Origin of the sequence: Sphingobacterium psychroaquaticum (genome assembly GCF_004421025.1) — a bacterium.
In the GTDB taxonomy this organism is placed as follows: Bacteria; Bacteroidota; Bacteroidia; order Sphingobacteriales; family Sphingobacteriaceae; genus Sphingobacterium; species Sphingobacterium psychroaquaticum.
Window position 1 is genome coordinate 2,016,251 of record NZ_CP038029.1, and the last position, 57,199, is coordinate 2,073,449.

The 57,199-nt window shown below is 39.4% G+C and carries 59 protein-coding genes, 3 tRNA genes and 1 pseudogene; 45 read left to right on the top strand and 18 right to left on the bottom strand.

What is annotated here, in order from left to right; genetic code table 11:
• Positions 1–262: 262 nt before the first annotated feature.
• Positions 263–994: a ThuA domain-containing protein gene (locus E2P86_RS08385; protein ID WP_134432328.1), complete on the top strand. Its 732-nt coding sequence runs from the start codon at positions 263–265 to the stop codon at positions 992–994.
• Here E2P86_RS08385 and E2P86_RS08390 read toward each other — a convergent pair.
• Genes E2P86_RS08390 through E2P86_RS08410 form a run of 5 tightly spaced genes read right to left on the bottom strand, consistent with a single transcriptional unit; the run spans position 969 to position 5,398 of the window.
• Complete coding sequence (locus tag E2P86_RS08390) at positions 969–2,153, bottom strand: class I SAM-dependent methyltransferase (RefSeq protein WP_134432330.1); 1,185 nt, start codon at positions 2,151–2,153, stop codon at positions 969–971. The two genes, E2P86_RS08385 and E2P86_RS08390, sit on opposite strands and share 26 nt — an antisense overlap.
• Positions 2,154–3,416: an aspartate kinase gene (locus tag E2P86_RS08395; RefSeq protein WP_134432332.1), complete on the bottom strand. Its 1,263-nt coding sequence runs from the start codon at positions 3,414–3,416 to the stop codon at positions 2,154–2,156.
• A gap of 11 nt (positions 3,417–3,427) precedes the next feature.
• Positions 3,428–4,258 carry a DUF3298 and DUF4163 domain-containing protein gene (locus E2P86_RS08400; RefSeq protein WP_085472922.1) on the bottom strand — a complete coding sequence of 277 codons (831 nt, stop codon included), beginning with the start codon at positions 4,256–4,258 and terminating at the stop codon, positions 3,428–3,430.
• The gene (locus E2P86_RS08405) at positions 4,258–4,710 is read right to left on the bottom strand and encodes a GNAT family N-acetyltransferase (RefSeq protein ID WP_085472923.1); all 453 of its coding nucleotides are present in this window, start codon (positions 4,708–4,710) and stop codon (positions 4,258–4,260) included. Before E2P86_RS08405 ends, E2P86_RS08400 begins: the two co-directional genes overlap by 1 nt.
• Positions 4,688–5,398, bottom strand: a complete 711-nt coding sequence (locus E2P86_RS08410) for a YggS family pyridoxal phosphate-dependent enzyme (RefSeq protein ID WP_085472924.1) — start codon at positions 5,396–5,398, stop codon at positions 4,688–4,690. Before E2P86_RS08410 ends, E2P86_RS08405 begins: the two co-directional genes overlap by 23 nt.
• Positions 5,399–5,477: 79 nt before the next feature.
• On the opposite strand from E2P86_RS08410, the gene E2P86_RS08415 reads away from it, so the two are divergent.
• The 3 genes from E2P86_RS08415 to E2P86_RS08425 are packed head-to-tail and all read left to right on the top strand — an operon-like array spanning position 5,478 to position 9,209.
• Entirely contained in the window at positions 5,478–6,149 is a 672-nt protein-coding gene (locus tag E2P86_RS08415; protein WP_166785173.1) for a DUF4296 domain-containing protein, read from the top strand.
• A 14-nt stretch (positions 6,150–6,163) separates the two neighbouring features.
• On the top strand, positions 6,164–8,542 hold the full coding sequence (locus E2P86_RS08420; RefSeq protein WP_134432336.1) for an endonuclease MutS2: 2,379 nt from the start codon (positions 6,164–6,166) through the stop codon (positions 8,540–8,542).
• 19 nt (positions 8,543–8,561) lie between these two features.
• Positions 8,562–9,209, top strand: a complete 648-nt coding sequence (locus tag E2P86_RS08425) for an MgtC/SapB family protein (protein ID WP_085472927.1) — start codon at positions 8,562–8,564, stop codon at positions 9,207–9,209.
• A gap of 49 nt (positions 9,210–9,258) precedes the next feature.
• Here the strand turns inward: E2P86_RS08425 and E2P86_RS08430 are convergent, their stop codons facing one another.
• Complete coding sequence (locus E2P86_RS08430) at positions 9,259–10,890, bottom strand: ABC-F family ATP-binding cassette domain-containing protein (protein WP_134432338.1); 1,632 nt, start codon at positions 10,888–10,890, stop codon at positions 9,259–9,261.
• Positions 10,891–11,060: 170 nt separating this feature from the next.
• Between E2P86_RS08430 and E2P86_RS08435 the strand changes: the two genes are divergently transcribed.
• Positions 11,061–12,269 (top strand): tyrosine-type recombinase/integrase, encoded by a 1,209-nt coding sequence (locus E2P86_RS08435; protein ID WP_134432340.1) that lies wholly within the window; start codon positions 11,061–11,063, stop codon positions 12,267–12,269.
• On the opposite strand, the gene E2P86_RS08440 is transcribed toward E2P86_RS08435, so the two are convergent.
• From E2P86_RS08440 to E2P86_RS08450, 3 genes are read right to left on the bottom strand one after another with little or no spacing between them, the layout of a single operon-like run.
• Positions 12,259–12,549, bottom strand: coding sequence for a helix-turn-helix domain-containing protein (locus E2P86_RS08440; protein WP_134432342.1), 291 nt, complete (start codon positions 12,547–12,549; stop codon positions 12,259–12,261). The two genes, E2P86_RS08435 and E2P86_RS08440, sit on opposite strands and share 11 nt — an antisense overlap.
• Complete coding sequence (locus tag E2P86_RS08445; RefSeq protein ID WP_134432344.1) at positions 12,530–12,925, bottom strand: hypothetical protein; 396 nt, start codon at positions 12,923–12,925, stop codon at positions 12,530–12,532. The genes E2P86_RS08440 and E2P86_RS08445 overlap by 20 nt, the downstream gene beginning before the upstream one ends.
• Positions 12,926–12,969: 44 nt before the next feature.
• Positions 12,970–13,728: a LexA family transcriptional regulator gene (locus E2P86_RS08450; protein WP_134432346.1), complete on the bottom strand. Its 759-nt coding sequence runs from the start codon at positions 13,726–13,728 to the stop codon at positions 12,970–12,972.
• Between the two features lie 120 nt (positions 13,729–13,848).
• Here E2P86_RS08450 and E2P86_RS18350 point away from each other — a divergent pair, with 120 nt between their 5' ends.
• The 14 genes from E2P86_RS18350 (at position 13,849) to E2P86_RS08520 (ending at position 27,280) form a co-directional block, all read left to right on the top strand.
• Positions 13,849–14,409, top strand: coding sequence for a response regulator transcription factor (locus tag E2P86_RS18350; RefSeq protein ID WP_134432348.1), 561 nt, complete (start codon positions 13,849–13,851; stop codon positions 14,407–14,409).
• A 195-nt stretch (positions 14,410–14,604) separates the two neighbouring features.
• Entirely contained in the window at positions 14,605–14,925 is a 321-nt protein-coding gene (locus E2P86_RS08460) for a hypothetical protein (RefSeq protein WP_206368006.1), read from the top strand.
• On the top strand, positions 14,922–15,143 hold the full coding sequence (locus tag E2P86_RS08465; RefSeq protein WP_134432350.1) for a hypothetical protein: 222 nt from the start codon (positions 14,922–14,924) through the stop codon (positions 15,141–15,143). The genes E2P86_RS08460 and E2P86_RS08465 overlap by 4 nt, the downstream gene beginning before the upstream one ends.
• A gap of 10 nt (positions 15,144–15,153) precedes the next feature.
• Positions 15,154–17,145 (top strand): AAA family ATPase, encoded by a 1,992-nt coding sequence (locus E2P86_RS08470; protein WP_134432352.1) that lies wholly within the window; start codon positions 15,154–15,156, stop codon positions 17,143–17,145.
• Between the two features lie 175 nt (positions 17,146–17,320).
• Positions 17,321–18,277: a recombinase RecT gene (locus tag E2P86_RS08475; protein WP_134432354.1), complete on the top strand. Its 957-nt coding sequence runs from the start codon at positions 17,321–17,323 to the stop codon at positions 18,275–18,277.
• Positions 18,277–19,011 carry an MBL fold metallo-hydrolase gene (locus E2P86_RS08480; RefSeq protein WP_134432356.1) on the top strand — a complete coding sequence of 245 codons (735 nt, stop codon included), beginning with the start codon at positions 18,277–18,279 and terminating at the stop codon, positions 19,009–19,011. Before E2P86_RS08475 ends, E2P86_RS08480 begins: the two co-directional genes overlap by 1 nt.
• A 2-nt stretch (positions 19,012–19,013) precedes the next feature.
• Positions 19,014–19,277, top strand: a complete 264-nt coding sequence (locus E2P86_RS08485) for a hypothetical protein (protein WP_134432358.1) — start codon at positions 19,014–19,016, stop codon at positions 19,275–19,277.
• A 358-nt stretch (positions 19,278–19,635) separates the two neighbouring features.
• Positions 19,636–20,304, top strand: a complete 669-nt coding sequence (locus E2P86_RS08490; protein ID WP_134432360.1) for a hypothetical protein — start codon at positions 19,636–19,638, stop codon at positions 20,302–20,304.
• 295 nt (positions 20,305–20,599) lie between these two features.
• Positions 20,600–21,535 carry a DUF4373 domain-containing protein gene (locus E2P86_RS08495; protein WP_134432362.1) on the top strand — a complete coding sequence of 312 codons (936 nt, stop codon included), beginning with the start codon at positions 20,600–20,602 and terminating at the stop codon, positions 21,533–21,535.
• Positions 21,532–23,019: a replicative DNA helicase gene (gene dnaB, locus E2P86_RS08500; protein WP_134432364.1), complete on the top strand. Its 1,488-nt coding sequence runs from the start codon at positions 21,532–21,534 to the stop codon at positions 23,017–23,019. Before E2P86_RS08495 ends, dnaB begins: the two co-directional genes overlap by 4 nt.
• Positions 23,020–23,071: 52 nt before the next feature.
• A complete protein-coding gene (locus tag E2P86_RS08505) occupies positions 23,072–23,446 on the top strand; it encodes a hypothetical protein (RefSeq protein ID WP_134432366.1) in 375 nt (124 codons plus the stop codon).
• A complete protein-coding gene (locus E2P86_RS08510; RefSeq protein WP_134432368.1) occupies positions 23,439–24,194 on the top strand; it encodes a terminase small subunit in 756 nt (251 codons plus the stop codon). The genes E2P86_RS08505 and E2P86_RS08510 overlap by 8 nt, the downstream gene beginning before the upstream one ends.
• A complete protein-coding gene (locus E2P86_RS08515; RefSeq protein ID WP_134432370.1) occupies positions 24,194–25,702 on the top strand; it encodes a terminase large subunit domain-containing protein in 1,509 nt (502 codons plus the stop codon). The genes E2P86_RS08510 and E2P86_RS08515 overlap by 1 nt, the downstream gene beginning before the upstream one ends.
• A gap of 24 nt (positions 25,703–25,726) precedes the next feature.
• Complete coding sequence (locus E2P86_RS08520) at positions 25,727–27,280, top strand: phage portal protein (protein WP_134432372.1); 1,554 nt, start codon at positions 25,727–25,729, stop codon at positions 27,278–27,280.
• A 110-nt stretch (positions 27,281–27,390) separates the two neighbouring features.
• On the opposite strand, the gene E2P86_RS08525 is transcribed toward E2P86_RS08520, so the two are convergent.
• Positions 27,391–27,573, bottom strand: coding sequence for a DUF2158 domain-containing protein (locus tag E2P86_RS08525; protein WP_134432374.1), 183 nt, complete (start codon positions 27,571–27,573; stop codon positions 27,391–27,393).
• 178 nt (positions 27,574–27,751) lie between these two features.
• Here E2P86_RS08525 and E2P86_RS08530 point away from each other — a divergent pair, with 178 nt between their 5' ends.
• The 11 genes from E2P86_RS08530 (at position 27,752) to E2P86_RS08580 (ending at position 34,339) form a co-directional block, all read left to right on the top strand.
• Complete coding sequence (locus E2P86_RS08530; RefSeq protein ID WP_134432376.1) at positions 27,752–28,456, top strand: hypothetical protein; 705 nt, start codon at positions 27,752–27,754, stop codon at positions 28,454–28,456.
• A gap of 11 nt (positions 28,457–28,467) precedes the next feature.
• Positions 28,468–28,842, top strand: a complete 375-nt coding sequence (locus E2P86_RS08535; protein WP_134432378.1) for a hypothetical protein — start codon at positions 28,468–28,470, stop codon at positions 28,840–28,842.
• A gap of 56 nt (positions 28,843–28,898) precedes the next feature.
• Positions 28,899–29,984, top strand: coding sequence for a major capsid protein (locus tag E2P86_RS08540; RefSeq protein ID WP_166785174.1), 1,086 nt, complete (start codon positions 28,899–28,901; stop codon positions 29,982–29,984).
• A complete protein-coding gene (locus E2P86_RS08545; RefSeq protein WP_134432382.1) occupies positions 29,977–30,477 on the top strand; it encodes a hypothetical protein in 501 nt (166 codons plus the stop codon). Before E2P86_RS08540 ends, E2P86_RS08545 begins: the two co-directional genes overlap by 8 nt.
• Before the next feature lies 1 nt (position 30,478).
• Positions 30,479–30,808, top strand: a complete 330-nt coding sequence (locus E2P86_RS08550; RefSeq protein WP_134432384.1) for a DUF6706 family protein — start codon at positions 30,479–30,481, stop codon at positions 30,806–30,808.
• Between the two features lie 293 nt (positions 30,809–31,101).
• Complete coding sequence (locus E2P86_RS08555; RefSeq protein ID WP_134432386.1) at positions 31,102–31,557, top strand: hypothetical protein; 456 nt, start codon at positions 31,102–31,104, stop codon at positions 31,555–31,557.
• 3 nt (positions 31,558–31,560) lie between these two features.
• Positions 31,561–32,007, top strand: a complete 447-nt coding sequence (locus tag E2P86_RS08560; RefSeq protein WP_134432388.1) for a hypothetical protein — start codon at positions 31,561–31,563, stop codon at positions 32,005–32,007.
• Between the two features lie 40 nt (positions 32,008–32,047).
• On the top strand, positions 32,048–32,587 hold the full coding sequence (locus tag E2P86_RS08565) for a hypothetical protein (protein WP_134432390.1): 540 nt from the start codon (positions 32,048–32,050) through the stop codon (positions 32,585–32,587).
• A gap of 72 nt (positions 32,588–32,659) precedes the next feature.
• A complete protein-coding gene (locus tag E2P86_RS08570; RefSeq protein WP_134432392.1) occupies positions 32,660–33,220 on the top strand; it encodes a hypothetical protein in 561 nt (186 codons plus the stop codon).
• A 168-nt stretch (positions 33,221–33,388) separates the two neighbouring features.
• On the top strand, positions 33,389–33,880 hold the full coding sequence (locus E2P86_RS08575) for a PDDEXK family nuclease (protein WP_134432393.1): 492 nt from the start codon (positions 33,389–33,391) through the stop codon (positions 33,878–33,880).
• A gap of 45 nt (positions 33,881–33,925) precedes the next feature.
• Positions 33,926–34,339 (top strand): hypothetical protein, encoded by a 414-nt coding sequence (locus E2P86_RS08580; protein WP_134432394.1) that lies wholly within the window; start codon positions 33,926–33,928, stop codon positions 34,337–34,339.
• 525 nt (positions 34,340–34,864) lie between these two features.
• On the opposite strand, the gene acpP is transcribed toward E2P86_RS08580, so the two are convergent.
• Complete coding sequence (gene acpP / locus E2P86_RS18430; RefSeq protein ID WP_134432395.1) at positions 34,865–35,944, bottom strand: acyl carrier protein; 1,080 nt, start codon at positions 35,942–35,944, stop codon at positions 34,865–34,867.
• Between the two features lie 241 nt (positions 35,945–36,185).
• Here acpP and E2P86_RS08590 point away from each other — a divergent pair, with 241 nt between their 5' ends.
• The gene (locus tag E2P86_RS08590) at positions 36,186–37,031 is read left to right on the top strand and encodes a hypothetical protein (protein WP_134432396.1); all 846 of its coding nucleotides are present in this window, start codon (positions 36,186–36,188) and stop codon (positions 37,029–37,031) included.
• 241 nt (positions 37,032–37,272) lie between these two features.
• Here the strand turns inward: E2P86_RS08590 and E2P86_RS08595 are convergent, their stop codons facing one another.
• Both E2P86_RS08595 and E2P86_RS08600 read right to left on the bottom strand, forming a co-directional pair.
• Entirely contained in the window at positions 37,273–37,896 is a 624-nt protein-coding gene (locus E2P86_RS08595; RefSeq protein WP_134432400.1) for a hypothetical protein, read from the bottom strand.
• The gene (locus tag E2P86_RS08600) at positions 37,883–38,791 is read right to left on the bottom strand and encodes a DNA-processing protein DprA (protein ID WP_134432402.1); all 909 of its coding nucleotides are present in this window, start codon (positions 38,789–38,791) and stop codon (positions 37,883–37,885) included. The genes E2P86_RS08595 and E2P86_RS08600 overlap by 14 nt, the downstream gene beginning before the upstream one ends.
• Positions 38,792–39,013: 222 nt before the next feature.
• On the opposite strand from E2P86_RS08600, the gene E2P86_RS08605 reads away from it, so the two are divergent.
• On the top strand, positions 39,014–39,919 hold the full coding sequence (locus E2P86_RS08605; RefSeq protein WP_134432404.1) for a DUF2971 domain-containing protein: 906 nt from the start codon (positions 39,014–39,016) through the stop codon (positions 39,917–39,919).
• A gap of 155 nt (positions 39,920–40,074) precedes the next feature.
• On the opposite strand, the gene E2P86_RS08610 is transcribed toward E2P86_RS08605, so the two are convergent.
• The 3 genes from E2P86_RS08610 to E2P86_RS18165 all read right to left on the bottom strand — a co-directional run bounded on the left by E2P86_RS08610 (position 40,075) and on the right by E2P86_RS18165 (position 40,817).
• Positions 40,075–40,146, bottom strand: a tRNA-Phe gene (locus E2P86_RS08610).
• 59 nt (positions 40,147–40,205) lie between these two features.
• Positions 40,206–40,290: transfer RNA gene (locus E2P86_RS18160), tRNA-OTHER, on the bottom strand.
• A gap of 396 nt (positions 40,291–40,686) precedes the next feature.
• Positions 40,687–40,817 (bottom strand) — tRNA-OTHER (locus E2P86_RS18165).
• A gap of 451 nt (positions 40,818–41,268) precedes the next feature.
• Between E2P86_RS18165 and E2P86_RS08615 the strand changes: the two genes are divergently transcribed.
• The 11 genes from E2P86_RS08615 to E2P86_RS08665 are packed head-to-tail and all read left to right on the top strand — an operon-like array spanning position 41,269 to position 53,396.
• Complete coding sequence (locus E2P86_RS08615; protein WP_134432406.1) at positions 41,269–45,867, top strand: phage tail tape measure protein; 4,599 nt, start codon at positions 41,269–41,271, stop codon at positions 45,865–45,867.
• A 2-nt stretch (positions 45,868–45,869) separates the two neighbouring features.
• Positions 45,870–46,289, top strand: coding sequence for a hypothetical protein (locus E2P86_RS08620; protein ID WP_134432408.1), 420 nt, complete (start codon positions 45,870–45,872; stop codon positions 46,287–46,289).
• Positions 46,289–49,102 (top strand): hypothetical protein, encoded by a 2,814-nt coding sequence (locus tag E2P86_RS08625; protein WP_134432410.1) that lies wholly within the window; start codon positions 46,289–46,291, stop codon positions 49,100–49,102. Before E2P86_RS08620 ends, E2P86_RS08625 begins: the two co-directional genes overlap by 1 nt.
• A gap of 1 nt (position 49,103) precedes the next feature.
• A complete protein-coding gene (locus tag E2P86_RS08630) occupies positions 49,104–50,288 on the top strand; it encodes a hypothetical protein (RefSeq protein ID WP_134432412.1) in 1,185 nt (394 codons plus the stop codon).
• 2 nt (positions 50,289–50,290) lie between these two features.
• Positions 50,291–50,626 (top strand): hypothetical protein, encoded by a 336-nt coding sequence (locus E2P86_RS08635; protein WP_134432414.1) that lies wholly within the window; start codon positions 50,291–50,293, stop codon positions 50,624–50,626.
• Entirely contained in the window at positions 50,616–50,984 is a 369-nt protein-coding gene (locus E2P86_RS08640) for a hypothetical protein (RefSeq protein WP_134432416.1), read from the top strand. Before E2P86_RS08635 ends, E2P86_RS08640 begins: the two co-directional genes overlap by 11 nt.
• Positions 50,981–51,433 (top strand): lysozyme, encoded by a 453-nt coding sequence (locus E2P86_RS08645; protein WP_134432418.1) that lies wholly within the window; start codon positions 50,981–50,983, stop codon positions 51,431–51,433. The genes E2P86_RS08640 and E2P86_RS08645 overlap by 4 nt, the downstream gene beginning before the upstream one ends.
• Positions 51,434–51,438: 5 nt before the next feature.
• Positions 51,439–51,708 (top strand): hypothetical protein, encoded by a 270-nt coding sequence (locus tag E2P86_RS08650; RefSeq protein WP_134432420.1) that lies wholly within the window; start codon positions 51,439–51,441, stop codon positions 51,706–51,708.
• Complete coding sequence (locus tag E2P86_RS08655; RefSeq protein ID WP_134432422.1) at positions 51,698–52,444, top strand: hypothetical protein; 747 nt, start codon at positions 51,698–51,700, stop codon at positions 52,442–52,444. The genes E2P86_RS08650 and E2P86_RS08655 overlap by 11 nt, the downstream gene beginning before the upstream one ends.
• Positions 52,445–52,458: 14 nt before the next feature.
• Positions 52,459–53,160: a hypothetical protein gene (locus E2P86_RS08660; RefSeq protein ID WP_134432424.1), complete on the top strand. Its 702-nt coding sequence runs from the start codon at positions 52,459–52,461 to the stop codon at positions 53,158–53,160.
• Entirely contained in the window at positions 53,127–53,396 is a 270-nt protein-coding gene (locus E2P86_RS08665; RefSeq protein WP_134432426.1) for a hypothetical protein, read from the top strand. The genes E2P86_RS08660 and E2P86_RS08665 overlap by 34 nt, the downstream gene beginning before the upstream one ends.
• 127 nt (positions 53,397–53,523) lie before the next feature.
• On the opposite strand, the pseudogene E2P86_RS18170 reads toward E2P86_RS08665, so the two are convergent.
• Positions 53,524–53,604: pseudogene (locus E2P86_RS18170) on the bottom strand.
• 112 nt (positions 53,605–53,716) lie between these two features.
• Complete coding sequence (locus E2P86_RS08670) at positions 53,717–54,658, bottom strand: beta-1,6-N-acetylglucosaminyltransferase (RefSeq protein ID WP_134432428.1); 942 nt, start codon at positions 54,656–54,658, stop codon at positions 53,717–53,719.
• A 226-nt stretch (positions 54,659–54,884) separates the two neighbouring features.
• On the opposite strand from E2P86_RS08670, the gene E2P86_RS08675 reads away from it, so the two are divergent.
• Entirely contained in the window at positions 54,885–55,214 is a 330-nt protein-coding gene (locus E2P86_RS08675) for a hypothetical protein (protein ID WP_134432430.1), read from the top strand.
• A gap of 1,048 nt (positions 55,215–56,262) precedes the next feature.
• Complete coding sequence (locus tag E2P86_RS18175) at positions 56,263–56,439, top strand: hypothetical protein (RefSeq protein ID WP_166785175.1); 177 nt, start codon at positions 56,263–56,265, stop codon at positions 56,437–56,439.
• Positions 56,440–57,199 lie beyond the last annotated feature (760 nt).

Sequence of the window (57,199 nt, forward strand, 5' to 3'; positions counted from 1 at the left end):
GGCTCAGCGCAACTAAATTTTGTTGCTGATTGTTAGTCAGAGAGAGCAATTAGTGCTCTCTACGTCGTTTCGTACGAGACTACGAGGAGGAATTTACAGATAATGCTAGTCGTTTGTGGCAGGTCATCGGCCGCTGTCGCGCGGCTTTCTCTGCTGGCGCGAGCTTATAGCTCGTGTCCCAAGTTGTATAAGCTCGAGTTGAAAACTCGAGTTAGCAAAAGGAAATTTTATAAATATTAACCTAAACCTAAACCAAATACCAATGATCAGAAATATATGTATGGCTCTTCTCTTGCTTTGCGGGTTTCACAACAGTAGCGCACAACAGAAAGTGCTTATTTTTAGCAAAACAGCTGGTTTCAGGCATCAAAGTATACCCAAAGGGGCAGCCACGTTGCGGGATTTGTTGAACATTGAATCTATTCAGAGTGTGCATAGTGAAGACGCCAATTATATCAGTACGGACAGCTTAAAGCAGTTTGGCGCAGTTATTTTTTTGAGTACAACAGGTTCTATTTTAAATACAGCGCAAAAGGAAGCTTTACAAGGATTTATACGCTCAGGAAAAGGCTTTGTGGGAATTCATGCGGCATCGGATACGGAATATGAATGGCCTTGGTACGGTCAACTCGTTGGCGGCTATTTTAAAAGTCATCCGGCTGTTCAAGAGGCTAAAATTGAGGTGGTTAATGCGAAGCATTTATCAACGAAAAGTTTACCTAAAACATGGATCCATCGGGACGAATGGTATGATTACAAAGATATACAACCAGGTTTACATATTTTGATGACTATAGATGAACAAAGTTATAAAGGGGGGCAAATGGGAAAATTTCATCCAGTAGCCTGGTTTCATGAATTTGAGGGCGGAAGATCTTTTTATACAGGTTTGGGACATACCGAAGAGTCTTATGACGTACCTAATTTTCAGAAACACCTAGTCGGGGGGATCCGTTATGCGTTAGGACTTAAGAAAGACGGTTCGCGTAGATAACAATCAACGTTTCATCCACCTGAGTTGTGAAAAAAAGATAAAGTGAACCACCATCTTTAATTTTTAATTTCTTGCGTATATCTTCCACCTTAAGGGGGAAATTTTTGGCGATAACGTTACCTTTTAGTGCTGTTTTAGTCTTTTTGAATACTGAAAACGGCTCGACTTGATTAATGATAAATGTCTTTCCTAAAAAATCTTCAACAATCGTGTCACTCGTATATAGATGACTATGCGGGTGTAATTTTGAAAGGTTAAACTGTTTTGCAATTATTTTGAAAGCGCCTGCTTTATTAATGGCAACATCCGGCTCGTAAAGATACTTTTCAGGTTGATGAAAATTTGTAACTGTCTCTCTTTCTTCTTCTAGCGTAAAGGAGAAAGTGCGGGACGATTCATTTTTATCGAGAAGGGTTGCATGGATAACAGGAGTGCCTATATATTCTTTATCCTGAATGAATATAAGTTCTTTACAGTCGTTATCTATACTTATGATATATACATCCCGTACATTTTTAAGAGACTTGAGAGCTAAAGAGATATCGAGCAAAGGGGCAAGCTTACTGATGATTATTGGTGCCTTGTCAAAAAATAAATCCTGTAAGATCACCATGTTTGGTTCACAATCCTCCAGACGAAAAACTTTCTGTTGTTTAACGCGCCGAGAGGGATCGATGTAAATGTAATCAATAGATTGTACCTGATCTCTCAGGTATGCGACACCATCCCCCTGATGAAAGTCGATGTTCTGTGTTCCTAAAGTATGAAAATTGTGCCGTACAATAGTCGATAGCTCCTCGTTTAATTCACAGTGTGTTACGTGCTTACACCTTTGGGCAAAATAGTAACTATCTATGCCAAAGCCGCCCGTCAAATCGATTAGGGTTTTGCCCTCTTCTAGGAGGCTCGCCTTAAAATGAGCCGTCTCCGAAGATGAACTTTGCTCCAGATTTAATTTATCTGGATAGTAGAGCGAGGCTTTATCTACCCATGACGGCACCTTGCGATAAGCACGTTGCAATCCGTCCACTTGGCGGGCAATTTCAGCAGACGAAACCGAAGCAAAAGGACTTTTCGCTAAAGCAAGCTTTGCGGGGTCCGATTTTCGTTCCGACTGGATATAGGCCTGAACCTCTGCAGATAGGATTGCTAGGTTCATTTATAGGTTTTTAACCAATAATTGACACGTATAGCTGTCTTTGAGTTCGCGGATAATCTTTTTATTTACGAGCACACGATCAATCGTCTCTTGATTGAAGTAACGAATAGTAATCAGTTCCAACCCACGTTCTGCATTTACTTTATAACGTAGCTCCAGCTCTTGAAGCAATGTTTCTACATTTTTACCCGTATCATCGATGCTCACCGAAAAACTAATCGCACTATTATGCATCATATTAATTTTTATCCGATGCTTGTGGAATAGATTAAAGATATGGCTAAGATTGTCTTCCAATATAAAGGAGAAATCACGAGGTTGGATATTAATAAATACTTGATTAACCTTGAAAATAAATGAAGGGATAGGCAGACCTTGATTCAGTTTACGAATGCAAGTACCGACGGACGTAGGATTAATAAACGAACGTACATTTAATGCGATGTTTTTATTTTGGAGTGGCTTAATGGTTTTCGGGTGAATAACCGTTGCTCCATAATATGTCAATTCGATTGCGTCCGTATACGACAGCTCTGGAATTAATTCAGTACGGTCGAACCATTTTGGATCTGCATTTAATACCCCTGGTACGTCTTTCCATATCGTTATGTCGGTTGCATTTAAGCAGGAAGCAAAAATTGCGGCAGAGTAATCTGATCCTTCACGTCCTAGTGTTGTCGTGAAGTTTTCAGATGTAGATCCAATAAAACCTTGACTGATGACAACATAATCCTTTAGGATAGGAGGTAGTTCACGACTGATCTTTTCTTCGGTTTTTTCCCAATCAACTTTTGCTTCTCTATAGGTGTTGTCGGTGAAGATATAATCACGTGCATCTACCCATTTAACAGGCAGTCCAATATGTGCTGCGTATGCCGCAAGAATTTTCGAAGAAACAATCTCACCTGTGGAGACAATCTGATCAAACAGGTAATCGTATGAGTCTTGAGGCTCTTCCTCCAAGATCCATTCGATCTCGACGAAGCAATTGGCTACTTCATTAAAAACGGGATGGGTCACGTCGTCAAACAGTTGCGTCAACATATCATGGTGACTTGCTTTTACCTGCTCTAACAGATCAAATGCACGCCCCGTTTTCTCCACGAAGTTACGTGTTACTTCTTCCAGTTTATCGGTACTTTTTCCTGTTGCGGATACAACAACTAAAAGCTGATCTTTTTTATGGTTTGCAATGATAGAGGCGACATTCTTTACATTCTCTGCATCTTTTACCGATGCCCCGCCAAATTTGAATACTTGCATTTATGTACGAATTATTTTTTAGGAAGAAGGCTGTCAATCAGTTGATTTCCGACTTCGGTCATTAGGCCTTTAAGTTCTTTGTATGGGACAATTATCGTTGTAGATCCCTCAGAGTATGCTTTTATTTCATAGATATTATAGTGAAATAATAATCCTTCTCTGGTCAACCCGTAGTTGTCTGCCAAGGTGAATTGATTGTTGTCGAAAAAATATCCTGAACCAAAAGAATCTGTCTCTTTCAGGTTTTCTTTCTTTCTAAAGTGTTTTTCGGCAATCTCTTTCAATCGTGTCGTATCTTGCACCAAATCGGTAAGGGCAAGACGTTTTTTATTCGCGATATCGTAATTGAACCACAGCTCTACTTCCATGCCATGTGCACCTCCGGTATAGTCGGTCAAGGCATTGGCTACGGTTAGGAAGCGTCCTGTGTTTAAAACGACACGTGCTTGTTGATCCTTAAACCACGCATGGAACTCCTTGTTTCCACTGTGTAATTCATCTTCAGCATACTCGTTAAAGCTGGATAAAAAGCTTTCCGATACCTGTTCTACAGAGTCTTCGCCATCGACAAATAAAGCGCCTTTTACAAGCTCATTTACTTCTTCGCTAAAGACAGGATAAGTTGCGGAGAAAGAAGTCGTATCCAACGTAGATTCGGTGCCAGCGAAGTAGGGACTAAAGTCCACAAACTTCTTGATCGTGTATGACAAGGAGTCCTTTGGAAAAATAGCTTCCGGAGAGGTGGCACCTTCGGCGACCTTATTAACCTTTCCTTCTGGCCCACACGCCCACAACCCCGTTGTTGCGAGCAATAAACATAGATATAATTTGTTGCGATACATTAATCAGCAAACGTTAAAGATACATTCATCCATTCTTTATCAAACTCCGTTTCGTATTTTTTATAGAAGTTAATAGCAGGATCATTCCAAGTAGAGACCTGCCAAGTCATTCCACTATAATTCATTTCTTTGGCGTAGGCGATTGTAGCATCCAGTAAAAGTTTGCCGACTCCGTTTCCACGTTCCGATTTGGTTACGATAAGATCTTCCAGATACAAACTGCGTCCTTTCCAGGTAGAGTAGCGTATGTAGTGTAAGGCCATACCAACTATTTTATTGTTGCGTTCCGCCACAAAAGCGCCCCATACGGGGTAAGTGCCGAATCCGCTTGCCACAAATTCTTCCATCGTCACGGAAACACCTTCCGGTTCCCTTTGGTAGGTGGCTAATTCTTGTATCAATTCCATCATGGCCGGACAGTCGGCCTCTTTAGCTTTTCGTATTGTTATCATCTTTCAGTTTATAGTGTTTGACAACGCGCTTTCCAAACACCGTACTCCCTAGCCGAACCATATTGCTTCCCTTCTCAATCGCCAGGTGGTAGTCTGATGACATACCCATAGAAAGAATGCTAAAAAAATCTTCCTTTCGGAAGTAACTTGCTTTTACACCATCAAAGAGCATTTTCAACTCATAGAATTCTTCTTTGATCACCTTTTGGTTCTCGGTGTTTGTCGCAATTCCCATTAATCCACAAATGCGGATATTTTGTAGTTCTACTAATTCTTCACTACGCAAAAGCTCTATAAGTTCCGCATGATCGAAACCGAATTTTGCCTCCTCATCGGCAATATGAACTTGCAGTAAACAATCAATTATACGGTCGTGTTGCTTTGCACGTTTATTAATCTCCTGTAATACCTTTAAAGAATCTACTGAGTGAATCATCGTAACAAATTCGGCGATATATTTCACCTTATTGGTCTGTAAGTGGCCGATTAAGTGCCACGCGATATCTTTAGGTAGATGTTCTTGTTTTTCAACGAGTTCTTGCACCTGGTTTTCTCCAAAAATGCGTTGGCCCGCTTGATAGGCTTCCATAATCTCCTCGTTAGATTTAGTTTTGGAAACAGCAATAAGGGTTACACCGATCGGTTTGAGCTCCGCTTGTAGAGACTCTATGTTTGTAGCAATACTCATTTTAGTATAAAATCAAAGTTCAAAAACTTAAAAAGCGGTTATTCAGATGCCTTTTTGTAAATTTGTACAAACTTACGAAATGCAACGCTTATTACTCATTATATTCGCATCGTTTTTTTTGGGAATTTCCTGTAAAAAATCCGTTCCAGAGGGGATTATGTCACGTAGTGAGATGACCGATATGATGGTGGAAATACACTTAATAGATGGTTATCTCAATGGACTAAATGTAGATAGTGCGCGTAAAGTTATTGATGGTCTTTATGGTCAAGTTTTTGAGAAGCATGGCATAGATTCCAGCCTTTTCAAAAAAAATATAGCGTACTATCTAGGTGACCCCGATGTTGCAAAGACGCTGTATGACGAAGTTAACAAAAATTTAACAAAATACGAAGCAGGGTACAGAACAGAGGACTCGATCCGCAATGTATTTGTGATGGATAGTATGCGTACAGTGCAACGTTTTACTAAGCTGAAGGATGAGGGCGAAAAGATGATCTTGAAGGGTAAGGAGTTTGGCGAAGTGTATACCTATAAAAGCGCTGCTATTCGTTTTATGGAAGAGGCAGGGTTGACGTTAAATGTATATGGGGAGCAGATACCGTTGCAGGTAGCTCCACCAGTGAGTCCTAAACCGCTCGAAGCATTACCAGTCGGTACGTCTGGGCAAGAGGTTCGTGTTGTTGCCCCGGTGAATGCGGATTCTACTCTTAAGGCTGCTGAGCTCGAGTCGAACGGACCAGCACAATAATTGATTTTATTTTTATGATTTTCCCTCAAAACGCAATAGATAAATTAGGTTTTACTGAAATAAAAAATCTTATTACCGCAAAATGCCTGAGTGAACCAGGTAAGGAGATGGTCGCGAAGATTCAACCGCAAGTAAAACTTGATCAAATAGATAGGTTCTTGCGTCAAACACAAGAGTTTAAGGATTTACTCTTGAACGATGCCCCACTTCCAGTGGACCATTTGTATCCTATAAAACCATTGGCCGATAAAGCGCGGGTCGAAGGAGCTTTCTTAGGTGAGGACGAATTCTATCGTATTCTTTTATCCTTACGCACGGTGTTTGCAATCATTCGCTATTTTAACGACCGTGAGGGGCAGTATTCACACTTAACGTTATTATTTGAACACCTTCCAATAGAAACAAAGATCGTTCGCCAGATTGAACAAGTGATCGATGACCGTGGGCGGATGAAAGATAATGCATCTCGTGATCTATTGAATTTGACGCAACAGATTCTCAAGAGTGAACAGGAAGCACGCAAGCGTATTGATCAAGTATTTAAGCAAGCTCAGCATAATGGATGGACGGCGGATGGTAACTTAACTATCCGTGATGGTCGTTTGGTGATCCCGATTCTTGCAGAGAATAAGCGCAAGGTGAAAGGCTTGATTCATGATGAGTCCGCTACAGGACAAACGGCTTATATTGAGCCTGAGGAAGTATTTCACCTCAATAATAAGGTGCGGGATTTGGAGTTTGAATGTCGCCGTGAGGTTATTCGGATATTGACCGAATTAACGACAGAACTGCGTCCGCATATCCCGTTGTTAATGTCGTATCACGGCCTATTGAGCAAGCTGGATTTTGTACGTGCGAAAGCCCTGTTTGCGATCGATATTGAGGCGGAGATGCCGGAATTGTCTAAGGAGGCGGAAGTAAGTCTGGTCAACGCTAGGCATCCACTGTTGTTGCTAGGTGTCAAAAAGGAACAAGGAGAGACGGTTGTTCCCCTAAATATAAAAATTGATGCCGTAGATCGGGTTATTCTGGTTTCGGGACCCAACGCTGGTGGTAAATCGGTCTGTATGAAGACAGTGGGTTTATTACAAATGATGGTACAGGCAGGCGTGTTAATTCCTGCTGAATCAACCTCGAAAGTAGGTGTCTTTAAGCAGATCTTTGCCGATATCGGGGATGATCAATCCATCGAGAGTGACTTGAGTACATATAGTGCACACCTCTCTAAGATGAAGCATTTTACCACTTTTGCGGATGGGCGAACATTGGTTTTGATTGATGAATTTGGGACAGGAACGGACCCTTTATTTGGTGGACCAATTGCAGAGGCAGTTCTCGAGGCATTGCACAAGAAAAATATTCGAGGTGTTATTACCACGCATTATTCCAATTTGAAGGTCTTTGCAAGTAATACACCGGGTTTGGAAAACGCATCTATGCTTTTCGATAATGTTGCGATGCGCCCTTTATATATTTTGCAGGTTGGAAAGCCGGGTAGTTCCTATGCATTTGAAATTGCGCAAAAAATAGGACTTAGTAAGGAAATACTAAATTCAGCGAAACAGAAGATTGGTAAGCAGCAAAAGAAGGTTGATACATTGTTGGTCGATTTAGAGCGTGATAAACGTGTGGTGCACGATACAAAGGTGGCAGTAACAAAACGAGAACGGGAATTGCAAAGTTTGCAAGCCGAAGTCTCGGAGTTACAAACCCACTTGGAAGAGAACCAACGTCAGATTTTACGTGAGGCAAAGGAAAAGGCAAAACAGATTTTGAAAGATGCCAATAAATTGGTGGAGAATACGATTTCGGAGATCAAATCTGTACAAGCGGATAAAGACAAAACGAAAGCTATTCGCCGTAATTTACACGAGGCTATCGATAATCATACCGATAAACGCGTGGTGACGCAAAGTCCGAAGCTGGTAAATACGGTCGATGAAACGATTGAGGTAGGAGATTGGGTCCGCGTTTTGGACGCAGGGACTGAAGGACAGGTGATGGAGGTGTCGAGAGGAAATAACCTTATTATTGCATTGGGAGATCTTCGGACTGTAGTAAAGAAAAATAAGGTAGAGAAATTACATGGCAAAGAGAAGTCGAAAGTTGTTCGCCGAAATCGGGGAACCTCCACTCAGTCGGCTGCCGATTTTCAGCCTGAAGTAGATGTGCGGGGAATGCGTACAGAAGATGCTTTACGACAAATAGAGCTGGTTCTTGACCGAGCCGTTATGATTGGTTATCCAAGTTTAAAAATTGTGCATGGTAAAGGCGATGGTATTCTTCGTAAATTCGTTCGTGAGTACCTACGTAAATATAGTCACGTATCACATTTTGAGGATGAACACGCAGATCGGGGCGGTGATGGTATAACACATGCATATATTAACTAGTTAACTTTTATTATATTTTATGATCTCGTTTGACTTCGATTTCGAAAGCCAGATTTTACCGATCTTAATTTCTATTGTTTGTGGTGCTGTCGTTGGTTTTGAGCGGGAGTTTAAGAATAAATCAGCTGGATTTCGAACCTTGATATTGATTTGTTTTGGTTCGACTATTTTTACTTTGCTTTCACGAATGGGACACCTTTCGGATGATCGGATAGCAGCAAATATTGTGACCGGTATTGGTTTCCTGGGGGCAGGCGTAATCTATCACGGTAAGTTTTCGGTACAGGGATTGACCACTGCGGCTGTCATCTGGACAATGGCTGCTATTGGGATGATGATTGGCTTTGGTCATTATGGTTTAGCATTAGTTCTGACAGGTAGCATGGTCGTCATCCTATCGTTGTTCCAAAAAATGGAACTCCTTTTAGCGAATGTGTACTTTATACGGAATATCCGTGTTACCTTTCAGGATATCCAAATGTCTAATTTACGCGAGTTTGAAGTGTTTATGCAGGAACATCAGATTAAGCTGAACCGAAAAGGAATGGAAAAGGAGGGAGAGCATTTGACGGTTTTATATGAGGTAACGGGAACGCGAAAAAATATAAGGCGTGCGAACGAGAAGATTGTAAGCTTAGATTATGTATATGCCTTTACGAGTATCTAAAATAAAAAAGCCGCATTGTTTAATGCGGCTTTTTTATTAGTATTTGTTGTTATTTTTTGCGGTACATCTCTTCACGTTGCGCTTTCACAGCATCTGAATTGATATACTCATCGTAAGTCATCAACTTATCAATAATACCATTTGGTGTTAGTTCGATCACACGGTTAGCAACAGTTTCAGTTAACTCGTGGTCACGTGATGTAAATAACATCGATCCACGGAAATCTTTCATGCCATTGTTCAATGCTGTGATCGATTCTAGATCTAAGTGGTTGGTTGGTTCGTCAAAGATTAAGAAGTTGGCACCTTGTAGCATCATTTTGGAGAACATACAACGCATTTTCTCTCCTCCTGATAAAACAGATACTTTCTTCATTACCTCTTCGCCGGAGAACAACATCTTACCTAAGAATCCGCGAATAAATTGCTCGTCCGCCTCAGGTTTATTGGTGTAATTACGCAACCAATCAACCAGGTTGTCATTTATACCCTCGAAGTATTCTGCGTTTTCGATTGGCATATCTGTCGGGGTAATCGTTACACCCCATTTGAATTCACCGCCGAAATCTTGATCTCTACCACTTAATATTTCGTAAAATGCTGTGGTTATAAGGGAGTTTTCAGCAAGGACGGTAATTTTATCCCCTTTATTGATCATAAAGGTAATGTCCTTGAAGTATGTTTCTCCGTTGATTGTCTTGCTGAGTCCCTCCACATGTAAAATTTGATCTCCAGGTTCCCGATCCATCTGGTTGAACATGATGGCTGGGTATTTACGACTAGAGGGCTTGATCTCGTCAATGTTGATTTTATCAAGTGCTTTTTTACGAGAAGTTGCTTGTTTGGATTTGGAAGCATTGGCAGAGAAACGACGGATAAATTCCTGTAACTCTTTAACCTTGTCTTCCATTTTCTTGTTCTGATCTGAACGTTGTTTTAACGCTAATTGAGACGACTCGTACCAGAATGAGTAGTTACCCGTATAAATCGTCATTTTGCTGAAGTCGATATCGACGATATGCGTACACACATGGTCTAAGAAGTGACGGTCGTGGGAAACAACCAATACAATAGCTTCGTAGCTTGCTAGGAAATCCTCTAACCAAGCGATTGTGTTAATATCCAAATCGTTGGTTGGCTCATCGAGAATAAGGACATCAGGTTTTCCGAAAAGTGCTTGTGCCAATAACACACGAACTTTTTCATTACCGTCTAATTCTTTCAGGAGCTTATAATGTTGTTCCTCACGGATACCCAAGTTGCTTAAAAGGGTAGCTGCGTTGCTCTCCGCATTCCAGCCATCCATTTCTGCAAATAAACTTTCTAATTCACCAGCGCGCTCACCATCAGCATCCGAGAAATCTTCCTTCATGTAGATGGCGTCTTTCTCTTTCATTACTTTGTATAGCTCCTGGTTACCAATCATTACGGTCTCCAAAACAGAGAATTCGTCAAATTCGTAGTGATTTTGCTTAAGAACCGACATCCGCTCGCCAGGAGTGAACGCTACCGATCCTGTCGATGGGTCTACTTCGCCAGAAATAATCTTTAAAAAAGTAGATTTCCCAGCTCCATTGGCACCGATAATACCATAACAGTTGCCAGACGTGAATTTAAGATTTACATCTTCGAATAGCACACGTTTACCAAAACGAAGCGATAGGTTGGATACATTAATCATTAAAACTTGTATATTTTATGTAAAAAACAATATAAAACTCTGATTTTAAATATGTTGCAATACTATTATTGTTAGCTTGTTGAAATTAAAATGCTAAAAAATACAGCATTATTTGCTACTTTTGTTGCTGAAAACTTTACAAATATTTCACAACAATATTTACAATCAATATGGCTTCAATTTCTGCGACAATTTTAAAGCATCATAAAAAGCAAAACGGACTATGGAATGTTAAAATTAGAATTTCACAAAAAGGAAAGTCCGTTTACGTCGATACCTCAATTACAGCGAAGAAAGAAGATTTGGATACAAAGTTACGATTAAAAAAGATATTTATAGACAAGTATCTAGGTGTTGAGTTAAATCGGTTAAGAGATTGTATAAATGCCTTAGGGATTCGAGTTGACAGCATGAGTGCAGACCAGATAAAGTCAATGCTTATACAGAAAGGTGAAACTATGGATTTCTTCACTTTCTTTGAAGATTATTCAAAAGCATTTGCTGGAAAGCCGAACACGTTGATCAAAAGAAGATCTTCTGTGGCAAGGCTAAGGGAGTTTGTTGGCACTGATACGTTGAGTCCTCTTGAAATCAAAACAAGGTTTTTGTCCGATTTCCAAGAGTTTCTTAAGTCACCACTCAGAAAGGATACAGTTGCAAGAGGAGGGAGGTCGAATAGGACAGTCGTGAATATTTTAGCGGACATTCAAATAATATTTAATATGATGAGAGATCGCTATAATGACGAAGATACTGGAGAGATCCGGATTCCAAATGATCCTTTTAGAAAGCTTATTAAGGTTCTTCCAAAGAAGTCGATAAACAAAAATTTAACAGTCAATCAAATAAGGGCTATTCGTGATCTTGAGCTCGAAGTTGAAGCCGATATTATTTCTCGTGATTTGTTTATGTTATCGTTTTACCTATGTGGCGTGAATGCTGTGGATCTGATGGGTAATTTGACCGATGAAAATATAGTGAGATTTAATTACAAGAGAAGTAAAACCTCAGGCAGTCGTTCAGATGAGGCTTTTATATCGGTTAAAGTGCCAAATGAAGCTAAAAATCTTGTGATTAAATATGCGGGGTATATTCAAAGAAGATACAAATCATCAAAATCACTTAATAATAGACTTAGTGATTCATTTACAGAGATAGGTAAAAAATTGAAAATAGAAAACCTTACATTTTATTCTGCGCGACACTCTTTCGCAACCATAGCTAGGAATGAATGTAGATTTAGTAAAGATGATGTGGCTGCTGCACTCAACCACTCATCGAATACGATTACTGACATTTACATCGCGAAAGATTGGTCAATAATAGATGATGTTCAACAGGGAGTTCTAAATCTACTTAGGGATAATGTCACTTCGTAACTCTTTCACTTGTTATCTTTTTCGGGTCAGCGATTTTACGCGTGGATAGTTTTTCGCCAGTCAACAACCAATTAAGGTCCATGTTGTATTTCGTTAACATGTAAATCATTAGCTCATGACTCGGTAACCTATTGCCATTTTCAATCCTGGAAACATTTTGTTTCTGCATGATTTCAATGTCAGTTTGCTTAATGTTGTATGTTAATCGAAATTCTTTAAATCGCTTACCCACTTGGACCTCCAACGAGTTAGGATCTTTTTCAATCTTCTGTTCGGTCATTATGTTTTTTCTTTTTATATAAACTGTTATTTATTAAAATAAAGCGGTTATTTCCCAACCATAGGTATGGGGATATTTTAAATACTTCTTTTGATACGAATTCAAAGAATAGGTTTCTAACGACCGAGCTGTCTAATAGAACTGATATTCTTTCAGTAACCTGCTCTACTAATTCTCTATTCTCGTCCTGATAGTTGATATTCAATGTAAAATCCTTGACATCACTCAGGGTTTTAACTTTGTGATAATCACTACTGCCAAGTTCAATTACTTTGAGCCTTATTTTACTAGGCTTGTACTTAAAATGTATTCCTCCATCCAATACGCCTGGGTACTTTTCGAACTCAGATTGCAAATGCCTTTTTACAATGTTCATAACCTTCAATTCTATTTCGGAGGTTGGCCAAACCTTAGGCATATCTATTGCAATTCTCTTTTGACAACGTTAAAAATTTGTACCAAATCGTCAATTTGCACATCAAAATCAGGGTACCGGTCTTTGTCTGGATTAAGGGATCGTAAAGTGATTGTGCCAGTATCGAGACATTGGTTCGCAATTTGTTTAGCTACGATACCTTCGGTTTTATGAATTAAAATCCAATTTGGCCATTGGTGGTTGTGTAGTTTGCTGGTCCATAATTCTCTTTTTACTTCGCGTCCAGTGGCAATGGTACCGTGTGGCATAGCTTCACGGATATCACCATTATCCATACTGTCACCTGAAATCTCAAAAGCCATGTATTTTCCTCTTACAAATTTGTCAACTGTGATGTAATGTTTTGGCAACTCTTCTATATATTCCTTATCCGCATACCCTGTTAAATATCCTGCTTGTGCATAGACTGGCACAAGATCAACCCCCATCCGGTAACGGCCAGGAGATATTTCCGTGAATTTATTGTCACCATCTTCCTCGTAGATTGTGACATCACCTAGGTCCCGTGCATTTTGATTAATCCTTTTAACAGGAGATTTATTGTCTGATGAACCAAATACCTCTTCTTCTGTTGTGTCTAGCTTTGTAACTATATTGATTACAACCTCTCGAGTGAGATTGTCCGTTCTAAAATATTGGTAAACAGTATTCCTAGCAACACCTAATTTTTTTGCTGCTTCGATTACCGATATACCATTTTTAGAAAGATAGGTTTTAATTTTTTCTCCCTGATATACAGACATATACAAATAATTGTAATATTACAACTTGTACAGTGTAATTATAGTAATTACATTTGTACCATACGAACAAACAAAGTTAATAAATTAGTTAATAAACCTTATCCCAACAGAGTACCATATATGAAAAAGATAATAGCAGGCTTAATAGATGATGGAGCGGAATTCTTTAAGAATGAAGGAAAGCTCTATTGTGTACATGCGAGACAAACTCATGAGTGGCCTAATTTTCCAGACAAAGTAGTTTCTCTAATAGAGGCAGATATGCTAAAGCATCCTGAAGCTTTAAGAGCCCTTTCTGAATGGGAAAACCTTCTTCCAGAAGACCATATGTATAGATACATAGTTTGCCGCTTTGGTGGTATTGATGATGAACCTGACATAAATTTAGAGGGGAAGATAGCTCATAAGGAATACTTTGAGTGTGGTTTAAGGGGGAAATGTCGGTTTGAAGGAAAGTTATGTTGCTCAATTAAAGCAGAGTATGGCATGTTAACTAAGATGGAGCTCGAAGTTCTTAAATGTAGTTCGCTTGGATATAAGGAGATCGGAGAACGATTATTTATATCAGTTGAAACAGTTTCAACTCACATGCAAAACCTTCGATTAAAAACCGGATTAAAGAATTCTACGCAGCTGGCTATTTACGCGATGCAGAAAGGAGTGATCTATGAAGGTAATTAGTATTAAACCTTCTCCTACAGTCGTAAGCTTTATCTCTAATATGAAAGAAGGTGATGTGCTAAGGTTTGCCTTACGCCATAGAAAGCAAGTTATTGAAACTGCTGGACGTAAAATGAAGGAGGTTCAACCTGATTTTAAGTTTCCTACAACGACTAACATCGAAGGAGGATTTATAGAGATTAGAAAGGAGGCAAAATGACATCAGTATTTGATTACGAACTACGCAACATGCTGACGAAGGCGGCAGAGCTAGGAGCGACTAAAGCGCTTGCCGAGACTGGGGCAATCAAGCCTTATATGAATAAGTCAGAAGCATATCGGGTTTATGGGAGGGGGATAGTTGATGGCTGGATTAAAGACGGCCTAATTACCACTCGTGGAGACCTATATAAATCTTGGAGAATTGATCGTGTGGAGATTCAAGCTTTAGCCGCTTCAAGAACTGTCGCAGAGTATATAAACAGCCAATACTTTAAAAACAAAGGTGCCGAAATAAAAACAAAGAAGAAGTCATGATAACTGAAGATAAATTAAAAGCACTTGGGTTCGAACGGTACGAATGGCGGGACGAAGATGGTGATAGTATTGTGGACCATAAGCTTAAAAAAGGAAGTGTAGTAATTGAGATTACAAACATGGAAAAGGTGGAGATAACCACTCAGGGGAATTACATTGAGCTCCCAAAAATCAATAAAGACAGTAAACTGGAACAGTTAATAAATCTCTTATCATAAAATAGAAAAAATGAATATCCTAATCAAAACCTTAACAATGATCAACTTTAAAGGAGTAAAGAACTTTACAGTTGATTTCAATTTCATCACTAACATTTATGGAGCAAATGCTTCTGGAAAGACAACTATTTTCGACGCCTTCACTTGGTTGCTTTTTGGAAAGGACTCTGCCGATCGTAAAGATTTCAATGTTAAACCGCTGGATCAGGCAGGTGCTACAAAGGATCGTACAGAAAACGAAGTATCTGCAGTTCTAGAAGTCGATGGACAAGATATTACCATTCGCCATATCCAAAAGGAAAAATGGACAAAAAAGAGGGGGGAAGAGGTTGCTGAGTTCACCGGTAATGAGCACCTGTATTTCTGGAATGAGGTTCCGGTAAATTCTAGTGAGTTTCAAGCTAAAGTAAATGATCTTCTTCCTGAGAATGTATTTAAGTTGATAACAAATCCGCTTTATTTCAATTCTCAGAAATGGCAGGACCAGCGTTCGGTATTGTCAGAGTTGGCCGGCGAGATTACTGACAGATTCATTACAAGTAAATATCCCGAATTGCAGGAGTTGTTAAACTCTTTGGACGGTAAAAACTTGAAAGAATTCAAGGCGAAGGTTGCCGGAGAAAAGAAAAACCTTAAGGATCAGCTGGTCGAAATCCCTGGCCGTATCGATGAGGCTGAACGTGGTAAGCCGGAACCTGTAAATGAAATCGAAGTAAATGCCCGGATTGCCGAGTTGCAAACTGAGTACGACTCTTTGGAACAAGCGATTATTGACAAGAACGCTGCAAATGAGAAAGAAAATTCCCGTATCCAATCGGTTCAAAAAGAGATTCATTCTTTAAAACTGGAAATCCAAAACATCGAAGCCGCTCACCGCTCGGCTTATAATGCAGATGTTAATGCAGCAAACTCAGGAATAAACGAGGACAAAGCCAAGCTTAATAGTTTAGATTCCCAATTGCGTTTGCAGGAAAATCAATTAAAGCAGCTTGAGCAGTCTCACGCTGATCAGTTGGCACGTATCGAACGTGATAAGCAAGATATCAATGACCGCTTAGCGAGTTTAAGGACTCTTTTCGTTTCAGTAAATGGGCGTGAGCTTAATCCAGATGAAAAGATATGTAAAGAGTGTGGTCGTGAGCATGAGGCCCACAACATCACTGAGTTACAATCTAAGTTCAATGAAATCAAGCGTAAGGAACTTGAAGGCATAAATATTCAAGGAGCTGGTTTAAAAAAGGATTTGACTAATCGTGATGCCGATATTGAGCAAGCTAGGGAACAATTTGAAACAACGAAGTCGGCTCTCAAGACTTCGATAAATAGTCTTAAATCCTCTTTGGAAGAAGTTGAACGGAAGGTTGAAGCAGCAGCCAGCAAGAGTGTTGAGGTTAAGTCTTATGAAGATCGCCTGAGAGAGGATGATTCTATTGCCATCAAAATAAGCAAGATTACTGAGCTTCAGGGGCAAATGGAAACCAAGTCCGTAGATTATGGTGACTTGCGCGTGAATAAAGCAACGATTAATGCGGAATTGGATTCTGAGAAACGTAAGCTTAATACATCACACATTATTGCTAAAGCGGATGTGCGTATCAAGGAGCTTAAGGATCAGGAGAAAACGATGTCTCAAGAATTGGCTTCGCTTGAAAAGCAAGAGTTCGCTGCAGAGAAATACGAGAAAGCGAAATCTGAAGAGTTGGAAAACCGTGTTAACGGAATGTTCAAGTTTGCGAAATTCAAGTTGTTCAAGCCTTTGATTAACGGTGGTGAGGAACCGACTTGTCAAACCACTTATAATGGGGTGCCATTTTCAGACCTTAATACGGCTGGAAAAATTCTAGTTGGTATCGATATCATTAATACGCTGTCCGCTCATTATGGTGTTGTAGCTCCCGTATTCTTAGACAATCGTGAGTCTGTTTCTGTAATACCTGATACTGCAGCGCAAACCATCAACCTTATTGTTTCACCTCAGGACGACAAGTTAAGAGTCGCCTAATGGCTAAAAAGCCAAATACGATATACCCAATAATCACGTCGGTGTCTTGCTCGGGTTGCATATACATGCACCCGGGCGAACATCCGGTTTTAATGTGGTGTGGTAAAATTAAAATGCCGCGAGTTGCGGATGAACCAAAACAGTGTATTTATAAAACCTTAAAATAAAAATCAAGATGTCACATCAACAATCAGCAGTAGCACTTCAGCAAGAAGAAAAGAATATTACCACATCGGTGTTAGCGAAAGTAAACTCCTTTCAGCAGTCTGGGGAGCTACGCATTCCTAAGGATTACAGTCCAGAAAATGCTTTAAAAAGCGCCATGTTAATTCTTCAAGAAACTAAAGACAGAAGCAATAATCCTGTTCTTCAATCCTGCACCCAAGCAAGTATTGCAAATGCTTTACTAAAAATGGTTGTGTGGGGATTGTCTCCGCTTAAAAAACAAGGTGATTTTATTGCTTATGATGGTAAGCTAGATTTTAGTCCTGAATACACAGGTAACCTGGTTCTCGCGAAACGATATGGTGGTTTAGTAAACCATAACCAAAGAGCCATTTTTAAAGGCGATGAGTTTGAATTTGAGACGGATTTAGAATTTCCTTACCGCACACGAATTTTAAAACACAAGCAGTCTTTAGAAAATATCGGTGGCGAGGTGGTAGGAGCATATTTCGCATACGAGTTAGCCGATGGCACTAAAGATGTCGAGATTATGAACATCACACAGATTAGAGCCGCATGGAATCAAGGGGGATCAAAAGGTAATAGTGGTGCTCATAAGAACTTTAGTGACCAAATGGCGATTAAAACTGTGATCAATCGTGGATGTAAACTGATAATTCGCGGATCTGATGACAGCGTTCTTTTTGACAAAGAAGATGATAAGCCACTCGATGAAACTGCAAATAAGGTTCAGGATCAAATTAGACAAAACGCCAATAAACAAGCTATTTCATTTGAAGATGCTCAAGTAATTGAGACTAAAGAATTAAACCCTAGTTCTGTTAAAGCAACTGTGCCACCAGTACAGGCAAAACAGCATGCTCAGCCATCAAATGAGGCTCCGGCATCAAGTGCAATCCAGCCCAACAGTAACCCAGGTGATGATCAAGTTGAGATGAATTTCTAATGAGGTTACACATCATTAATAGTAACAGTGATGGTAACTGCTACCTTTTCACCGACAATGAGGGGAATACCCTTATTGTCGAGTGTGGGGTGCGCTTCGAGAAAATCAAACAGGCTATGAACTTCGATTTAGGTAAGGTATTAGGATGCTTAGTTACGCATGAGCACGGCGACCATTGTAAAGGTGCTAAGGATGCTGTAAAGTCAGGGATTGATATTTATGCTACAGCCGGAACGATCAAAGGATTAAAGTTCGAAAGTCATCGTTTAATCGCGGTGCCAAAAGGGAAGGCTTTCAACTTAGGGCCCTTCGCTGTTATTGCATTCGATACTCATCACGACGTGAATGAGCCGTGTGGCTTCCTTATCAAGCACGAGGAAATGGGTACCACGCTTTTCCTAACCGATACCATCTATTGCGATTATCAGTTTCCTGGGCTTACCAATGTTTTAATCGAAGCCAACTATAGCCAAGATATTATCGACGAAAAGCTATCCGGAAATCGGTTTTTGCGTAACCGTGTAATTCAATCCCACATGAGCATTGAAACTTGTATTGAAACTCTAAAAGCTAACGATTTGCGCGCGGTAAACAACATCGTGCTTATTCACTTGTCCGATAGAAACTCGGACGCTAAAGTCTTTAAGCAACGAATTGAGGACGCAACCCTCAAAACCGTCAGCATTGCTACTGCAGGTTTGACTTTCGAAAATTTTGATAAATATCCTTTTTAGTTATGACTGACAACGAAAAAATAAACGAGATGTTTTTAAGGATCCAAAACTTTGAATTCCCGCAATGCGAGGATGAGAATTTCGCGCAACTTGTTTCTGAAGTAAAGGAGGGCTTTCAGATTATTCAAAAAGGAGTTAGGGATGCAGCGAGCACCATCAAGGCCTTAAAACGAGAGCATGATCTAGAAAATATCGGAGTAGAACCAATCAAAGTTCATCCAGGAGTGTACGATATCGCACCAACTCAAGACAAGGTGCATCAATAACATTAATCAGTAAAGATATGATTGTAGAGCTTAAAAAGGTTAAGATAACAAGGTCTATCTTAAGTCAACTTACCTCACCAGTATTAACGGAAATGCAAAATTACGAGGTACTAGGATGGGTTTTCGATAAATCCAAGTTTATCCTCTTGTACAATAGGCAGACGCAATCACTATCCAAGATGCGGGTGTTTTTCAATCTTCGCATCGACAATGATAAGGCTAGCCAAGTGCTTTTTACTATAAATGGAATGGCTTCATTTAAAGCGTTTCCTTCCTATAGCGAGGCATTAAACTGGTGCACATTAATAAACACAATTCAATCACAGGCCAAAATACAAGGCCAATTATTTATCTAGATATGAAAATAAAACCAATACTTTTTAGCACGCCAATGTTGCAAGCTATACTTGATGGACGGAAAACACAAACTAGACGCGTAGTAAAAAGCAGGCATGAAAGTGGATTGTTTAGAGTCGGGAAAACTAAAGACGGGGCAATAACTGAAATAACATCATTGGATTGGGATGAAAGACCTAAAAATGATTGCACAAATGATATTAAGCCAATTGCTACGGTTGGCGATGTACTTTGGGTAAGAGAAACATGGATGTATAGCGATGATTTAGACAATCCATATTGGTACAAGGAAAATATTGAACGTGAATATCTGCCCGAATACCATGAATCTTATAAATGGAAACCCTCCATATTTATGCCTAAAGAAGCAGCAAGAATATTCTTAAAGGTAACTGGTGTTAGATTTGAAAGATTACAGAGCATTTCTGTTAATGATTCTATTGCAGAAGGAATTGATCCCTTATTAATGAGCAACATGCAGCTGGCAACACAGGGGCAATTGTATCGTAATTACTTAGTTAAAAGCGAACTGTTTAATGAAGGGTTAACAGCTTTTTGGTCGTTCAATTCATTGTGGTGTAAGATTAATGGAGCCGAGTCGTGGGATGCTAACCCGTGGGTTTGGGTGTATGAATTTGAAAAGGTTGAAAGGCCTGATAATTTTTATTAGGAATCATGACTAGCCTAATGATGTGGTGTAGCAATTGCCAGTCAATGCACAATCATTACAGAGATATCACGGGCAGATATAAATGCTGTCTGTGTTGGACTTATCAAAAGTGATCGTATGAAAGTAGCAATTAAAACATTAAGCATCCTATATCTACCTATATTCTTTTTGGGGGCTTTCCTTATTGGTTTGTCTGTGGTATTACTAACGTTAGGCCAGCTGCTTATGCTAGAAACTAATAAGGATAAAAGGGGGTATGAATTAATGAAAAGAAGTTTTTTAAGAAGAAGATAAAATGTCAAAAGAATCATACTATTTCAGCCATGATTACGGCTCAAGAAATGACCCTAAATTAGTCAAAGTCCTCATGAAATTAGGGCAAGCTGGTAAGGGTGTTTATTGGGATTTAATAGAAATGCTTTACGAGCAAGGGGGCTATTTAATGCTATCGGATTGCGATAGCTATGCGTTCGCATTGCGCACAGATGAGGAGTGTATTACGAGGCTTATTAATGAGTTTGGGCTCTTTGAAAATGACGGTGAGCGTTTTTGGTCTAGTAGTGTTTTATCTCGCATGGACAGACGTGATGTTAAATCACAAAAGGCAAAAGAGAGTGCCCTTAAAAGATGGAATAAGGCCGATTCTAATGCGAACGCATCAAGAAATAATGCGAACGCATTGCAAACGCAATCCGAACCCAATGCTATAAAGGAAAAGAAAGGAAAAGAAAGGAAAGAAAAAGAAATAATAGAAGAAGAAGATAAAGAAGAAAAAATCGCCGTCCCCGACATCAATCATTCTGATGATTCTATTCTTCCAAAACCAAATGCATGGGGAATGTATTCATCCATGGGAGATTTGGAAAAGGTTCTTCTTTCGCATTCAGAATGGCAAGCAGCATTGGGTAAATCACTAGGTATCCAAAACCCAGACGATGTTCCAAAATGGATATCGAAGTTTTTCATCTTTTGCGCAGGTTCGGGTAAAAATCATGAAAAAGATTCAGATGCAAAATCGCATTGTCAATCTTGGATCAGAAGGCAAATCGAACTTGGCAAAACGGTGGAGACCTCAACGGTCGCTATTCCCCAAACAAGTGGAGCAGGAGATAAACCTTCTCATGATGGAACTGAAAGGGAGCTTGTTGGTAAATGGATTTGGTTAAACAACGGTTGGAGAGATACGACAACATTCACAGAGCATCAAAAACGTAAGTACGGACTGAAATGAGAAAGGGAAATTCATTAGGCAAATTGCCGCCAATGGCATTGGAAATCGAGACCGCAGTCCTTGGTGCAATCATGATAGAAAGTACGGCTATGATGTTTGTTGCTGACATTCTTCGTCCAGAGATGTTCTACAAAGAATCTCACCAGCTGATTTTCAAAGCTGCGCAGGAGATATCTATTTCTGGTGACCCATTGGATTTGATGACAATTGTAGCCAAACTCCGGAAGAATGGAGATTTTGAAAAAGTTGGAGGCGCATTTTACCTAACCGAGCTTACCGACCGAGTGGTGAGTTCTGTTAACATCGAGTATCACGCGAGAATCATTGCTCAAAAATTCATGCAACGCGAGCTTATCCGATTGTCAAACATCACCATAAACGACTGTTATGACGAAACAAAGGACGTTTTTGATATCCTATCGACATATGAAACCGAACGTGATAACATCGTAAATCACGTTTCAAGTCGAAAGGAAGTTTCTCAAAAGCACGCGGTTAATGAAGTGTTTGCTGATATGGCGAAAAAGGCGGCAATGGGTGTTAAGGACGTCACCGGAGTGGACACAGGTAACGACGATATGAATGCGCTTACAGGCGGATGGCAACAGTCTGATTTGATTATTTTGGCTGCACGTCCGGCAATGGGAAAGACGGCATACGCCCTCAAAAAAGCAGTGAATGCTGCACGCTCGGGGAAGCCAGTGGCAATATTTTCGCTCGAAATGGCCAAAGAGCAATTGATCCATCGAATTTTATCTTTTGAAACAGGTATTCCGCTTGAAAAAATTAAAAAACTAAAACTTGATGATGGCGATTGGCATAAGCTTCATTCGATGCAGCAGGAATTGTCCGAATTACCAATTCATTGGGACGACACCCCAGGACTGACATTAATCGAATTGTCTGCAAAGGCTAAGAGGTTGAAACGTTTGCACGGTGTTGAGATGATCGTAATCGACTATCTGCAATTGATCACTGTTCACGGAAAATCACGATTCGATGCTGTCAGTGATATCTCTCGCGGTCTTAAGATTCTAGCCAAAGAATTGAATATCCCTGTAATCGCACTATCGCAACTAAGTCGCGCGGTTGAGTCAAGACCAGGGAACAGCAAACGTCCTATGCTATCAGATTTACGCGAATCAGGATCCATAGAGCAGGATGCCGATATGGTTCTTTTCCTTTATCGTCCTGAGTATTATGGTTTAGTGGAAGATGAAGAAGGGAGGTCAACTGCGGGAATGGCTGAGGTAATTGTGGCTAAGCATCGTAACGGATCGACCGACACTGTCCTAATGAATTTCAAAGGCTCAACGACGAATTTCACAGCCTGGGATGAGGAGGGCTATGGAGGTAATTCGATGGATATTATCACAGATTTTTCTTTCATTGAGAAGCCATTGCAGTCCGAAAATAGAAGTTTGAATAGTCATGCAAATTGGGATTTTGGTAACGATTCAATGCCCGATGATGCTCCATTTTGAAAAAATGGTAATCTTTTTGGATAACTTATAAAATGTATTTAGCTTTGCTTTCATGGATAAATTCATTTTAAAATTAGCCAAACAACATAATCCCGATGTTCCATTTGAGGATTATCGGGAGGCATTGACGGCTCAAAAGATGGATGATTCCATGCTTAAAGCGCTTTTCAAGAAGATTCAGCCCAGCCCTAAAAAGCATAATTCGGAGATTCAGTTTACGGCTTGCGTACTTTTGATGTTCTCGCCTAAGTCAATTCTTTTAAGCGAAAAAGTTGAGAATGGTGTGTGCTTAGCTATCAAAAATTGCCTAGGAATCAATCAGCAGAGCGCATCATACCGCATTAAAGTTGCGCGAGAAGTATATCAGGTAGATAAAGTTTTCAGAAGTCAAGTAGACAAAATTGTCAAGGAGGTATGTGATGAGTGAGTTAGGTAGCAGTAGATTAACACCTAAGCAGCAGCTATTTATTGATAATTATCTAATTCATTTTAATGCGACTAAGGCGGCTACTCAGGCAGGTTATAGTGAGAAGACGGCATATTCAATTGGTAGCGAATTATTGAAGAAACCTGATATTTCTGCTCATATCGAGTCTCGTTTGAAAGAATCTCGCATGAATAGCGATCAGGTCATGAAATTGATGTCTGACATAGCTCAATCCTCAATGAATGATTATTTCAAAGTTGTTGAGAGAGAGCGATTGAGATCAATTAGAAGGCCACTTAGTTTGCTCATCGAGCGTAAGAAAATAGAGATAAAGCGTGCTTACATGTACCTCGACCGAAAGGGATATTCTGATCAAGAATATGATGATTTCGTTTCAAAAAATATTCTCCCTCTCGAGGATGATATTTTGAGAGCTGAGATAGATTTGGAGTTGGATCCATTGGCAACCTTTGATGATAGTGAGGTTGAAACTTACGAAACAATTGAACTGGATCTAGTTAAGCTCGCTAAAGATAAAGAGGGCGGTAAAATCAAATCATTTGAATGGAAGGAGTTTGGCCCTAAAGTCGAAATGTATGCTGTTGATGGTATGCTTGATAAGCTTGCTCGAGTAAATGGAATGTATTCAGATACACTCATTGTAGATGATAAAAATAAAATAGATCCCAATGAACTAAGTGATGAAGCTATTCGCGAATTAATGAGAGCAACCAAGAGGGGAGAGTAATGGACGTCGCGGCAATATTATCAAATCTTGATGTAAGAGATCTTCAAGGCATATCCTTCAAGCGAGGGATATTTGATTTTATTGTCGAAACTCCAAAAGGTAGGCATGAGAAGCAAGAAGAGGCACTTAAAATTCTAACGGATAATATCACTGAAGAATTTTTATATGGTGGTGCAGCAGGTGGCGCTAAATCTTGGACCGGTTGCTGTTGGCTCATGTTTCAATGTTGGAATTATCCTGGTACTAGATGGTTTATTGGCCGCGAAGAATTAAAGCGTATAACCGAATCCACTTTAATTACTTTTTTCAAAGTGGCCACTGCATATGGAATGCGCAATGGTATTGATTTTCGGTATAACGGTCAAAAGAACTTTATTCAATTCAAAAATGGCAGTCGTATCGATTTACTTGAATTGAAGTTTAAGCCATCGGATCCTGTATATGAAAGGTTTGGTTCAACAGAATATACTGGTGGGTGGATTGAAGAAGGCGGAGAGATTGATTTTGGTGCATACGATGTTTTGAAAACGCGTATAGGCCGCCAGTATAATGAAAAATACAACCTGATAGGTAAGCTCTTCATCACTTGCAATCCTAAAAAGAATTGGATGTACACTACATTTTATCTTCCAAATAAGAAGGGGGCACTTCCAGAAATAATGAAATATCTAGCTGCTTTTGTTCAAGATAATCCACATATCGATAGCGGTTATATTGAAAGATTACGTAGAACAAAAGATAAAGCTAAAAAGGAGCGTCTACTTCATGGGAGCTGGGAGTATGATGATGATCCTAATGCGATGTGTAAATACGATGATATCATTGCAATGTTCTCGAACACTCATATTTGGGAAAAGTATCAAAATATGATTGAAAAGCCTAGCTGGTATATCACCGCGGATATAGCAAGGTTTGGATCAGACAAGGCTCGTCTAGGTGTTTGGTGGGGCTGGATTTTAATGGAATGCCATTCATTTGATAAATCGTCAACTACAGAGATTCAAGCATGTATAAATGCAATGCGTGCTAAATGGAGTATTCCTGTACACCATTGTATCGCGGATGAGGACGGAGTAGGAGGTGGCGTTGTGGATATGTGCGGTATTCTTGGGTTCGTAAATAATGCTAAGCCTTTAATCACGGACGAAGCTCGTGAAAATGATAATAGATTTTATGGCGATAGCAGAAAAGATCTGCCACAAAACGAGAACTATCAGAACCTTCAAACACAATGCGCGTATCTCTTAGCTGACGATATCGCAGGGCATAATATTCTACTTAAATGCATCGAATCAGAATCGGAACAGCAAGAAATTCAAGAAGAGTTTTCCTGGTTAAAAACATATAAATCTGATGAAGATAATAAACTAAGGATTCTTCCAAAAAAAGAAGTTAAGAAAGAAATCGGGCGATCGCCGGATTGGCGCGATTTAATTCTAATGCGTAAATATTTTGATTTAATTTCTGAGACTGAAGAAGTCGACGATTCAATATTTGATTTATTCTAAAACCTAACCGCTAATAAAATTAAGATGGCAAAGGACAAAAAAGAAACAAAATTAGAGGTACAATTACCAACTCCTGTGTTACCCGCAATTGTACAAGCTGTAGGTGCTGTAGGTGCACCAACATATCCTACAGCGCAAAAAGAGTATGATGTCACGCAGCATGATATTTTTAATGAAGCTGAAGGGTTTAGACCTAAAAAGAAAGTAAGAACACTGCGTAAGGATTCCGAAGGTAAGCCAATTCTTGATAGAGCTGGTAAGAAGATTTACGATACCAAAAGAATCGAAGTTAATAGAATCGGTGTGCCTCTTCAGGAATTAATTGTAAAGCGTCGTGTGTCTTTTATGAATGTCTCTAAAATACAGCTCGAAGCTAATCCGAAAAATGATCAAGAGCAACGACTTTACGATATGGTAAAGAAAATGCGCGATGATAATAAGATCAGTTTTATTGAAAAGGAAATTGCTCGACGTATGCTTAGCGAATTACAAGTAGCAAAGCTTTGGTATTCTGAACCAGTCGATCCAGGTTACTGGGGAGAGATTGCTCCTAGAGGTAAATTCAAAATGCGTTGTAAGATCTTGTCTCCCGATCTAGGAGATACTCTTTTACCTGTATTCGATGATTTTGGTAAAATGGTTTATTTCGGACGTATCTACGAATCATCTAGAAGCTTTGCTGATCTTATTGCTGATCCTAATTTTTCAGGACTTACAACCGACAGAGAGCAAAGATTTGATATTTACTCAGCTACGCACATTTATAAATTCAGAAAAGCTAGAGCAGGTGAAAATGTTGTCTCTATCGCTAATAACAATGGCTGGATTATTGATTCAGTTTTATCGCATTCTTATGGGAAAATTCCGGTAACATATTATTCAAAACCATTACCTCCTTGGGCTCCAGTTCAAGCGACTATTGCACGTATTGAAACCTTAATTTCAAATGTAGGTGACACCAACGATTATCACGCATCACCAGTATTTGCGATGTTTGGTAAAGTTGGTGCTAAAATGCTTGAGAAAGGTGAGCAAGGAAAATCCTTACAGATTGAGGGTGAAGGTGCAGACGCTCGTTACGTTACCTGGGAACAAGCTACTGAGGCAGTAGAATTTGAATTGAATACTTTGATGAATTTCATTTTCACAGCGACCCAAACTCCGCAAATGGCAATGGAAGATTTGAAAGGTCTTGGTGCTTTATCTGGAGTTGCTTTTGATCGTGTTTTCATGGATGCTCACTTAGCAGCGCGTGATGAAATCGACGGGGAATATGGTATGAGTACCCAGCGCGATATCAATCTGCAAATTGCTTTTTGTGGTGCTATTGATACCTCTTTAATTCCGGCCACTAAATCTTTCTCTATTGGTTTTGATATTCCGATTTATCGTATTAATGATGACAGCGAGACTGTTGGACTACTTCAAAAAGCTGCAGGTGGTGCAAAGGTTATATCTCAAAAAACTGCTATTGAATATTCTCCATTAACTAAAAATGCAGATGATGAAATAAAGCAGATCCGAGAAGAGGAAAGGCTAGCAGCTGAACAAGAAAGTAAAGAGAAGAAGGTTGGTTAGTATTGAAAATGGTATAACAGAAAAAAAAACGGGGGAAGGTCGTAGTTTTAATAGAAAACTACGACCTTAGTGCTTAAGATTGTTTTGATTGCAAAATAGCGAGAGATTATTTATTTTCTTAATGCATTTACAATTATATTCTCTCTTTTAAACTCTCCTTGGTAAAACCAAACACATCTTGCTACCTCATCTCCATCAGCATTTGTGTATACTTTTTCCACTGACATCGATACTCCTTGCGTACCTGAATGTTTTAATTTAACTACATCTCCTGCTTTTAATTCATTTGCCATAATTTTATTTTTTAAGGTTAATAATATCGTAAGATAACAATACTTTCTGTAATCTCCCAAATTACAAAATCCGTTGTGTTTAACAGGTAATCTAATTGGATTACTTTTGGTTTTAAAAGTATTAACCGAGGATAGCACGGATTAGCTCTCCGGATTAGACTCCTTTAAACACAAACACATGTCATTAAAAGCAAAAATCATTGTTAAACTGAAAGCAAAGGCAACCGCATTGGGTGTCAATCTTTCAAATGTTCGAATCAACGGACTAGCGGACAAGTTAGATGGTCTTATCACAAACGAGGACGATATTGACGGGGAAATCGACAAACTAGACCAAGTGCTTGGTTTCAAAGAACTGGCGGCATTGGATGATGCAAAACGTAGTGCTGAGAGGAGAACAGCTGAAGAAGAAGATAAAGACAAAAATCCAGAAAGGAAAGATCCTGTTGAGCCTGAAAAGAAAGACCCAGAACATAAGGATGAGGCTCCTTCTTGGTTTAAAGCTCATGTTGAGAACCAAAATAAGGTAATCGAAACCTTAACAGCTACTGTCGTTAATCTTCAGAACGGAAATACTGCCCAATCCAGACGTCAACAATTAGAAGCCAAATTAAAAGATGCTCCTGAGCGCTTCAAAACACAAACACTCCGCAACTTTGACCGACTAAAATTAGATAGTGAAGATGATTTCACAAGCTACTTAGCGGAAGTTGAGCTGGATGTTGCAGATGAGATTCAGGCGGCAAGTGATGCGGGTCTAGGTAATGATAATCCTGTAAGAGGAGCTGGCGGTGGCAAATTGAAGGATGACGAGGTGTCTCCTGCAATGAAAGAAATTGTTGCACAGCGCGAAGCGGAAGCAAAGGCCAAAGCTGGCGCATAAAGAAACTTTAAATGGGATTAACTGGAGTAAAAAGAACGGGTACGCAAGGATTTCAAAAGGTTGTTTTTGAAAATGTGGTGGATACCCTTCCAGGGGGATTGATTCTCGATGTAAAAAAAGCGGATTATCCTGATGGATATGTACCAGAAGGTACTTTGGTAGGAAAGGACCCTGCTACAGGATTAGGTAAAGTGTTAACTGCTGTTGATGGTACTATTAAGCCAATTGGATTGACTCATCGCGCATCGGAGGTTTCTGATGGTGGAAATACGTTCGCTAATGGTGTAGTTATCAGCGGTACTGCTCGTATTAACGCATTGCCTACAGCACTACAGTCTATAGCAGCTGATATTGCGACTGCGTTGCCTAGAATCACCTTGGTTTAATTAACAGAATTTAAAACAAAACATAGTCGTACAAAATGATAAATGTACAAGAATTAGTGCCGGAATTTCGTAGAGCGGATGCACAAGCTTACGTTGAGACGTATCCATTCGATACGCTTCAATACCAAGCAGCATTTCCATTAGAATACCAGCCTACATTAAAGTGGTCGGCCATTGAAGCACAATTTGGCGCAAAAGTCATGGCGTCGGTTGTTGACTTTAATAGTCGCGCACCACGTTTCGGTCGCAATTTGCCGACCAAACTTGATGGAGATATGCCGAAGCTGGAAATCGCTCGTGATAAGGTGGAAACTGACTTCAATACTCTTCGTGACTTAGAAAACGCAGTTCGTCTATTGCCTGCTGGTCCTACTCGTAGAGAGGCTGCGCAGCGAGTAATTGACTGGCATTACGAAGATCAAGTTTTTGCTCGTAATGGTGTTGAGGCACGTCTCGAGTGGTTAGCCAAACGAATCGCGTCAACAGGTGGATATAAATTAACCCAAGTTAACAACGAGCAGGGTATTCAATCTACTGTTGATATTGATTTTGAAATCCCATCCGTAAATAAGGTAAATGCCGCCGTAGATTGGAGCAACCCAACTGCTGATATTATTGGAGATATCAAGAAAGTTAAGCGCATGGCAAAACTAGCTAATCTGCCGGAACCTAAGTTTATGTGGTGTGAGCAAGAGACAATTGAACAAGTAGCACAAAATGCAGGAGTTCAAAAGTTTGCAGCGACGTATGTTGCTAATGCATTAGGATTGCAACAAGAACCTGGATTAGTAGAAATCAATAGAGCTTTAAGTTCTAAAGGATTACCAATTTTTAAAGTTTGGGAATCGGTAATGATACAAGAATCAAAAAACGGAAATCAAACCGTTGTTTCCGGTTGGGAAAAGGGAGTTGTTACCTTCTCAGTAACTGAAAAGCTTGGCAATACACAGCATACGACCTCTGCTGATGAATATGTAAAGGCAGGTGTGGCGCAAAAGACTAAGTCTGGCATCGTATTGATCAAGACTTGGGGCGTTGAGGATCCTATTACTGTAGTAACAAAAGGAACTGCGTACACCACTCCGGTATTGAACAACGCAAAATCAATTTTCTTACTTAAAACTATCTTACCAGGTGGCTAACGAAAATAAAAACGAGAAGGCCGGAGCTGCAACTCCGGCAACTCCTTCTATAGTAGAGGGTACTCAAGATACAGATCAGGCGAAATTGGATTTAGCGCCAAAAACTTCATATGATGAAGTAGAAAAGCTTAAAGCTGACTTGGCAGATAAAGACGTCGAAATCGAAGCTTTAAAAGTGGAGCGTGAAGGCGTTGAGGTTGAAAATGAAAAGCTTAAAGCTGACTTGGCAGATAAAGACGTCGAAATCGAAGCTTTAAAAGTGGAGCGTGAAGGCGTTGAGGTTGAAAATGAAAAGCTTAAAGCTGACTTGGCTAAAGCAAGCAAACAATCGAAAGCGGTTAAATCCGGTGCACCGAAATTCGTTGTGATTAGCGCATTCCGCGGTACGCAAAAAAATGAAGGGATTTTTGAAATCGATGCTGATGTATCGCACTTTGATGCCGATCGTCTAAAAGACCTTGTTTCTCGCGAATTAGTGAAGGAGGTAAAGTAATATGACCAATAGAGAAGCGCTGGTAAGTAAAGTTGGGATTCCTGTAAGACCTAATTCCGTAACGACGGTATTGGTTGATGAGAACATCGATCCCGATGGCGAGTATTTGCCACTAGACAAAGATTGTAGGCGTGGAGTCGACCTTGCCTTAGCAGCGCTAATCTTGGTTTTATCACTCTCCCCTGATTCCGTAAAAGAATTGGATTATCAAATCACCTCGCGCAGTATTGAAGGTTTATTGAAGATTCGTAAGGGCTTGCTGAAAAAATGGGGCATAGAAGATGATATGGACAATTCGGCAACAATTAATAGTGTATCAGATTTATGGTAATAGGAGAGCAATATCCAGATAAAATAGTTTTCGAAAACCAAAGTGGAGAAACGGAGGAGCTTGAGTGCAGATTCCGGCCAGCTGAAGGGGTGGTTTTTCGACAACGACGAGACGGGACGGATGTCCAAGTTTCATTTGATATTGCATTCCCCTATGGAACACCATCGATATTGTTGGGCACAACATTTAACGCGCATAATGAGCGAGGAGAAGTTTTTGTATACCAGCAAGAACTGCTCTCTTTCCATGTCGGAGCATTTCATTGTTTAGGTAGTTGCTAAAGTTTAAAGATTATGAATATATGCTTACAAATCACAACGGATATGAATTCCTTGATGAAGGACATAGAAAGGGAGATTGAGGCGGAAACAATTAAGCATCTGTCTGCTGTGCTTGAAAGAGGCGTTGAATTGGTTCGTAACAAAATTACCAATGAAAAGGCATACCAAGATCACACTGGAAACTTAAGGAGTTCTACCGGCTTTATTATTGTTAAGGATGGCAAAGTAGTACATCAGAGCTTTAAAGAAAGTCCAGTAGGAACCGATAGGCAAACGGGATTGAAAAACGGCTTGAAAGCAGCGTTAGATGTGATGAGAGAATCTACAGGGTGGGGAGTTGTGCTAGTTTCCGGTATGGAGTATGCAAGCTGGGTTCAATCAAGAGGTTATGACGTTCTAAAAGGTGCTTATCTAGGGCTTGATAAAGCACTGAGGCAAGCGTTTAATGAAATCGGTACAATTGAGTAAAAGATGTTAGACAAAACCTTAAAAACTGCCGTTGGGGCAATGGGAGACATTAAGAGCGTGTTGGAATTAGCTGATGTTGTAACCAACACTTCAATGACGGGGGAGATTAGGCTTTTAAGCCAAAAGCTTAATTCGGAGAAAGAGGATATAATTGTCAATACTATTGTTTCTAATGCTGAGCAGGTAACTGAAGGCGTGTTCAATATCAATATCCATGTTCCAAACTTTAAAAACCAATCCACGGGAGTACCTAATGCTGTAGACAATACACAGCCAAACATTGCTAGGATGGAAGAAATTGGCTCGTATGTTATGAAAGTGGTGGATGGGTTCAGAGGCTTTGATTTCATTATTCATCTTGATTCGGGTGGGGAGGTTATTCCCAATGGCAACAAATGGTATTACAATATCGTAGTTCGATATTTCTACTTACGTAAGGATAAAAAATAACAGAATAATTCACGGCCTATGGCCACAAATCAAAAATATTATGGCAGCAGTAACAGGTGTCGAAAGTATTGAGCTAGCTCCAATAGGGTTAAACGGGGCTATGCCAACCACCGGTTGGAAAAAGATTGTTGATATCGAGATGGATTCGGTAACGATGACGATCCCACCTTTGGAAAAGGTTAGAATTAGAGTTGAGGATAAAGCAGGAGTTCGGTGGGTGTTACCTGGCGAAACTGATCCGCCGACATTTGCGGCGAATTCGCTTGACTTATCAATTGATAATGCTAATCTATTGTTTAAAGGCGAAGTAACGTCTAGCGCAACAGAGTTCAAAGCACCTACCGAAGATAAGATACATTCGTTGGCAATTAGATTTACCTCCAAAGAATTTGAAGGTAAGAAGTTTGTTTTAGAAATTCCGGTAGCAGCAATTTCTGCGGGTATCGTTAACAATTTTACAAAATCAGGATTTGTTGCTTTAAGCTTTTCAGGGGAAGCAACTACGCCGTCGGATGCTGCAGGGAAGGCCGTTTCGCCGTATGGCTTCAAATTCGTTGATGCTGCGATTCCTGAAGGATAGAAACTGATTGTTAAATCATAAGCCTGAAAGCCGAAGGTTAGGCGGTTAGTAGGGCTTTTTAATCCTAACTATATGATTACAAAAACAAATGAAACGACAAATCCAGTCGGCAAAGAGGTCGTTGAAACAGTTACTGGAGCAAAGAAATTCATAAAAAAGGTTCGAATTACATACCGTTCAAAATGGCAACGGGTATTGTCGACCTTGTTTATCCTTCCTAAATACAAGAAGCTTTATCTTTCGGACCCGACGCCTGGTACCGTCTATCGGTTGTTAGGTAGTTTGATTGATCTAAAGGTCAAGACAGATAAAGGAGACACGAACGATTTAAGCGTCTATAAAATAATCAGAACCAACATTTTTTTGCTTATTGAATTCGCGGCATTAGGAGTGCGCAATAAGCCGTCAGACCCGCCAGAATGGCTTTATGATGCATTGAATTATCAGTTTAGCGCGAAGGAACTAGAGGCTTTAATTTATGACATCTACCGGAGGTTAGATGTTGAAACTTTTTTCGGCATTACAACATCTCTCAGAGTAGTTCAGGATCTAAACATTACCCTGGATCCCGAAGTCCCTGGGCCTTCATCGGAAACGTCTGCAAATACTACGGATGGAACGAGTATACAGTAAAATGGAAAATGTCATGGCGAAACCTCCTTATGTATAATGCGGTAATTCCCGATATGGATTCAAGCGAAGGAGGTTCAGCATGGGGTAGTAACAATTCAAAATCAGTTAGCAGTTCTATTTCTTTGTTTGATATAGGCAAGAGGTTGTCAGAAGGAAAAGGAGTTTAGTATGAAGGGATGGGGCACGGCATTAATCAAGGACGTTAAGTCTCGCGGCTACGTAGAGGTTAATAGCGTGCTGTACCCGCCTAATTCTGCTCAGGCTTTATCTGTGACCACAAAACCAAAAAAGCGTACCAAAACGCTTAAAACTGGATGTGTAGACGATACACGAAATATTAAAAACAAAGAAAAATACAACGATCCTTTTATTCAGTTCGTAAAGCAGGAGCTAGGCATTGAGCTATGGCCCGAGTTTTACTTTTGTACAGATAGGCAGTTCCGTATAGATTATGCAATACCTGAATTTAAAATAGCAATTGAGCAGGAGGGAGGTATCTATATGAAAGGTAATAGCGGTCATTCTTCCGGCACCGGCATTGCACGTGATATGGAAAAGAATAACCTTCTTGTATCGAAGGGATGGAGGTTGATTAGACGACAGCCCTGTGAGATGTTGACTATAGAGACCTTATTATTTGTTAAGGAACTATTAAGTTGAAAAATGAATTTTGCTATATTTGAATTATAATCAAAATACTTTATTATGAGATTCCTCTTTTTTTCGATGCTTTTAATTTTTTTAATGACGTCGTGCAGCAAGTCAAATGATCAAAAAGCTAAGGAGCTTATTATGACATTTCTGAAAGAAAACACTAACGACCCAAGTTCTTATGAATCAGTTGAATTTGGTAATCTTGATAGTGTGAAATCACTTATTCTTGCTAATCATGAATATCAAATCCTTAGTGAAGAATTGAAAGGAGAAACTAATACAGAACTAAGGAATTATATAATTGAAGAAATGAATGAAATGTTATCACGCGAGGATTCATACGGATCAGGCTTCTCTATGGAGCATAAGTATCGTAGTAAAAATTCATTTGGGGCACTAATTTTAAATAATCATACCTTTTATATTGATAGCACCTTTACTCGTGTTGTAGGGGTAGATGAGTAACGCTTTAGGCTAAAATCTAATTCTTTAGATCAAAACAAAAGCCCTACAATTTAGTGTAGGGCTTTTTATTTCTAATTTGATTGATACTAGTAACAAAATATCAAGATCAAAAATGGTACTAATGCAAGAAACTGAAATAATACTAAAAATAGATTATACTTTACGATCATCGAACGTTTTTCTTTTTTTGGCTTTGCTCGTAATTCTTTAAGGTGAAGATCATAATAATCTCTATCAACCTTAATAAAGAACGACCGAACATATGCAACAAGTATGGTACTGACGAAACAAACGAACATTACAGTTGGCCCACCATGTTCAGCATAATCAGGATATAGTTTTATTAAGATTATACATAGTAACACATTCAAAGCTATTCCCCACCTTAATGTGCTTAGCAATGATGCATAGAATCTAGAAAGCTCAAGTATGTAATCGTCATTGCTCTTATACTCACGGAGATAATCGAATGATAGCGAAAAAGCAAAAATAGACTGGAGTTTATTCATACGTAAAGTTAAAAAATTATCTAGATTTAAAGTCGATTAATACCGAATCATCGACATTATCACTAGCTATTCCAAATACCATGGAGCCTACACCTAAAAGTACGCTGCCGCCTACTCCAATTACGGTACCAACTCCAGGAACAAGGGTGATTACGCTAAGTGTGAAGGAAACTCCAGATAAAACATCTCTTGTTGTAATATTTCCATCCGAGATTGCGGTCATGAGCTTGTAACCGCTAAATGCAGTACCGATGTAACCCAAAGTACGAATGGATTTTCCGAGAGCCTTGACTTGAGGTCCATCCATGGAATTTACAATAAGATTGATTCTTTCAGTCAAGTAGTTGGCAACTGTCATGCCGCTATTTACGGCTTGACTATCCAACCATGATTCTGGTTTGTATACCCGAAATGAATTTTGCTGTTTTAACCAATTTAAGAACCCATGACCATTCATTAGCATCCACTCGTCGCAAGTCAAGTAAGGCGGTTTGAGTGGATCTTTACAATCGTTCTGATTATCATCATCTGAAATATCGTGTAGATTAAAGATCTCGTTACTGCCGTAGCCGACTGAATATGTTGAGTTAATTCCTCCTCCTATACTGTGAAAGTTGAAACCTGTTCGCGGAACATTCCATGGTACTTCTCTTGTAACAACTACTGTTTTAATCTTAACTGGTGAATTTGGATCTCCAAAACCCCATTGTCCAACATTAAAAAGTTTGACTTGTACATAATCAATTGCCTGGGTAACGGTTGTGATTTTTTCGGCATCAGCGTCTGGAATCTCGATATCAAACTCACCTTCAAGTGCAACGATTAACTCGTAAAGAGCAAGAGAATCCATTCCTAGGTCATTTACGAACGAGGCATCGCCTACTACCATATATTCTGGAACGGCAGCAACTTCTGCGATAATTTCTACAATCCTTGCGTTTACTGGTTTTTCATTGGGATCACCCGAATTATTTGGGTCATTTGGATTAAAAGGGGTGTTCGGATTGTTCGGGTCCCCAGAACTTGCGTAAGTTCTTTGCTCTACGGCTTCGCTTTCATTTTGAGAGACACCTTCTTGTTTTTGTTTTTTAGACATAAATTTAATAATTACTTGTTTATACTAATATATTTAGCAAATATATGTATAATGAGATTAGTAATCCAAAGGGGTTACTTTTTATTTTATAATTGATTAGTTCTTAGTGAAATATTTTTTGTGACGAATAATTGAATAATGAGACTTCACTTAAATATGTCCCGTGCATACGGGAAACCGTAAGGTTATGATGTTAAAGCTGTTATCTTTATGTTTTTAATCAATAATAAATTATTTTTCTATGAATTTTAAGAAGACAGCAGCTGCTTATAAACTGCAGCCTTACACAGGGACCATTACTATTGGTAAAAAGAGCTACAATTTCAAGAATAACTCTGACGTTTTTAAAATGCTATATGATGATAAAAACGTAAAAGAGATAAAGTATGGAGGACGTACTTTTAAAACAACATCAGAAGCTAGTTATGAGTTCACAGAGGTTATATTTCAAGGTGTATTCTCTAAAAGAGAGGGGAATGTTACCTACTACTGGATTAATATCTATGATATCTATGCTTTAAACGGAAGATCAATTGCAGATGTTAAACCAATTGTATATGAGTACGAATCAGTCGATGGTGATTTGCCGCATTTTGAAGAATTAGTATCGGTACATGAAGCGTTGGACGCATCGAATTATATTACTGACTATGTAATATTAGAAGATAAAATCGTCCCGAAATCTGAGTCTTTAATTGAATCAACTGCGAATCTTAGAACAGTATCAGTCACAAAGGTGAGCTGTAATGCAAATGATGAATTCTATAATGTTATTGGATCTACGAAAGACCCTCTGCCGGGAGAGGAAACGAGCTGGGTCGCAACCTGGGAAGCTGAATACCAAGCAGCGACAGGATGTGAGGCCAATGGCAGTTCGCAACATGCCGTCCGCAAGGATTTGGTTGGTGGACATGTTACTTTTAATAGTAGTCCGGCAAGTTGGTTGGTTCCTAAGGGGGGACAATGTTATTTGACGCCGATTTGTAGATCTCACAATGCTGATAGGAATAATACTAACCCCGCAAAAACGCCAATGAAATCAGTTCATACACAGGAGTTTTTGCATTTGGTTAAATATTTCTATTAGGATTAGCATTAGTATGAGCCTTGCAGATGATGCAAGGCTTGTTTCTACTTTCTAGATCTGCATTTTTTAATTATGTGCAATGGGCACTTGCACACATTACTTATGGAGCTGAGGCTAAAAAATACAAAAAAGCGAAACGAAAGTATTTATGAAAAAAAAACAAAAATATAGGAGTAGAATAATGTAGATTAGTTTTTGATTTTCTGATACTATCCTTGTTTGAATGATGATAATCTTGCAATTAAGACGAAACTCGTCGTGCGATAAATAATCCTCTTATCTCGATGCCTGGGAAACGTTCTGTGATAATTCTTTTCGCGGCTTGATAATGGGTGCCTTTCGTTAGGACATCATCTACAAGGATTATTTTCCTTCTAATATTATTAGTTTGGGTCTCGTCAATTTGATAGTTTTGATATATTTCTTCGATTGTAGGTCTAGGTCCTTCGGTACTATGATGACTAGGAACTCTATCCTCAATAGTATAAATTAATTCCCTTACATCACAATTATCGAAAGTCAACTTTAAACCTATTAAAATTTGAAGTGTCCTATCATCATACATTTCATTCCTTTTGGTTTTGGATGGAGGAATAGGAACTAGTGTATATTCTCCAATGTCTTGTGTATGTTGAAATAGGTTAACTAATTCTACCTGACATTGTTCAATGGCAATAAGTTTGTACTTCCATTCTGGAGACTCCTTTCGATCTACTGTTTTCTTAAGATTGTGAATGAGAGAATAAATAGGATTATTTCTATTTACCTGGGGATCACCTGATGGATACTCTGCAAAATAATAACAATTATCATTTACAGTAAGGTAGGCATGATCATAAATTGTCAATTCATCAATCTTTTTCAATATCATCCTTAGGTAAGTTGATTAAAACATCTGAAAAATCTCGTACTCTAATTGCACCCTTTTTCTCGTAATATGCTGGCCAAGTGATGTTTTTATTTTCAAAACAACTATTAAGGATAAACAGCTTTCTTCCTTGCTGTAGCGCAGCTCTAGCTTGTACTAGTGTTCCCGAGGTTTCACCAGCTTCGATAATAATGGTTGCTTCAGTAATAGCTGACATTGTTTTGTTCCTTTCAGGGAAAAACAAACTATTAGCTTTGTAATGTTGGTTCTTATATTTTATAAAAGGGACCTGTGTAATTAGAAGGTGATTCTGTGCAATAAAATCTTGTAAAGCTGCATTCTCTTTTGGATAAACCGTATTAAGCGGAGTACCGATTACCGCAATTGTCTTACCATTATGTTTTATTGCTGTGTTATGGGCAACAGTATCAATTCCTGATGCCAACCCAGAAACTATAGTAAATCCGTTCTCGATTAGAAGTTTTGCCATCTTTTCTGCACGTAACTTACCTTCAATAGTCGGGTTTCTCGTACCAACAATTGCAACTGATTTTGTATATATTAAATCTAGATTCCCTGCATAATATAGTAATTCAACAGGTTCTCTTGCATCTCTTAACTTACTGGGATAATTGAAACTACCATTTATTAATAAGTTGGGTCTATAGTGGTTTTCACTACGAAGTTTCGAAATAATTGCTATAATTTTTTCTTTGTTCTCAAAAAAACGGGATTCATTTTCTTGGGTTAAGAAGTCACTGGGGAGTCCTCCGGGATTGTTTTTAAAAATTTCGGCAATTCTTTTAAATGAAGCTTTTTCACTCTCCCATAGAGTTTCATAAGCAGCAATCTCCTCAATCGGGCTTATCATGGGCGTATTAAAAAGGATCATTATTTATAGAGATTATTTTATTATGACAAATACACATACAGTATAGCATAAATATACCGAAAAAAAAATACAGTTCAAAATTAGAAATTCTAAAAAATCTAGTTTATACAATAAACTAAATTTTGTTTTTTCACTTTTTGTATTACCGTCAATAATATAGTTAATAAACATTTTGATTTATATAAATTTTAAAGTATTTTCCATATTAAAAATAACCGCCTTATGAATTATAAAGATTATATCGTTAAAACTACGCTTGAAGCTTTAGAGAAGGATTTACATTACAAGGATTTTCTAGAAAAGTATAACTCTAATAGTTTCAAGTCGGACGTTGATCGGAGGTTGTTTGAGGCATTGAATTCGGTGGAAAAGTCACCATTTATTTACAAATATTTTGGAATTGAATTTGGCAAGAAAAATCTCATAGATTCAACTTTGTATTTGTCAAATCCTTTGAGCTTTAATGATATCAAGGACTGTAATGTAAATCTCATTACGATTGGAGAAACATATTTACAGAAGCTGTTTGATCAAGAACTGAAGAATTATTCCCTGTATGATAGAAACAAGTTACGAGCAGGGTACAAAACGAAAGAATTTAGAAGGAAATTTGAAGCAGATGTAATAGAAAAGTTAAATAAAGATTTAATTCCCGAGATTGGAATTTCATGCTTTACCTACTCGAATAATAATGAACTAATGTGGAGTCACTATGCACAAAAACATGAAGGAGTCTGCATTGAATATTCATTTAGTGGGTTGATAGTCTTTTTTAGTAAATTACGGAAAGGAAATGCATTTCTCAAAGTTAGTTATTCTAATAGTTTGTCTAAAATTGTTATTCCTGATGAGAATTTAATTAATAGTAAGATGGCAGAATGGATAAGTCTTAAAGAAAGCCATTGGTCGTATGAAGAGGAATTAAGATTATTTAATTATCCAATAAAAAATCGGGTTATAAAAATTCCCGAAGCAGTAATTACAGCAGTATATTTAGGATCAAAAATTAAGGAAAGTCATCAAATTGAAATAATCAAACACGTAAAAGAAAATATACCATTTGCAAAAATCTATAAAATGCAGTTAAATGAAGAGTTCAAATTAATTCCATATGAGGTGATAATTTAAATTAACCGTGGAGTGTCTGGGAAACAACCCCACGGTACAACCAATTATAAACCTAAATTATGAAAAGATCAAAAAATAGGCAGCTTACCTGCCAGCATAGAGTTTAACCCTGACGCCAATCTATTCTCTCAAGTCAACTAGCACCCTACGTGTTGTGGAAAAACTTGGAATCGAACCAAGGCACACGGATTTTTAGTCCGCTGCTCTACCCTGTGAGCTACATTTCCAATTTACCCGTCTTTCCGTGCTGTCCGGCACCTGTTTTGGTGGTTTCCTTTAGCATCAGTGGAGTGAACTGGAATCGAACCAGTGTTTCAAAATCAGCCCTTTTGCCCCCTGCTTTTGCGTCCTAACCCCTAGACGATCACCCCAGTCACGCTTTTTTGTTGTCGTACAAAAAACGGATCTTCTGATAAAAAAACGGACACTTTCCAACGTTAACGTGTTTCAAAATACCAATCCATTTACACGGATGCGTCTAGTGCATCAAACTTCATTTTCTACTCCATTTCCAACTCGGACAGAAAATAACAAACAGATTACAGTGGTGGAGCGAGTAGGATTCGAACCTACTTGACGGTGTCACGATTTCGAATACTCTACACATCGCTGTTTCCGTGCACCCAGTGCTTACACCCCGTTTTTCCGATTCAGATCAGGAATCGTTTTCTACCGCATATACTGACTAGATTTTTCTAAATCCACGAAAAACTTAAAATATCACGGTAATAAATTCGAACTCGACTTATCATCTAGTAATACTTCTGTGAACAGAGCAGGATTCGAACCTGCATAGATGTAGTTTTGTCATATGCCTTACTAAGGTGCTTACAAAATCTCCACGGATAGCTCTACATCCTTTCCGTTTATCAGCGTCTACCAATTCCGCCATCTGTTCAATTAAGCAAGGGCAGGACTTGATACCTGCATGAGTTTTTGTTACTGGAGAATATTAGCCTGCGCTTGCAAGCATATAGCTCAATCTCCCTAGGGTGCGTCTAATTCCGCCACCTTGCTATATTTTAACAAACAACACCTCTGGGCAATCAGGACTTATGAGGCCCTCGTATCAGAATTTTGACACCCTTCTTGCTTATACTTAACTCAACCCAACTCGTAGGTAGTGTTGTTTATTTGACAGGACCGTTCATTCCTGTCAATATGATAATCCCAACCGACTACGTGTCGTCAATCTTCGCGAATATTGGGGATGCCAATGAACTATTATGATGCAATTATAAATACAAATTTTAAGTAATCCAAATGGATTATAAAATTTTTTGTAATGTGTTGGTTTACGGAATTTGAAAATTTATTTAAAAATAGGCTTGAAGTACCTTTGAAGCTATATGGCGGAGGTTAAATTTAAGTTTATTGGTGATGATTCTGAGCTTAGGAAAAAGCTTGCGAATCTTGCTAAAATTCAGTCAGAGATGACTGAAAAATTTAGCGCCGACATGAGTAAATCTCTAACGTCCGGGGCAAATTCTATTGATAATAAAGCGCAGGCGGTAAGTGTTGATGATGTAAGAGCTGCAACGGTAAGACTAAAGGATGCTCAGCTTGCCAATATCGAGGCGTTAAGACAAGCTCGAATAGAAGCTGCTAAACAAAAGCAAGAGCAAGCAGAGCTGAATAATAAGTTTGCTCAAGGAAAAATTGATGCGCAGGAATACGCTTTAGCACAAAAAAAGATTACCACTGAACAAAAAGAGCAAGCTAGACAGGCTCGCGAGCTGAAAAAACAATTAGCAGATGGCAGTGAATACGGTAAGCTTGCGCGTGCGTTGAACAATGTTCGTAAAGAGACTAAGGATGTCCTTGCCGAGATGTTTCGAATGGAGCGCCAAGGCCACGCCAATACGCTTGGATATGAAGCTTTACGCAAGAAGTCTGAAGCACTCACCAAGCAAACTCTATACCTAGACAACGGCATAAAACGTATTGATGCTACCCTTGGCCAGCACCAGCGTAATGTAGGTAATTATGCTGGGGCACTAGAAACTGTGGTTCCAATAATTGGCCGGGTAAATAGTCAACTGGCTGACTTAGGGGTTTCATTAGATGATTTAGCAAATAAGCCAGGGGCGATTAAGGAGGTCGGGACTTCGTTTATGGCTATGGGTAATGCCATTCTTTCATTTGTGCTTACTCCTGTTGGATTACTTATTACAGCGATAACAGCCTTTTACATGTTGTTTAAAGGGAATAAGCAAACGGTTATAGATTTCAATAATGGCTTACTTAACGTAGGAAAAACAACTGGATTAGCAGGAGTAGAACTGCAAGGCTTGTCTGACAGTATAATAAAGCTGTCGCGCTCCCTAAAAACAGTATCAACGGATAAGTTACTTGAATACGCGACAGTTGCTGGTCAACTTGGTGTGAAAGGGTCTGCTAATATACTGGCCTTCAGCGAGGCTCTAGCTAAACTGGAGACTGCATCGGATATTAGCGGGGAGCAAGGAGGAGCAGAGATCGCTAGGATGCTTACTTTGGTTGATGGCGGGGTCCAAAATGTAAAAGCATTTGGTGATGAGATTGTTAATCTCGGAAATAATTTTGCCGCATCCGAAAAAGAAATACTTGGTAATGCCGAGGCGATTTCCCAAAACGTTGGTCTCTATCGCATGGGTAGGCAAGACGTTCTTGCTTACGCAACAGCTACGAAGGCCCTTGGTATTGAGGCTGAGGTTGTCGGGTCTACCTTTCAAAAAACGTTAGGATCCTTCGAGAAGTCCATCCGCTCGGGGAAAGGTCTGGGTGATATATTAAAGGTTGTGGGGGGGAATGCTGCTGATTTGCAAAAGAGGTTCCGAGAGAATGCAAGTGGTGTATTCCAGGACTATGTAAAAGGATTAAATGCAATACATAAAGCAGGTGGTAGCGTAAATGCTCAAATGGAGCAAAACGGCATAACCGATATTCGTCAACGTCGTGTTATCGGGACCCTTGCGGCTGGATATGATACGCTCGCTCGGGCTATGGATACTGCAAAAGATGCATCAGGTGCTATGCAAGAAGAATTTGAAACAGCTTCTGGTAAGTTGGTTAATCAAACGGAACGTATCGGGATTGCGTGGGATAATCTTGTGCTTAGTATTGAAAACGGCAGTGGAGCTATAGGAAAATCGACTGTAGCTATCGTGGATATGTTCGCAACTATTCTCGAAAGTATAACAAACGTAACTACATCACAATCTTTTAGAGAGTTCTTTTCACGTTTTGGTGAGTTCTCTGGTGACAAATTCTCTCGTGAGATTAGCAAATCTATGGGAGATATTGAAAAACTAAAAAATGAAGGTGAGGTAAAGCCGAAAACCAGTCTTACATCATATCGGGATATGAAGGACTTTTTAAGAGCGTCCGCAAGTGAACAAGAGAGGATGTTGGCCGCACAAGAGGAAGCATATAAGTTAAGATTGCGCGAATACAACAGCAATAAGTCGAAAAGTAATCTTGATGAACTTAATTTTCAAGCCGAATTAAGAGCAAAAATGCTGGCAAAAGTTAGTAAACCTACGCTTACGCCAGGTAAAAATACCATCGCTGAATATGAATCCGAAAAAGACCGTTTAAAAAGAGAGAGAGCCGAGCAAGCGGCGGCCCGCAAAAGCCAGCAGTTAGCCGAACAAAGAAGACAAGCAACAGAACGCCAACGCGCGCTGCAACTTTCTATTGATCAGATCAACGAACAGTCATTGCGTCAGCAGCTGTCTAAGGACGAACAGGAGGTAGCTTCTATAAAAGATAAATACAATAAAATCCGGGAGGAAACTCGGAAGTTTTACGCGGATCCGAAGAATTCAGGTTTGAAAGTAGATACTTCAGGGCTTATACAAGCCGAAAAATTCGAATTGTCAGAGCACAAGACGAGAAAAGATACAGATGTATTAGTTAAGGATCTGGCTGAACAAAAGAAACTTCTTGATGAGTACAATTCCTACATGGCTGCGACAAGCAAGGGAGAGGCTGACAAACGATATAAGGACCAATTGTCTGTTGTAGAGAATTATCGAAAAAACCTCATGGCCGAGTTAATGGAGATCGCTTCGCTTGAACAATCTGCAAGTAACAGTGGCTTTACCGGTTCTGATGTGAAATTGACCCAAGCGCAACAGGAGAGAGTTAAAGTTTTAAAAGAGTTGTTGGACAACCACGATAAGGAGGTGCGAGCTAAACAAGACGCAGAGTATATAGCAGCATTGCAACTTGCTCAAGATTTTAATGAGGAAAGATTAAAGATCGAGAAAAAATATCAAGAAGCTCGTGCTTCACTTGGAAAAACTATTACTCCCGAGGAAGATAAGGAGCTAACCCGCAAAGAAAATAAAGAAAAATCAAAATTAGCAGTTGATCAGTTACAAGAGTCTGATGCATGGGCTAATCTATTTTCAGATTTAGATAATAAAACTGTCAAACAAATTGAAACACTGATAGCGGAAATTGAAAGGCAATTCGATGACCTTTCAGTTAATTTTGACCCTATCGACCTTGCTGCAACTCGGAAAAAGCTTCAAGAAGCGAAAGATATTATTATAGATACAAATCCATTCAAAGCTGTCGGAGTATCATTACAGGGCATTTTCAAAGGGGCTTCTGATGACAGCGCAGAAAGTGCTGAGAAAATTAGACAGCACTGGACAAATCTTTCTAAGGCGACAAATAAAAGTTTTGCATTTATCGAAAACGCTGTTAATTCCGCTGAATTTTTAGGTGACGCTCTGGGTGAGACTGGGAAAACAGCTATGTCGGTGCTATCAGGGGTTGCGATGACCGCTACAGCAGTTGCAACAGCAATAAAAAGCGCGGAAAAAGCAAGTGTTGTACTGGCTATTATACAAGCTGCATTGGTTGCCTTGCAGGCTGTTTTTAGTTTTATTGACAGGGCCGCAAAACGCCGCAATGAAGAGTTGAAAAGAGAGCAAGAATACTATAAAATACTTTCTGATACATTCGATATTCTTATTGATAAACAAAAACAGTTGTTTTCAGAGAAAAATGGTAAAGGTGCATTAAAAGCTTATCAAGACGCAATGGATTTAGTCGGTTCAAAGCAAGTGGCAAACCGAAAAGGTTTAGAAGCTTGGTTCGCACAAGGCGCTAGCTGGAAGAGTCATTCCAATTGGTATAATTATGATAAGGAGTTAGGTAATGTCCTTAGCAGGCAAAAGTTGCTCAATATGAGTGGTTATGAATGGGAGGATTTACTTAGAAAGCAACCCGAATTATGGGCAAGACTGCCAGAAGAGGTAAGATCCTATGCGCAAGCCGTCATTGACGCAAAGGGTGAAACGGATGATCTTAAAAAAGCTATTCAAGAAGCATTAACAGGAGTTTCTCTCGATGATTTAAGAAACGAATTTGGAAATCTAGCTTCTATGGCCGACTTGACTTTTGAGGACATATCATCTTCATTTTATAAACACATGCAGAAAGCCGTATTGAGGATGATTCAAGATGAAAAATTCTCCTCTGATATGAAGGAATGGTATAATAATTTTATCGCAGCAACCGAAGATGAAAACCTTACTCAAGCTGAAGCTGATCTTTTAAAACAACAATACCAATCGATAGCAGATGCACAAAATGCGAGGTACCAAAGTATCATGGAGGTGATAGGAGCACCAGTAGAGTCCTCGTCTAAAACACTTTCCAAAGGCATAGCCGGCATAACCGAAACCACAGCCAACCGATTGGAAGCGGAGTTTGGTGGATTGAGATTGGCGCAATTAGAGCTGTTACAGGTTACCAAAGGGCATGGTATTACGTTAAGCCAACAGCTAAGCGTGGCTACAAACCAACTTGCTGAGCTGGTCGCAATCCAAAATAATACTTATAGAACAGCGAATAATACAGAGCGATTAGCGGCAATTGAGGGCACGCTTGTCTCTATGAATAACAAGATGTCTAATTCAGATGCGCAGAGAAGGGGCGCGGGTTTATAAACATGAGCGCATACAGAATAAATGGAATAGATCCCGAGATTACATACGGGTTAACAATCGAAAAGGGATTCAATGCCTCTGTTCGGGCTATGCCGGAGCTAAAGGATAACGGTCTGTCTATCGATTGGGCGGACGATAACGGTGTCGACAGGTATCACGGAATCCGAAAGTTTGCAAGCAAATCTTATCAGGTACAGTGCGTAATTATCGCGACCTCGGCCGCTGACCTACTGACAAAATACAACGCTTTAGAAACGTTCCTGCTAACAACAGGATTGTTCAATTTGGACGATTTAAACGCAGGTAGACGGTATAAGGTGTTTTATAATAAAATGACTAGCCTTACGACAAGCATTACTTGGGCGCGCTTTACTCTAGAATTAATAGACGATTTTCCAACCGATAAATTCCCGATTGTGTAATGATATACGATATTAAGAGAGGTAATACGGTAGTTTGGAGCGGAAAGCCCACAGGGAAGCAGTATAAGGTGATTATGCAGGAGGACCGTGTTGAGATTATGATCAATACGGTTAGCGCACTGTCTCTGAAAAAAGGCGATACTATTACAGTATTTGGCCAGTTGTACAAGCTGAACCGCCCTGAGAACATATCTAAGGTTAATACGCAGGTTGGTTACAGATATAACATCGAGTTTGAAGCGCAATACTACGATTTGGGCAAGTGGACGCTATACACCTTGGATCGTGTTAATGCGCTTACAGACCCTAGCGTTTACCTTATGGGTAATGCGGCAGCTATATTGGGTTTGCTGGTACAAAATGCCAACCGCGCCGATAGTGGCTGGTCTCTTGGTGTGGTGGATGAAACAGACGTTATTCAGTGGACGTTTTCGGGAGCCAAACTTTTGACGGTGCTACAGGATGTGGCGGATCAAACCAATCTAGAATTTTGGGTTGATGGGAAAGTAATTAACCTTACCCGTCGGCAGCCTGAAACAGGCGTTACCTTGGAATATGGCAAAGGCAAAGGATTGTACGAACTGCACCGCACAAGACGTGACAACCCGATCGTAACCCATCTAACGGTACTTGGAGGGGTACAAAATATCCCAAATGACTACGGCTTTCGTAATATTCAGCCTACCGGTGGAAATCCTCGTGTTAATCCAGGGTATGTTGCTGGCATGGATCGCGTGGAGTCGGTTGTTGAGTTTGGGAACGTTTACCCTCGGTTAGAAGCTAAGGTGACAGCGGTACCAGGGATTAATGTAATTCGGTCTACGGATATTGATTTTGACTTATCCAACAACCTGCTCAACAGTGGAGCATCTGCGCAGATAGCGTTCACGAGTGGTCAGTTAGCGGGCTTTGTCTTTACTATAAATGCGTCAGGCTACGACCACGCTACGCGTCAAGTCACGTTTAACAAGATTGAAAACGATACCGCCTATCCAGGTGGAGTGCCAAGTTCGGTGCTCAAGCCTGCAATTGGGGATAGCTTTGTATTTCTTAATATCTCCATGCCGGCTTCTTATGTCACGACAGCTGAGGCAAGAGTAAAGGAGCTCGCGGATCAGTATTTTGCAGAGGAAGGAATCGAACAGTATGATTGGACAGGCAAACTGACACCCAAGTTTTTGTTAGAAAACGACTTGGAGGTGGTTTTGGGTGGCCTCATTACTTTAAGAGCTAGCGATATTGGTTTTAACGGAAAGATACGTATCGCTTCCTTCCAGCGTGATATCCAACAAGAGTACTTATACGACTTTACGTTGTCGAACCTTATAACGATTAGCTCGATCGTCCGCCAGGCAAATTATTCCGATAGGCTATCGGGATTCTTTAATGCATCGACCTCCGGTGGACAAGGTAGCGCGTCGCAGGATTTGTTTGATGTGACTAAGCGGGGCAATGTAACCCCGTTGCCAGCAACATTCCGAGGTACCCACAACACCCACTTACTCGGTATCCCCACAACTCCACCTCCTGCAGGAGAGATGAAGAGCGACATGGCTTACATATCGTATAGCCAAACAGCAGCTGGGGGAGTAGATCCGGAGCCGGGAATGGACTTCTACATCAAGCAGGCGCAGGATGCCGATTTATCCAATATACAGAATGGTCAACTTGTCTACTGGGATTCTACTGTAGGGAAATTCAGAGGAAGAAACGAGCAGAGCCTTGCCGCTTATGCAACAATGTCCTGGGTATTAACACAGGGCTACATTACCCAAGGCGCAGCAGATAGTAGATATCTATCGATAAACCACCCTGCTAGTGGTGTAACAACGTCTTTGATAAATAACTGGAATGCAGCTTACGCAGATCGTCATACGCATGCAAACAAATCGGTACTGGATGGTATTACCTCCGGCTTAGTCGATAATTGGAATGCAGCGTATGTGCATAGTGGTGTATCGGGCAACCCCCACAACACACAGTTCTCACAACTCCTAGCTAAACCTACAACATTGGGAGGGTATGGGATAACGGATGCAGTGGATTTGTTTAGCGCGCAGATTATTAGCGGAAGGAAAACCTTTACAGGAGGAAGTAGTAATGCATGGAATCAAACTGCTTTAGAAATTCAGGGTAATGGAACAACATCGAAGTATCCTGGTATTGCATTTCATCAGCCGGGAATCGAGGCTAGAGTGCTAAACATGCGTCATGATGCTCACATGTACCTAGATGATTGGCGTATCTACGATACTAGGGACTTTACAGTCGGTGTTAACGCCACTCCTTATACTGTGGTTCAGAGAGATGGTAGTGGTTACATACATGCTCAATACATAAGTCTACAACTGACGAAAGCTGGCTTTAATCCCGCGCCAATCAATGGACTATTGGGTTTTAATAATGTAAACGGAGATGAATATGCTTATCAGTTTTCACAATCTGCTGTCAACCAATTCTTAGGTATGCCAGCTGGTGGAGATACGCTTCAGAGTGTGACAAACAGGGGAAGCTTTACAACAAGTTTTGTAAAATTTGGCGGCTTGTCAAACATAGTTAACGGGGATGGAATTGAATTTTTCTTTGACACATCAAGCAATACGGGTGTAATACAAGCATATGGAAGGGGTACAAGTAATGCTTACCAACAGTTAGTTATTGGCGCATCTGTACTAACCTTAAGTTCTCCTCTTATCAGCGCTTCAGGCAAAATAACCTGTCCTGTAATCGAACCGTCAGCCTTTATACTTCCAACGGCTCCACCGAGCAACCCCGAAACAGGTAAATGGTACTTATACATAACGACTAACTAAGATGGCAGCACCAGGATATCTATACACACATAAACTACCTGCCTTTAGCTTAAGCGAGGCAGAGAAACGGGTGCTACTTACTTCCTCTAGCGAAACAGTAGAAACGTTGAAATCTAGGTTCTACTTGGATGGGTTCATACGTGCTCGGAAAGATGGAGAATTGAAATGGGCGGGTTTCTGTATTGTAGGATCTGTGAACTACTACATGCATAATACAGCTCGCCATGGCTATATGCGAGCTAAGCACAACGGACAGGATATAGTTGTGTTCTGGGATGCAGGGCTGAATACGTTAGGGAGAAATGTAATATCAGACTTGAAATCAGATTTATTGTTTCGCGGAGTATTGATTTCTCTAGATGTTTACCCCGCGTGGTATACAGAGGGGCAATATTGGGTAAGATTCAGAGAAGCCAGTTCGCTAAACTGGACATCTTGGACGCATGCAGGCAATGTGACAGAGGGGCAGTATTTAAATGGAGGAATGAGTAAGGAGGTAGATCGATACTGGAATTTATCTGATCTATTCCCTGACTTTAAAGCTGGTAAAATCTACTTTATGCAATCAAAACATGTTAATGTGGAAGGTGAATCTATTTCCGATGAACGGAGTGTTACTATTGTTGTTGCTCCTATCGAAATGAAGAGAGGACCGAGTCCCAGGGCAGCATATGAAAGTACCATAATCTTTAATATCTATACTAATTCAGCCGATTTAGAAATTGGAACAAGACTTTATGAAGACGAAAAAATGCAGGAACCAGTTGCCAGTGGGTATCATATGCCACCAGATTCAACAAGCTGGTACAGGGTAGATTTACAGGGATATATAATAGAAAGAGGTTCATATGTAGAGCCAATTCAAAAATTAGTCTATGACCTCGGAATAATAAGGCTGGACGAAGGTAGATCTAAGGTTGGGGATATTGAATTTGGAAGGTCTGTTACATCGACTTCAACAGTAAATGAGTTTTGGGGGCCGATTGCCGTCGCAGTAGGAACGCATGATGGATCATTTAACGACTTTAGGGGATATGTTACATTCCAGGTATCAGGTGGCATAATTGCGCCCGGTCAAGTAATCCCAATATCTGAACTTAGTAGTATCGACGAATCATATAATCTGTATAACTGGGGGTACATCATTACTATAAACGGACAATTGTACACAAGAGATAATTTTTAAACATGAAAAAGAACATAATAGCAACGCACAGCCCGAACGAGGTTAGGGGATTGCAACAACAAAAGAAGTTAACAGGATTTACAGTAAACCCCGAAACGGGATACGCTTCGATTTCATACATCGTTGAACAGTTGGATCCTAAGGGCAATCCCCTTCCTATACCTGGAGAAATTGGTCATATAAACTGGGATACAAAGATTCTCAACACGGCTGAAGGTCAAATAGGCGGAGAACTTCCGGCCGATGTATTAGCTGTAGTTCGTCAAGTGTACGACCTTGTCGAGCCGTTATTCAAGACTTACGGAGACATTAAAGAGGAGGAAAATAATGAAGAATAAGGAACTACAAGCGGTAAAAGCGGCTTTGTACGCAATGCAATTCAGCACTTACGGTGAGATTAAAGCAGTTGCCGATGCTGATTCGAAGATAGACGCAGCAACACAGGCCGCGCAGGTAAAGTACAACGAAGTATTCGCTGCAAACAAGATCAAGACAGCTAACGGGCGTTATGACATCTCGCCCGAGCACAAGTTATTTGCGAAGGTCGAGATGGAGTTGCAGGCAAAGGGCAACGAGGAAAGCGGAATCGATATCGCTTTCCTTACTCCCGAGCAGTTCGAACGGGCAATCGCTACACGGGAGCCGATACCGACGGAGTTATTAACAATAGCGGTTAAGTATTTGGTAAAGTCATGAAAACAGGAGAAAAAGGATTATCACTGATCAAGAAGTTTGAGGGCTTCTTTCCAAAGCCGTACAAGGATCCTATCGGAATTCCAACGATAGGCTACGGTGTAATAAAGTACCCGGATGGAAAAAAGGTAACGATGCAAGATGCGGCTTTGACGGAAAAGCAAGCCAGTGATATGCTCGCACAGCTGCTCACACAAACCTATGAAAAGGATGTGCTCCGGTTGGTAAAAAAGCCGCTGACACAAAACCAATTCGATGCACTTGTAAGCTTTACCTACAATTTAGGAGGTGCGAATCTGGGTAAATCCACTCTTTTGAAGAAGGTTAACGCAAACCCTAACGATCCATCCATAGCGTCCGAGTTCGTTAAATGGAACTTGGCAGGGGGAAAGGTATTTGCTGGGCTTACACGAAGAAGAAAGGAAGAAGCGGCATTGTATTTTACTAAATAGAGAAAATGGATAGAGAGCTTATCAAAATTGCACTAAAAAGCCCGATCACCTATGCGCTTATTATTGTCGCATCGATTCTAACGTTCTTCGTATCCGCCTATTCTAATAGGTCGGATGATAATCTGCATGCATGTAATGCTCAAATTGAGTACCTCCGCATAAGGATCGAGAAGTTAGAAAAACAGGTAGACGAATACACAAGGGTTGTTCTGTACAAGGATGCGCAGATAAAATCACGGGATTTCGTCTTAGATTCTTTGAAAAATGAGAAATAACATTTTCACAGCACTACTGGCCGTAGCGGTCGTAGTGCTATTGTACATTGTATTTACCATTCGTCCGTACCAAGACAATAAAATTGCTGAACAGGCTAAGGAGGTTGTTAGGTTGGAAGTAGATAAGGTTAAGAAAGAAATTGACAAAAAAGGCTTCCAACATGCGGTTATTGAGGATAAACAAAATGTTGTGAAGTCATTGTCGCAGCTGTCGGATAGTTCGAAAAGGGAGATTGATAGCATAAAAGCATTGTTGGCCATTAAGGATAAGCAATTGAACCACTACATAAGCTATTCGGCAACGCTTGAAGGAAAGCTTTTAAAGGCGGTAAAGACAGATACGAGTTACATATACAAGGATAAATGGGCGACAATCGAATATGTTCCTGATACGTCAGACGGAGCGTTTAACTTCTCCTACAATGCGGACATAAACTATGTTGAATACTGGCGCAAGTCTTGGTTTTTAGCCCCAAAGAAACATTATGTAGATTTTTGGATATCAGACCCACGTGCCACAATAAACGGTGTAAAACGGGTTAAGATTGAAGCCAAGGAGCCGTTTACCAAGGTAGAAGTAAATAGTATGATTTTGGTTGACGCAGACGTCAACACGGGTGCTGATGTGGGGTTAAGTATAGGGCGATTTAAGGTAGGGGCAAGCTACCTGTACAACTTGGACAAAGAAGTTTGGAAGCCCTATTTCTATGGAAAGTATAAGATTTTAGGATTTTAATAAAGGAGGTAAATATGTATGAAATAGTAACCAATGAAGGGAGTATAAATGTCCTCGCTAACGGGAAAGTAGCACGTACAATCCCTAAAGGACAACAGACAGCAACAGAGCAGGCAGAAGTCGTACAGCTTGCAGCGCTGGGTACCGCGATAAGTTTTAATCTACCTGTCAGCACTACAGTAGACGGTGTTGCTTCTACGACATTAGGTGAGCTTGCTAGTAAGCTAAGTTCTTTTAAACGCGGTGGGGGTGGCGGCGGTGGGGCCACAGTTGACTTCGTAAATCAAAGGGCACCGTTATTAGGTAACGGTATGTTTCTGGTAGGTTCTGCAGAAGGTAACGTCGGAAGAAGGCCACGTCCAAGTGACAATGGTCTGACGGCAGTAAGTAATGTATCCGTTAAAGCATCGGGTTCCGATACTTATGAAATGGTTGCATTTACAGCAGCTGCAACAAATTTCTCGCTAGCTTACCGGGGTAGTAGTGGCACATTTGCGCTTAACGACGCAACTGCAGTAGGAAATCCGGTTACGTTGGGGCAGTACCAAGGCATAACCAATAACGCATTAACCTCGACAGAGACTAACGCAACTCTTAACGCGATGTATCCATCCATTGCCATAAATTCAGAGGTAAGGAGTATTACAAACAAAATTAAGTATATAAAAAAATCAGCTACACAATGGGAACCAATACCAATGAACGTAATGCCTTAATAGAGGTAGAAACAATTACCCCCGTAATAGATACGGACGGATATCCTAAGACACACCTGTACTACGATTCGAGGGACGGTGACAAGTTCTATAGAGGCATGGAGCCAGTCGAAGTTGGAACAGAACAAATAGAAGGTGAGGACGGAGACTTTGTAACCGTACCTGTGCATGAAGACAGGCCGATCCTTGTTGCCGTCATTGAGGAAAGCAACATTGTAGGGGTAGTTGAATTGTAGGAATAGTAAAAGCCACTATCATTAGTGGCTTTTACTTTAAAATCTACTCTTGTAATCTTCCTCACAGGCTAATACGATGCTTCTGCTAATTATTTGCCCTTGAAATAAGAAAGTGTAAACCGCGTAGTAGAGTGAACTGGAATCGAACCAATGTTTCCGTTACCATGCGTAGTTGGTAACAACGTCTTTACCTCTAGACGACCACTCCATTTGAAATTACAACAACAAGCTTAGTCGTAGATGTAATCCTATATGATATATTTTAATTATCACCTTGATCAAGACAAGAGTTCAACAGTATATGAAGTCTATCTATTAAACTAGATTGTAGATTTCAATAACCGATCTGATTCTAATTCATCATAAGGTATATTGATATACTGAAGTAATTGATCAATTATATCATTATCTACATTATCATCAAATTTCCGAGCAAAAAGATGACTGCTATTTATCAGATAGTCGAGATCTTTAATTTCGAATGTCTTGGGTCTTAATTTAATTAGTCCATCAGGTATCCAAATAATGGCTCTTTTATCATCATTCACCAAACCACCGTTAAATGAGGTATTCATCAAAACTGTTTGAAAAAAGGATTCATCAGCAATCAAAGTGTTCAAGTAATAATCTTCAAATTTTTTAACCTCGGAACTATTGGATATAAACTTACAACATTCACGGGTAAGCATCATCCACTGTCCTCCAATGAAAGGTGTGATGTTTTCCAAATACTCCCTAGGATGTGTCTTTAGGGAGATTTCGCCATTAACCTCCTCAAAAAAGTTTTCTATCCTATTCATTGTTTCAGGTCTGACATCCTGTTGGTTTTCATATTTCAAAAAGCTGGTCCCCTTGTTCCTACATAAAAAATCTTTAATGATTTTTTGAGATTTCAAAGGGAAATCTTGTCCACTAAGATTGATGAAATAGTCCCACTCGACATTGATGTTTAGAAGATATTTAATCCCTTCTAATTCTGCCTGGACCATACTGTAACCTCCCCATACTACATCTTCGCTTTTGAGAATAGCAACATTTTTGTAGTTGTTTAAATATAGGTTCAGCACTTGCTTGACACTCTCGTTTGCTTTTTTATCAACATGAATTAGATAGAAATTGTCGCTGTCATAAATCGACGAAAACAATCTCATAAATTGCTCTGGAAGTCTATGTACCATGATAAAGTAAGCAATTTTAACAGTATTTGAACCGTTTAAGGAGACTAACCGACCGTTAGTGCAATGTTCATAAGGATCTTTCATTTTTGTGATTAATTTTCGCAGGGTGGTAATATTGCGAGATGAGATTTTTCTAAAGGTACACTAAAGATTGGTAAGATTTATATTTATCGGTGTCATATTCGTATCCTCTTATTTTCGAAAGGTTACATTTGTTGATTGGGGCTTACTCAGGATATCGTAATTTTAACTAAAAAGGATAAGTCGGTTTGTAAAGGGTATATTTGTGCTTGCACCAGTACATTTGACCATGAGTAAATTTAATTACAAGAGCGAAGACGAATCCTTATCCTATTTTAAAGCCAACGAGAACTCGCTTTATCCTAATTTACAAAACCTTTCAATAGTCAAATACCTAAAAGATAGAGATGTACTACTTCTTACCCAATTACACTTTGAACATGCTGCTATCGACGCGAGTATTTATATAGTCGATGTTATTTGGGAAGCTCATGGATCACATGGCTTGTTGCTGCACAAAAAACAGGATTTGAGAATGGATATTGAGGGCTTTAACGGAAATACTTTAATTAAATCTCAATTAAGGCAGTTCAGGAGAGAATTTGAGGGACGGGTTTAGGGAGGAACTACCGTGTTGTTTTATCCTATTATCTGACATACTCGCAAGCGAAGTATCCTTGATAAAATCAATCATTAATAAAAGCTGTAAACTATAATAATTGATTGTTTAGGCGGGGGCGGAAATAAAAAAGCCCCTGCTTTGGGGCTTTACTTTAAAAATCTATTCTTGTAGTCCTCCTCGCAAGCTTCAGCAATAGTTACAGCTAATTCCTGCTGCATTGATCCATAAGCTATTCTACTGTCATGCGGCAAATGTAGGATTTAGGAGCTATATAAAATCACAAACCATAATTAGTAACTTTTTGGAATGTTTCTTCGTCACAGTAATCGCATTTATATTTGCGTGATTCTTTCAAGTAAGTTGAAATTAAAGTTATGAATTCATGGCCATTTAATTCTATAGTGAACCTATTATCATATCCACATTTGCCGCAAGTAGTCATATAAAAATAAGTTCTGATTGTATTCATTTGGAAATATTTAGGCAATTATAAACTTGAAGTTAAGTTTTTAAGTTCTGATAAGCAAGGATTAGCATTTTTTGTGACAGTGCAATTTATAATATTTTATAATCCAAATTGTAATCACTAAAATATTGGAAATATTTACAATTATGGAGCTACCATTGATGCAAAGAAAGAGAGATGCTGCAAGGGAGTGGTACTGGTTTAAGAATAGTATGTAGATTACTTAACATATTCCCTGACAAAATATCCAAAGTAAAACCAGTCCTTATCACTTAATGAGCTTTTAGGTATAAACTCAATACTTGTTTCAGTGATAATAACCTCACACTTGGCAGCGAAAGCATTCGAGTACATATTACTTTCGATAGCCTCCTTTATTACATTAATGATTTCCGCCTTACCTGAAATTTTCATATTGCAAATATTCCGATAATACTTTTTCTTCCATTACGGAAACCCGTACTAAAGACTGCTTTTATTTAGGTTAATTTAAAAAATGAAAAGGACATTTTCGTTTTATTGGATTACTCCCGATAAAATGATATTTTAATGGTCTACTATTGACCAAAACCATAAATTATGAAAAATAACTTGTATAAATTTACCAATGAAGAGCTTAAACATATCAACGATCTATCCTGTGAGATTAAAAATGCCCTGAATAATAATGATAAGGGACAGATCGCTAAAATTTTAACGAGAATACAGCTTGATGAAGGTAAAATTCAAAAAGTACTCTTGAAAATGGAGGCATAGGTGCGTTTGAACAATACGGAAAACCGTAATACTTTTATTAACCGATAAGATGCCTTTATTGGTAGATTTGCATCATGGTTGATAAAGTCATCATTTTCGAACTTAATGATTTCAAATTCTTTATAAAGAATAAAGCTAAAACTACTGGGGAGCTTCGCAGTAGTTTTCGGCAATACGCCATATTGGTAAAGAAGTATTGGCCACGCGATATGGAAGACGATCAGCTTTTGTTAAAGAGATTAGATTCTACTCTAACCAAACTTAATTCATCAGATAACATACCCTTATATAAAAACAACGATGACTCATTTTTTCTAAAAGATGATGTTGTCGATATAGTTAACAGTATTAATTGTTCGTTATTCAATTATTATTATCAGAATTTAAGTAATCCAGTATTCTAGATAAGTTATTTATTTCTTCCTATTTGACTTTAATTTTATTTTTATAAAATTTGTTAAATGAAAGAGCAAATATTTACGTTCGTGTTTTATACAAATGATATAAACAATCCTGTGTTGTATGGTTCACCATCTGAGCTAATTGATCTTTTACCGCCTAAATTTCATTTTGTAAAGAATGAAGTTTTCGAAATAAACGCAATTAGATACAGAGTAACCAACACTTCAATCTGGAAAACTATTGGAGCCAATGTTAAGAGGGGTATGAATATTCAATGTGAAATCGTAAAGTGAAATTTTAACACTTTTAATTAATTAAAAATTTATAAATTTACGCTTTCTGATAATTATTAAATTGT

Excerpts from the sequence above, each read along its gene's own strand:
- E2P86_RS08385 (WP_134432328.1), top strand. The coding sequence starts at position 263 with ATGATCAGAAATATATGTATGGCTCTTCTCTTGCTTTGCGGGTTTCAC.
- E2P86_RS08390 (WP_134432330.1), bottom strand. The coding sequence starts at position 2,153 with ATGAACCTAGCAATCCTATCTGCAGAGGTTCAGGCCTATATCCAGTCG.
- E2P86_RS08395 (WP_134432332.1), bottom strand. The coding sequence starts at position 3,416 with ATGCAAGTATTCAAATTTGGCGGGGCATCGGTAAAAGATGCAGAGAAT.
- E2P86_RS08400 (WP_085472922.1), bottom strand. The coding sequence starts at position 4,258 with ATGTATCGCAACAAATTATATCTATGTTTATTGCTCGCAACAACGGGG.
- E2P86_RS08405 (WP_085472923.1), bottom strand. The coding sequence starts at position 4,710 with ATGATAACAATACGAAAAGCTAAAGAGGCCGACTGTCCGGCCATGATG.
- E2P86_RS08410 (WP_085472924.1), bottom strand. The coding sequence starts at position 5,398 with ATGAGTATTGCTACAAACATAGAGTCTCTACAAGCGGAGCTCAAACCG.
- E2P86_RS08415 (WP_166785173.1), top strand. The coding sequence starts at position 5,478 with ATGCAACGCTTATTACTCATTATATTCGCATCGTTTTTTTTGGGAATT.
- E2P86_RS08420 (WP_134432336.1), top strand. The coding sequence starts at position 6,164 with ATGATTTTCCCTCAAAACGCAATAGATAAATTAGGTTTTACTGAAATA.
- E2P86_RS08425 (WP_085472927.1), top strand. The coding sequence starts at position 8,562 with ATGATCTCGTTTGACTTCGATTTCGAAAGCCAGATTTTACCGATCTTA.
- E2P86_RS08430 (WP_134432338.1), bottom strand. The coding sequence starts at position 10,890 with ATGATTAATGTATCCAACCTATCGCTTCGTTTTGGTAAACGTGTGCTA.
- E2P86_RS08435 (WP_134432340.1), top strand. The coding sequence starts at position 11,061 with ATGGCTTCAATTTCTGCGACAATTTTAAAGCATCATAAAAAGCAAAAC.
- E2P86_RS08440 (WP_134432342.1), bottom strand. The coding sequence starts at position 12,549 with ATGACCGAACAGAAGATTGAAAAAGATCCTAACTCGTTGGAGGTCCAA.
- E2P86_RS08445 (WP_134432344.1), bottom strand. The coding sequence starts at position 12,925 with ATGAACATTGTAAAAAGGCATTTGCAATCTGAGTTCGAAAAGTACCCA.
- E2P86_RS08450 (WP_134432346.1), bottom strand. The coding sequence starts at position 13,728 with ATGTCTGTATATCAGGGAGAAAAAATTAAAACCTATCTTTCTAAAAAT.
- E2P86_RS18350 (WP_134432348.1), top strand. The coding sequence starts at position 13,849 with ATGAAAAAGATAATAGCAGGCTTAATAGATGATGGAGCGGAATTCTTT.
- E2P86_RS08460 (WP_206368006.1), top strand. The coding sequence starts at position 14,605 with ATGACATCAGTATTTGATTACGAACTACGCAACATGCTGACGAAGGCG.
- E2P86_RS08465 (WP_134432350.1), top strand. The coding sequence starts at position 14,922 with ATGATAACTGAAGATAAATTAAAAGCACTTGGGTTCGAACGGTACGAA.
- E2P86_RS08470 (WP_134432352.1), top strand. The coding sequence starts at position 15,154 with ATGAATATCCTAATCAAAACCTTAACAATGATCAACTTTAAAGGAGTA.
- E2P86_RS08475 (WP_134432354.1), top strand. The coding sequence starts at position 17,321 with ATGTCACATCAACAATCAGCAGTAGCACTTCAGCAAGAAGAAAAGAAT.
- E2P86_RS08480 (WP_134432356.1), top strand. The coding sequence starts at position 18,277 with ATGAGGTTACACATCATTAATAGTAACAGTGATGGTAACTGCTACCTT.
- E2P86_RS08485 (WP_134432358.1), top strand. The coding sequence starts at position 19,014 with ATGACTGACAACGAAAAAATAAACGAGATGTTTTTAAGGATCCAAAAC.
- E2P86_RS08490 (WP_134432360.1), top strand. The coding sequence starts at position 19,636 with ATGAAAATAAAACCAATACTTTTTAGCACGCCAATGTTGCAAGCTATA.
- E2P86_RS08495 (WP_134432362.1), top strand. The coding sequence starts at position 20,600 with ATGTCAAAAGAATCATACTATTTCAGCCATGATTACGGCTCAAGAAAT.
- dnaB (WP_134432364.1), top strand. The coding sequence starts at position 21,532 with ATGAGAAAGGGAAATTCATTAGGCAAATTGCCGCCAATGGCATTGGAA.
- E2P86_RS08505 (WP_134432366.1), top strand. The coding sequence starts at position 23,072 with ATGGATAAATTCATTTTAAAATTAGCCAAACAACATAATCCCGATGTT.
- E2P86_RS08510 (WP_134432368.1), top strand. The coding sequence starts at position 23,439 with ATGAGTGAGTTAGGTAGCAGTAGATTAACACCTAAGCAGCAGCTATTT.
- E2P86_RS08515 (WP_134432370.1), top strand. The coding sequence starts at position 24,194 with ATGGACGTCGCGGCAATATTATCAAATCTTGATGTAAGAGATCTTCAA.
- E2P86_RS08520 (WP_134432372.1), top strand. The coding sequence starts at position 25,727 with ATGGCAAAGGACAAAAAAGAAACAAAATTAGAGGTACAATTACCAACT.
- E2P86_RS08525 (WP_134432374.1), bottom strand. The coding sequence starts at position 27,573 with ATGGCAAATGAATTAAAAGCAGGAGATGTAGTTAAATTAAAACATTCA.
- E2P86_RS08530 (WP_134432376.1), top strand. The coding sequence starts at position 27,752 with ATGTCATTAAAAGCAAAAATCATTGTTAAACTGAAAGCAAAGGCAACC.
- E2P86_RS08535 (WP_134432378.1), top strand. The coding sequence starts at position 28,468 with ATGGGATTAACTGGAGTAAAAAGAACGGGTACGCAAGGATTTCAAAAG.
- E2P86_RS08550 (WP_134432384.1), top strand. The coding sequence starts at position 30,479 with ATGACCAATAGAGAAGCGCTGGTAAGTAAAGTTGGGATTCCTGTAAGA.
- E2P86_RS08555 (WP_134432386.1), top strand. The coding sequence starts at position 31,102 with ATGAATATATGCTTACAAATCACAACGGATATGAATTCCTTGATGAAG.
- E2P86_RS08560 (WP_134432388.1), top strand. The coding sequence starts at position 31,561 with ATGTTAGACAAAACCTTAAAAACTGCCGTTGGGGCAATGGGAGACATT.
- E2P86_RS08565 (WP_134432390.1), top strand. The coding sequence starts at position 32,048 with ATGGCAGCAGTAACAGGTGTCGAAAGTATTGAGCTAGCTCCAATAGGG.
- E2P86_RS08570 (WP_134432392.1), top strand. The coding sequence starts at position 32,660 with ATGATTACAAAAACAAATGAAACGACAAATCCAGTCGGCAAAGAGGTC.
- E2P86_RS08575 (WP_134432393.1), top strand. The coding sequence starts at position 33,389 with ATGAAGGGATGGGGCACGGCATTAATCAAGGACGTTAAGTCTCGCGGC.
- E2P86_RS08580 (WP_134432394.1), top strand. The coding sequence starts at position 33,926 with ATGAGATTCCTCTTTTTTTCGATGCTTTTAATTTTTTTAATGACGTCG.
- acpP (WP_134432395.1), bottom strand. The coding sequence starts at position 35,944 with ATGTCTAAAAAACAAAAACAAGAAGGTGTCTCTCAAAATGAAAGCGAA.
- E2P86_RS08590 (WP_134432396.1), top strand. The coding sequence starts at position 36,186 with ATGAATTTTAAGAAGACAGCAGCTGCTTATAAACTGCAGCCTTACACA.
- E2P86_RS08600 (WP_134432402.1), bottom strand. The coding sequence starts at position 38,791 with ATGATCCTTTTTAATACGCCCATGATAAGCCCGATTGAGGAGATTGCT.
- E2P86_RS08605 (WP_134432404.1), top strand. The coding sequence starts at position 39,014 with ATGAATTATAAAGATTATATCGTTAAAACTACGCTTGAAGCTTTAGAG.
- E2P86_RS08615 (WP_134432406.1), top strand. The coding sequence starts at position 41,269 with ATGGCGGAGGTTAAATTTAAGTTTATTGGTGATGATTCTGAGCTTAGG.
- E2P86_RS08620 (WP_134432408.1), top strand. The coding sequence starts at position 45,870 with ATGAGCGCATACAGAATAAATGGAATAGATCCCGAGATTACATACGGG.
- E2P86_RS08625 (WP_134432410.1), top strand. The coding sequence starts at position 46,289 with ATGATATACGATATTAAGAGAGGTAATACGGTAGTTTGGAGCGGAAAG.
- E2P86_RS08630 (WP_134432412.1), top strand. The coding sequence starts at position 49,104 with ATGGCAGCACCAGGATATCTATACACACATAAACTACCTGCCTTTAGC.
- E2P86_RS08635 (WP_134432414.1), top strand. The coding sequence starts at position 50,291 with ATGAAAAAGAACATAATAGCAACGCACAGCCCGAACGAGGTTAGGGGA.
- E2P86_RS08640 (WP_134432416.1), top strand. The coding sequence starts at position 50,616 with ATGAAGAATAAGGAACTACAAGCGGTAAAAGCGGCTTTGTACGCAATG.
- E2P86_RS08645 (WP_134432418.1), top strand. The coding sequence starts at position 50,981 with ATGAAAACAGGAGAAAAAGGATTATCACTGATCAAGAAGTTTGAGGGC.
- E2P86_RS08650 (WP_134432420.1), top strand. The coding sequence starts at position 51,439 with ATGGATAGAGAGCTTATCAAAATTGCACTAAAAAGCCCGATCACCTAT.
- E2P86_RS08655 (WP_134432422.1), top strand. The coding sequence starts at position 51,698 with ATGAGAAATAACATTTTCACAGCACTACTGGCCGTAGCGGTCGTAGTG.
- E2P86_RS08660 (WP_134432424.1), top strand. The coding sequence starts at position 52,459 with ATGTATGAAATAGTAACCAATGAAGGGAGTATAAATGTCCTCGCTAAC.
- E2P86_RS08665 (WP_134432426.1), top strand. The coding sequence starts at position 53,127 with ATGGGAACCAATACCAATGAACGTAATGCCTTAATAGAGGTAGAAACA.
- E2P86_RS08670 (WP_134432428.1), bottom strand. The coding sequence starts at position 54,658 with ATGAAAGATCCTTATGAACATTGCACTAACGGTCGGTTAGTCTCCTTA.
- E2P86_RS08675 (WP_134432430.1), top strand. The coding sequence starts at position 54,885 with ATGAGTAAATTTAATTACAAGAGCGAAGACGAATCCTTATCCTATTTT.
- E2P86_RS18175 (WP_166785175.1), top strand. The coding sequence starts at position 56,263 with ATGAAAAATAACTTGTATAAATTTACCAATGAAGAGCTTAAACATATC.